General features: G+C 44.1%; 55 protein-coding genes and 2 tRNA genes. 25 read left to right on the top strand and 32 right to left on the bottom strand.

The window, feature by feature from the left end:
• Window positions 1-269: 269 nt before the first annotated feature.
• Window positions 270-521, top strand: coding sequence for a DUF2007 domain-containing protein (locus Q7J27_01730; protein ID MDO9527858.1), 252 nt, complete (start codon window positions 270-272; stop codon window positions 519-521).
• Window positions 522-706: 185 nt separating this feature from the next.
• Here Q7J27_01730 and amrS read toward each other — a convergent pair whose 3' ends face one another.
• The 5 genes from amrS to Q7J27_01705 form a co-directional block, all read right to left on the bottom strand.
• Complete coding sequence (gene amrS, locus Q7J27_01725; GenBank protein ID MDO9527857.1) at window positions 707-1,717, bottom strand: AmmeMemoRadiSam system radical SAM enzyme; 1,011 nt, start codon at window positions 1,715-1,717, stop codon at window positions 707-709.
• Window positions 1,714-2,484 carry a class I SAM-dependent methyltransferase gene (locus tag Q7J27_01720; GenBank protein ID MDO9527856.1) on the bottom strand — a complete coding sequence of 257 codons (771 nt, stop codon included), beginning with the start codon at window positions 2,482-2,484 and terminating at the stop codon, window positions 1,714-1,716. Before Q7J27_01720 ends, amrS begins: the two co-directional genes overlap by 4 nt.
• 64 nt (window positions 2,485-2,548) lie before the next feature.
• Window positions 2,549-3,580: a GTP 3',8-cyclase MoaA gene (gene moaA / locus Q7J27_01715; protein MDO9527855.1), complete on the bottom strand. Its 1,032-nt coding sequence runs from the start codon at window positions 3,578-3,580 to the stop codon at window positions 2,549-2,551.
• Window positions 3,581-3,813: 233 nt separating this feature from the next.
• Window positions 3,814-4,437 carry a cytochrome b/b6 domain-containing protein gene (locus tag Q7J27_01710; GenBank protein MDO9527854.1) on the bottom strand — a complete coding sequence of 208 codons (624 nt, stop codon included), beginning with the start codon at window positions 4,435-4,437 and terminating at the stop codon, window positions 3,814-3,816.
• A 4-nt stretch (window positions 4,438-4,441) separates the two neighbouring features.
• Complete coding sequence (locus Q7J27_01705) at window positions 4,442-6,112, bottom strand: hypothetical protein (GenBank protein MDO9527853.1); 1,671 nt, start codon at window positions 6,110-6,112, stop codon at window positions 4,442-4,444.
• Window positions 6,113-6,426: 314 nt separating this feature from the next.
• Between Q7J27_01705 and greA the strand changes: the two genes are divergently transcribed.
• Window positions 6,427-6,918, top strand: a complete 492-nt coding sequence (gene greA, locus Q7J27_01700; GenBank protein ID MDO9527852.1) for a transcription elongation factor GreA — start codon at window positions 6,427-6,429, stop codon at window positions 6,916-6,918.
• A 100-nt stretch (window positions 6,919-7,018) separates the two neighbouring features.
• Here greA and Q7J27_01695 read toward each other — a convergent pair whose 3' ends face one another.
• The 8 genes from Q7J27_01695 to Q7J27_01660 form a co-directional block, all read right to left on the bottom strand.
• Entirely contained in the window at window positions 7,019-8,512 is a 1,494-nt protein-coding gene (locus tag Q7J27_01695) for a sodium:proton antiporter (GenBank protein ID MDO9527851.1), read from the bottom strand.
• 223 nt (window positions 8,513-8,735) lie between these two features.
• Window positions 8,736-9,143: a F0F1 ATP synthase subunit epsilon gene (locus Q7J27_01690; protein ID MDO9527850.1), complete on the bottom strand. Its 408-nt coding sequence runs from the start codon at window positions 9,141-9,143 to the stop codon at window positions 8,736-8,738.
• A 21-nt stretch (window positions 9,144-9,164) separates the two neighbouring features.
• Window positions 9,165-10,571 carry a F0F1 ATP synthase subunit beta gene (atpD, locus tag Q7J27_01685; GenBank protein ID MDO9527849.1) on the bottom strand — a complete coding sequence of 469 codons (1,407 nt, stop codon included), beginning with the start codon at window positions 10,569-10,571 and terminating at the stop codon, window positions 9,165-9,167.
• A gap of 79 nt (window positions 10,572-10,650) precedes the next feature.
• Entirely contained in the window at window positions 10,651-11,526 is an 876-nt protein-coding gene (gene atpG / locus Q7J27_01680; GenBank protein ID MDO9527848.1) for an ATP synthase F1 subunit gamma, read from the bottom strand.
• 27 nt (window positions 11,527-11,553) lie between these two features.
• A complete protein-coding gene (gene atpA, locus Q7J27_01675; GenBank protein ID MDO9527847.1) occupies window positions 11,554-13,068 on the bottom strand; it encodes a F0F1 ATP synthase subunit alpha in 1,515 nt (504 codons plus the stop codon).
• A complete protein-coding gene (gene atpH, locus Q7J27_01670; protein ID MDO9527846.1) occupies window positions 13,069-13,623 on the bottom strand; it encodes an ATP synthase F1 subunit delta in 555 nt (184 codons plus the stop codon).
• Between the two features lie 29 nt (window positions 13,624-13,652).
• Window positions 13,653-14,288, bottom strand: coding sequence for a F0F1 ATP synthase subunit B (gene atpF / locus Q7J27_01665; GenBank protein ID MDO9527845.1), 636 nt, complete (start codon window positions 14,286-14,288; stop codon window positions 13,653-13,655).
• Complete coding sequence (locus tag Q7J27_01660) at window positions 14,285-14,713, bottom strand: ATP synthase F0 subunit B (protein MDO9527844.1); 429 nt, start codon at window positions 14,711-14,713, stop codon at window positions 14,285-14,287. Before Q7J27_01660 ends, atpF begins: the two co-directional genes overlap by 4 nt.
• A 928-nt stretch (window positions 14,714-15,641) precedes the next feature.
• On the opposite strand from Q7J27_01660, the gene tpiA reads away from it, so the two are divergent.
• From tpiA to Q7J27_01635, 5 genes are all read left to right on the top strand, one after another.
• Window positions 15,642-16,391 carry a triose-phosphate isomerase gene (gene tpiA / locus Q7J27_01655; protein MDO9527843.1) on the top strand — a complete coding sequence of 250 codons (750 nt, stop codon included), beginning with the start codon at window positions 15,642-15,644 and terminating at the stop codon, window positions 16,389-16,391.
• Window positions 16,392-16,417: 26 nt separating this feature from the next.
• Window positions 16,418-16,747 carry a preprotein translocase subunit SecG gene (gene secG / locus Q7J27_01650; protein MDO9527842.1) on the top strand — a complete coding sequence of 110 codons (330 nt, stop codon included), beginning with the start codon at window positions 16,418-16,420 and terminating at the stop codon, window positions 16,745-16,747.
• A gap of 35 nt (window positions 16,748-16,782) precedes the next feature.
• A tRNA-Leu gene (locus tag Q7J27_01645) sits at window positions 16,783-16,869 on the top strand.
• A gap of 488 nt (window positions 16,870-17,357) precedes the next feature.
• Window positions 17,358-18,647, top strand: a complete 1,290-nt coding sequence (locus Q7J27_01640; protein ID MDO9527841.1) for a FlgO family outer membrane protein — start codon at window positions 17,358-17,360, stop codon at window positions 18,645-18,647.
• A 17-nt stretch (window positions 18,648-18,664) separates the two neighbouring features.
• Entirely contained in the window at window positions 18,665-19,885 is a 1,221-nt protein-coding gene (locus Q7J27_01635; protein MDO9527840.1) for a prolyl oligopeptidase family serine peptidase, read from the top strand.
• Window positions 19,886-20,203: 318 nt separating this feature from the next.
• Here Q7J27_01635 and Q7J27_01630 read toward each other — a convergent pair whose 3' ends face one another.
• From Q7J27_01630 to gltX, 3 genes are all read right to left on the bottom strand, one after another.
• Window positions 20,204-20,332, bottom strand: a complete 129-nt coding sequence (locus tag Q7J27_01630; GenBank protein ID MDO9527839.1) for a hypothetical protein — start codon at window positions 20,330-20,332, stop codon at window positions 20,204-20,206.
• A 225-nt stretch (window positions 20,333-20,557) separates the two neighbouring features.
• Window positions 20,558-20,632: transfer RNA gene (locus Q7J27_01625), tRNA-Glu, on the bottom strand.
• Window positions 20,633-20,887: 255 nt separating this feature from the next.
• Window positions 20,888-22,303 (bottom strand): glutamate--tRNA ligase, encoded by a 1,416-nt coding sequence (gene gltX, locus Q7J27_01620; GenBank protein ID MDO9527838.1) that lies wholly within the window; start codon window positions 22,301-22,303, stop codon window positions 20,888-20,890.
• 187 nt (window positions 22,304-22,490) lie between these two features.
• On the opposite strand from gltX, the gene Q7J27_01615 reads away from it, so the two are divergent.
• The 16 genes from Q7J27_01615 to Q7J27_01540 all read left to right on the top strand — a co-directional run bounded on the left by Q7J27_01615 (window position 22,491) and on the right by Q7J27_01540 (window position 37,720).
• Window positions 22,491-23,027: a DUF177 domain-containing protein gene (locus Q7J27_01615; protein ID MDO9527837.1), complete on the top strand. Its 537-nt coding sequence runs from the start codon at window positions 22,491-22,493 to the stop codon at window positions 23,025-23,027.
• Between the two features lie 239 nt (window positions 23,028-23,266).
• Window positions 23,267-23,452: a 50S ribosomal protein L32 gene (rpmF, locus tag Q7J27_01610; protein ID MDO9527836.1), complete on the top strand. Its 186-nt coding sequence runs from the start codon at window positions 23,267-23,269 to the stop codon at window positions 23,450-23,452.
• A gap of 29 nt (window positions 23,453-23,481) precedes the next feature.
• The gene (fabD, locus tag Q7J27_01605) at window positions 23,482-24,426 is read left to right on the top strand and encodes an ACP S-malonyltransferase (protein ID MDO9527835.1); all 945 of its coding nucleotides are present in this window, start codon (window positions 23,482-23,484) and stop codon (window positions 24,424-24,426) included.
• A gap of 113 nt (window positions 24,427-24,539) precedes the next feature.
• Window positions 24,540-25,031 carry a ribose 5-phosphate isomerase B gene (rpiB, locus tag Q7J27_01600; protein ID MDO9527834.1) on the top strand — a complete coding sequence of 164 codons (492 nt, stop codon included), beginning with the start codon at window positions 24,540-24,542 and terminating at the stop codon, window positions 25,029-25,031.
• A 124-nt stretch (window positions 25,032-25,155) separates the two neighbouring features.
• Complete coding sequence (glyA, locus tag Q7J27_01595; protein MDO9527833.1) at window positions 25,156-26,400, top strand: serine hydroxymethyltransferase; 1,245 nt, start codon at window positions 25,156-25,158, stop codon at window positions 26,398-26,400.
• Between the two features lie 100 nt (window positions 26,401-26,500).
• A complete protein-coding gene (locus tag Q7J27_01590; protein ID MDO9527832.1) occupies window positions 26,501-27,007 on the top strand; it encodes a cytidine/deoxycytidylate deaminase family protein in 507 nt (168 codons plus the stop codon).
• Entirely contained in the window at window positions 27,004-27,474 is a 471-nt protein-coding gene (nrdR, locus tag Q7J27_01585; GenBank protein MDO9527831.1) for a transcriptional regulator NrdR, read from the top strand. Before Q7J27_01590 ends, nrdR begins: the two co-directional genes overlap by 4 nt.
• Window positions 27,475-27,671: 197 nt before the next feature.
• Window positions 27,672-28,319, top strand: a complete 648-nt coding sequence (locus Q7J27_01580) for a riboflavin synthase (GenBank protein ID MDO9527830.1) — start codon at window positions 27,672-27,674, stop codon at window positions 28,317-28,319.
• A gap of 1 nt (window position 28,320) precedes the next feature.
• Window positions 28,321-29,523: a bifunctional 3,4-dihydroxy-2-butanone-4-phosphate synthase/GTP cyclohydrolase II gene (locus Q7J27_01575; protein MDO9527829.1), complete on the top strand. Its 1,203-nt coding sequence runs from the start codon at window positions 28,321-28,323 to the stop codon at window positions 29,521-29,523.
• 106 nt (window positions 29,524-29,629) lie between these two features.
• The gene (ribE, locus tag Q7J27_01570) at window positions 29,630-30,094 is read left to right on the top strand and encodes a 6,7-dimethyl-8-ribityllumazine synthase (protein ID MDO9527828.1); all 465 of its coding nucleotides are present in this window, start codon (window positions 29,630-29,632) and stop codon (window positions 30,092-30,094) included.
• A gap of 27 nt (window positions 30,095-30,121) precedes the next feature.
• Window positions 30,122-30,541: a transcription antitermination factor NusB gene (gene nusB, locus Q7J27_01565; protein ID MDO9527827.1), complete on the top strand. Its 420-nt coding sequence runs from the start codon at window positions 30,122-30,124 to the stop codon at window positions 30,539-30,541.
• On the top strand, window positions 30,531-31,088 hold the full coding sequence (locus tag Q7J27_01560; protein ID MDO9527826.1) for a M17 family peptidase N-terminal domain-containing protein: 558 nt from the start codon (window positions 30,531-30,533) through the stop codon (window positions 31,086-31,088). The genes nusB and Q7J27_01560 overlap by 11 nt, the downstream gene beginning before the upstream one ends.
• Window positions 31,089-31,190: 102 nt before the next feature.
• Window positions 31,191-32,558 carry a Trk system potassium transporter TrkA gene (gene trkA, locus Q7J27_01555; protein MDO9527825.1) on the top strand — a complete coding sequence of 456 codons (1,368 nt, stop codon included), beginning with the start codon at window positions 31,191-31,193 and terminating at the stop codon, window positions 32,556-32,558.
• Window positions 32,555-34,006, top strand: a complete 1,452-nt coding sequence (locus Q7J27_01550; protein ID MDO9527824.1) for a TrkH family potassium uptake protein — start codon at window positions 32,555-32,557, stop codon at window positions 34,004-34,006. The genes trkA and Q7J27_01550 overlap by 4 nt, the downstream gene beginning before the upstream one ends.
• 533 nt (window positions 34,007-34,539) lie before the next feature.
• A complete protein-coding gene (leuS, locus tag Q7J27_01545) occupies window positions 34,540-37,125 on the top strand; it encodes a leucine--tRNA ligase (GenBank protein MDO9527823.1) in 2,586 nt (861 codons plus the stop codon).
• A gap of 58 nt (window positions 37,126-37,183) precedes the next feature.
• A complete protein-coding gene (locus tag Q7J27_01540; GenBank protein ID MDO9527822.1) occupies window positions 37,184-37,720 on the top strand; it encodes an LptE family protein in 537 nt (178 codons plus the stop codon).
• Here Q7J27_01540 and rpsT read toward each other — a convergent pair.
• The 6 genes from rpsT to yedE form a co-directional block, all read right to left on the bottom strand.
• Window positions 37,709-37,984 carry a 30S ribosomal protein S20 gene (gene rpsT / locus Q7J27_01535; GenBank protein MDO9527821.1) on the bottom strand — a complete coding sequence of 92 codons (276 nt, stop codon included), beginning with the start codon at window positions 37,982-37,984 and terminating at the stop codon, window positions 37,709-37,711. The genes Q7J27_01540 and rpsT overlap by 12 nt on opposite strands.
• 105 nt (window positions 37,985-38,089) lie before the next feature.
• The gene (gene selD / locus Q7J27_01530; protein ID MDO9527820.1) at window positions 38,090-39,142 is read right to left on the bottom strand and encodes a selenide, water dikinase SelD; all 1,053 of its coding nucleotides are present in this window, start codon (window positions 39,140-39,142) and stop codon (window positions 38,090-38,092) included.
• Window positions 39,143-39,168: 26 nt separating this feature from the next.
• Window positions 39,169-39,390: a sulfurtransferase TusA family protein gene (locus tag Q7J27_01525; GenBank protein ID MDO9527819.1), complete on the bottom strand. Its 222-nt coding sequence runs from the start codon at window positions 39,388-39,390 to the stop codon at window positions 39,169-39,171.
• A 48-nt stretch (window positions 39,391-39,438) separates the two neighbouring features.
• Window positions 39,439-40,320, bottom strand: coding sequence for an NAD(P)H-hydrate dehydratase (locus Q7J27_01520; protein MDO9527818.1), 882 nt, complete (start codon window positions 40,318-40,320; stop codon window positions 39,439-39,441).
• Window position 40,321: 1 nt separating this feature from the next.
• Window positions 40,322-40,858: a DUF3343 domain-containing protein gene (locus Q7J27_01515; protein MDO9527817.1), complete on the bottom strand. Its 537-nt coding sequence runs from the start codon at window positions 40,856-40,858 to the stop codon at window positions 40,322-40,324.
• A 1-nt stretch (window position 40,859) separates the two neighbouring features.
• Complete coding sequence (yedE, locus tag Q7J27_01510) at window positions 40,860-41,975, bottom strand: YedE family putative selenium transporter (protein MDO9527816.1); 1,116 nt, start codon at window positions 41,973-41,975, stop codon at window positions 40,860-40,862.
• Between the two features lie 73 nt (window positions 41,976-42,048).
• On the opposite strand from yedE, the gene Q7J27_01505 reads away from it, so the two are divergent.
• Both Q7J27_01505 and thrC read left to right on the top strand, forming a co-directional pair.
• Window positions 42,049-42,990 carry a selenium metabolism-associated LysR family transcriptional regulator gene (locus tag Q7J27_01505; protein MDO9527815.1) on the top strand — a complete coding sequence of 314 codons (942 nt, stop codon included), beginning with the start codon at window positions 42,049-42,051 and terminating at the stop codon, window positions 42,988-42,990.
• Window positions 42,991-43,188: 198 nt separating this feature from the next.
• The gene (thrC, locus tag Q7J27_01500; protein ID MDO9527814.1) at window positions 43,189-44,583 is read left to right on the top strand and encodes a threonine synthase; all 1,395 of its coding nucleotides are present in this window, start codon (window positions 43,189-43,191) and stop codon (window positions 44,581-44,583) included.
• A gap of 63 nt (window positions 44,584-44,646) precedes the next feature.
• On the opposite strand, the gene speD is transcribed toward thrC, so the two are convergent.
• The 10 genes from speD to Q7J27_01450 all read right to left on the bottom strand — a co-directional run bounded on the left by speD (window position 44,647) and on the right by Q7J27_01450 (window position 52,171).
• Window positions 44,647-45,723, bottom strand: a complete 1,077-nt coding sequence (gene speD / locus Q7J27_01495; GenBank protein MDO9527813.1) for an adenosylmethionine decarboxylase — start codon at window positions 45,721-45,723, stop codon at window positions 44,647-44,649.
• Window positions 45,724-46,214: 491 nt separating this feature from the next.
• Window positions 46,215-48,215, bottom strand: a complete 2,001-nt coding sequence (locus Q7J27_01490; GenBank protein ID MDO9527812.1) for a cation:proton antiporter — start codon at window positions 48,213-48,215, stop codon at window positions 46,215-46,217.
• A gap of 153 nt (window positions 48,216-48,368) precedes the next feature.
• Window positions 48,369-48,494 carry a hypothetical protein gene (locus Q7J27_01485; GenBank protein ID MDO9527811.1) on the bottom strand — a complete coding sequence of 42 codons (126 nt, stop codon included), beginning with the start codon at window positions 48,492-48,494 and terminating at the stop codon, window positions 48,369-48,371.
• A 317-nt stretch (window positions 48,495-48,811) separates the two neighbouring features.
• Complete coding sequence (locus Q7J27_01480) at window positions 48,812-49,285, bottom strand: nucleotidyltransferase (protein ID MDO9527810.1); 474 nt, start codon at window positions 49,283-49,285, stop codon at window positions 48,812-48,814.
• Window positions 49,233-49,430 (bottom strand): hypothetical protein, encoded by a 198-nt coding sequence (locus tag Q7J27_01475; GenBank protein ID MDO9527809.1) that lies wholly within the window; start codon window positions 49,428-49,430, stop codon window positions 49,233-49,235. The genes Q7J27_01480 and Q7J27_01475 overlap by 53 nt, the downstream gene beginning before the upstream one ends.
• A 213-nt stretch (window positions 49,431-49,643) precedes the next feature.
• Window positions 49,644-49,967, bottom strand: coding sequence for a type II toxin-antitoxin system RelE/ParE family toxin (locus tag Q7J27_01470; GenBank protein MDO9527808.1), 324 nt, complete (start codon window positions 49,965-49,967; stop codon window positions 49,644-49,646).
• Window positions 49,967-50,245 carry a type II toxin-antitoxin system Phd/YefM family antitoxin gene (locus Q7J27_01465; protein MDO9527807.1) on the bottom strand — a complete coding sequence of 93 codons (279 nt, stop codon included), beginning with the start codon at window positions 50,243-50,245 and terminating at the stop codon, window positions 49,967-49,969. The genes Q7J27_01470 and Q7J27_01465 overlap by 1 nt, the downstream gene beginning before the upstream one ends.
• Before the next feature lie 114 nt (window positions 50,246-50,359).
• A protein-coding gene (locus tag Q7J27_01460; protein MDO9527806.1) for an IS3 family transposase occupies window positions 50,360-51,534 on the bottom strand; the annotation gives its coding sequence in 2 pieces (ribosomal slippage) (window positions 50,360-51,261 and window positions 51,261-51,534; 1,176 coding nt in all).
• A gap of 71 nt (window positions 51,535-51,605) precedes the next feature.
• The gene (locus tag Q7J27_01455) at window positions 51,606-51,971 is read right to left on the bottom strand and encodes a type II toxin-antitoxin system VapC family toxin (GenBank protein ID MDO9527805.1); all 366 of its coding nucleotides are present in this window, start codon (window positions 51,969-51,971) and stop codon (window positions 51,606-51,608) included.
• Window positions 51,972-51,979: 8 nt separating this feature from the next.
• The gene (locus tag Q7J27_01450; GenBank protein ID MDO9527804.1) at window positions 51,980-52,171 is read right to left on the bottom strand and encodes a type II toxin-antitoxin system VapB family antitoxin; all 192 of its coding nucleotides are present in this window, start codon (window positions 52,169-52,171) and stop codon (window positions 51,980-51,982) included.
• Between the last annotated feature and the right edge of the window lie 639 nt (window positions 52,172-52,810).

Here is a 52,810-nt window from a genome sequence, read left to right as displayed (position 1 = left end):
CAGTAGGACAGGCGTCCCGCCTGTCCATAATGGTGAATCGCTTAGACAGCCGAGACGGCTGTCCTACGGGATGGGGAGGACAGACTTTATTTTCAATGTCTATTTGGGGGATTTAAATTCTCCTTGACATTAGGGGACGATTGCCGAATATAAATAAAGTATCAGCAAAAAGCTATCAGCAGGACAAGCAGAAGTGGTTTTGTCTATCTCCTTGTTTTTACTGAAGGTTTACGAATTCATCACATTGATGATGGGGTACAGGGTGGATCATGAAAGAAGAGGATTGGAGAGTTGTACATATAGCATCGGGAATGACAAATGCCAATATCATAGTTGGAAGATTGGAGACAGAAGGAATTCCGACCAGATTGAAGTACGAAGCGGCGGGTATAATTTACGCTGTTACTATTGACGGTCTGGGTGAAGTGAGGGTAATGGTTCCTTCAAACTGCCTGGAAAATGCCCGGAAGGTTCTTTCAATATCCTACAGAGATGAAGACATTGACTGGGAGGAGAAATAAGAATCAAGAGTGAAAAATGGAAAAAATGAAGGTTTATTCTTGATGTATTTGTAAAAAGTCATTTTTTGTCACCCTGAATTTATTTCAGGGTCTCTAACTTGCTGAAATAATTAGATGCTGAAACAAGTCCAGCATGACAAATGGTGCAGTTTATGACTTTTTGCGAGACTGTCACTCTTCATTGTTTAAAGTATTCCATCCAGGGGCGTGTTACATTCGGGACAGCGGGATTCCCGCAAAGTAATCCTGTTTATAAAAAACCCATACCTGTCAATGAGGAGCGCTCCACAGTTGTAACACAAGGTTTTTTCACCAACATCTCCAGGAACGTTGCCGCTGTATACGTACTTAAGTCCCGTTTCTTTACCTATTTCTGCTGCCCTGTGTATCGTCTCTACCGGGGTTAATGGTAGATTTGCCATCTTATACTGGGGATGAAAGCGGCTGATATGCCAGGGAGTTTCAGGTCCCAGTGAAAGAATGAATTCGGCAATTTGCCTCAATTCTTCTTCGGTATCATTTAAGGTGGGTATAACGAGGGTCGTTATCTCCACCCAGATGTTCAGTTCTTTCATCTTCCTTATGCTATCGAGAACCGGCTGAAGTCTTGCCCCGCACCACGTTTTGTAAAAGTCATCGCTGAAGGATTTCAGGTCCACATTGGCTGCATCAAGGTAGGGTGATATTTTTTCAAGAGCATCTGCAGTCATAAAACCGTTGGTGATAAAGACATTTTTAATCTTCCTCGTGTGGGCAATACGGCAGATGTCGTAGGCGTACTCGAAAAATACGGTCGGTTCAGTGTATGTATAGGCAATGGTCATCGATTTTGTTCGGACAGCTTTTTCGACGATCTCCTCCGGAGTAACCTTTCTTCCCATTATTTCCCCCGTCTCCCGCGGTGTCTGAGAAATGTCATTATTTTGGCAGAAGGTACATGAAAAGTTGCACCCGACGGTAGCGATAGAAAAGGATTTCGATCCGGGCCAGACATGAAAGAGAGGTTTTTTCTCGATAGGGTCAACATTTTCAGCTATGACCATTCCATAAACCAGTGTGTAGAGGATACCCTCTCTGTTTTCGCGTACCCCGCATATCCCCCGTCCTGTCGGAGGAATCTTACACCCGTGTCCGCAGAGAAAACACCTTACAGCTCCACCCTCCAGCTTCTCATAGAGCATAGCTTCCCTTGTCATCTTTTGATCTCCCTGACAGCTCCGTGGACTTTATGTTTTCCTTCTGTTCCGACTTTAATATGACTTTTTACTATATCCTGTATAGTCCTGTGGGTAAATACCACGGGAAATGACAGACCGATAAAAGCACCGAAAGGATTATTCATAACTGGAATAATCTCCTCAAGACCGGTTGCAAATGAATACCAGCCGAAGGGGAGGAAAATGACACTTCCCCACCGGATATTGACACCTGGAAGTGCAGTTTTGACTATTTGGGTCAACTCCCCTATACCGAAAAAGCGGGCGCTATTGTAGATAGAGGTGCTGAAAATTCTCGTTATCCTCCTTCGCACACCGATTATGGAATGTTTATTTAGAACCCCGATAAAAACCCTGTCCCTGCATACCCTGATTGCTTCGGCTATAGCTTTCTGGGGATTATCCATAAATTCGACAGAGGTGATCATCGTAACGATATCAAATTCATTGTCGGAAAAGGGAAGATCTTCTGCTTTTCCCATATGGAAATCTGCTCTCTGTCCCAGCTTTTTTCTGGCAATGTCCAGCATGGAGGGAGATGATTCGAGACCGGTTACATTACACCCTTTCCTTCTGAAAAAGCGAAGATGATTCCCCGTTCCACATCCTACATCGAGGAGCCTCTCGCCCTCCCTTGGCGCTATAAGATTGAAGATGAGATCCTTTTCTCTTCTGTCTATGTAACGTCCAACAGGTGTCAGAAGCCAGTCATCGTATGATCTGGCTGTTTCTTCATCAAAGATCATCAAATTTCCTCAAACAGTTAGAAAAGATGTTTTACTAAGCCGAGTGTAATCCCCAGCAGGAGCGTTAGCCTCCTATTGAATGCATATTTCTTGCACATTTTTTGAAATGTACCTTATCGGAGATAGCGATATCGTATCGTGTTGGTTTTTTGGCAATGATCGTTTTTATCAAGTCCTCCAGTTCCGGATCGCTGCACCCGGAGCGGAGCGGATCCTTCAGGTCGTTCTCTTCATCAGAAAGCAAACATGCCCGGAGATGACCGTCAGCGGTGAGACGAAGCCTGTTGCATGATTCACAAAAATGGTGACTCACAGGACTTATGAAGCCGATTTCTCCCCTCCCGCCCTGTATCCTGTAAATGCGGGCGGGACCGTCCGTTTTGTTGCCCGGGCCGGATACTGGTTCAAGTATATGATATTTCCCTATTTTTTCCATTACGGAATCGTTGGATACATGTTTATCATTATTATCAGCACCCGCCTCACCGACGGGCATCAATTCAATAAATCTCACCTGATACGGTTTTTCTATTGACAGCTTTGCAAAATCCAGAACCTCATCTTCGTTCACGCCCTTTATTACCACGACGTTGATCTTGATCGGTGAGAACCCTGTCTTGTATACCTTGTCAATACCCCTGAGAACTGCTTTCAGATTTCCTCCCCTGGTAATGCTCGCATATTTTTCTGGATTGAGGGAATCGAGGCTGACATTTATTCGCCGTATACCTGCATTGAAGAGCCCCTCAGCAAAGTTTTCAAGCAGTATGCCATTCGTTGTCAGGCTAATATCCTTCAGTCCATCTATTGTTTTAAGAGAAGTAAGGAAATCGACAACCCCCTTCCTTACCAATGGTTCTCCACCGGTCACCCTGACCTTTACAATTCCTGTTTTCACGGCAACGTTAACCACTCTTAATATTTCTTCATATTTGAGTATATCATTGTGACCGATCACCGACACCCCCTCCTTGGGCATGCAGTACACACAGCGAAGGTTGCATCTGTCGGTAATTGAAACTCTTAAATAGTTGATATTTCTATTATAGTTGTCGATCATGAGCTTTCCTTGAAAGATATAAAGAGTTTCTAACATATTTAAGGACGCATCGCAAGGACAGCATACATTCAGCGAACAGATATAGTATCAATCAATGTGAGAGGTCTCGATACGGCAGATTTTTTAAGAGTGTCAAGCCGTTAAACTATCCTCAGGTGATCTCCGTTTCATTGTGGTACTGTAGCGGGTTCAACACGGTTTTCAACTAAAAATGGGGAACAGTTAAAACCTGTTCCCCATCGTTCAGTCTTATGTTTTTTACGCGGTCATTAATGCTCCTCTTTTTCCGCATACCCTGTAATCATAGCAATAAAATCAGCAAAAATGGTGTGACCGGTGGTAGCTAAATAAAGGTGCGCAACCAAAAAAGCTGTGAATAGGATAGCCATGATAAAGTGAACAACGGCTACTACTTTCAAGCCACCGATAAAAGCAATGAGGAAAGCAAAACTTAAAGGATATAAATACAGAACGCCACTGATAAGCAAAAGAGGCATCATGAAAACCATGAATTTAAAGTACGCCATTTTTTGCAGTGGATTGAATTTATTATCCTCAGATGCAGAATAGGGGTGCGGCTCGTGCTTGAATATACCATAGATATAGTATCTTGCCTGTTTAGGAATTCCTGGATATATATCTTCTTTCCTCGGTATATAATGGGAAATTCGCTTTGAGATCAAATTGTAAAACAACCAGATGAAGAAATCCAGAAGCACAAATATTCCTGACCATTCATGAATAGTTATAGCGGTGGAATAATTTCCAAAGATGTTTACGGTATCTGGCCAGTGTATCTGTATGCCCGTTAATATGAGCAATAAGATCAGGATGGCATGTATCCAGTGCCAGACCCGTTCAGTTAATGGATGTAAATACATTTTCTCAGACATCTTCCTATTTTCTCCTTCTGGTAATAAAGCGCAAACAACCATGTCCAATGCATCCCACAAAAGTGAGAACTACTATCAGAATTCCAAGAGTATCGAGGGCCGGAATCCTGTTACTACCCACGACGTAGCCACCTTTTTTCATGAGTTCCTTGTTTGTGAAATCCCAGCTCATCGCAGGTTCTTTCTCTTTCGAAGTATCTTCAGGTTTTTTTAGAAGAATACTGTTTTTTGAATGGCATTTATTGCAATCCCTTATGGGAGATTTTAGTAGCGGAGTATGACAGACCAGGCAATCCACGTTTGTCAGGTGAAACTCTGCCTGTGTCAACCAGTTATGTCTGTCAAAAAGGGAAGGCATTGAAGGAACAATAACATCCTTATTGGCTGTGATCTCCTTTGACCTAACGTCTCTCTTCCTCAGGAAAAGTTTACTGTTATTGTGACAAGAGATACAGCTTTCATTTTGTGGGGTCTGACGCTGGATATTGTGCGGCGTAGCCAATTTCCAAGTTGGCGCATTATCGAAATTTGTCAATCCACCCTTGACATAAAAATCAAACAACTCTTTATTCACCGGAATGTGGCGTACGGTAACATATTTTTCAGGCCGCTCCTCTGTCGGTTTCGGGTTCATGCCGATTTTAAAAGCCATAACTGTAGAACCGATTGTGGAATAAGGTTTGCCTGCCTTGTCCTTGCCAACATGGCAGTTGAAACAGTTTTTATAGGAAACAGAGTGGCAGACCTGGCAACTTACTTTGTCCTTATGAATCACATGGCTCGGGTTCTCGTCGTCTTCTCCGGTGTGACAGTTTACACATTTAGCTCTATTTGCAACTTCATACCTGTCAAAATGAGCTTCGCCGCTTCCATGCATCTCTTCCCCGGAATGGCAGCCCTTGCACTCCAATCCATGCTCGCTATAGTGAGCATCGGCCGGCAGGCCTTCATTTTCACCAAAGAATTCTTTTCCGATTCTGCTCCCATGGCATGAGGTGCAATTGGTCTTCATCGGAGGCGGTTTCTTAAATAGATGTCCCTCAATCAAACCTCCCCCAACAGATGAAGGTCGACTGATATGGCACTGGCCGCAGCTGCTGTGGCAGCCCATACAGTGGGTATCCATAGCACTATCGATCTTTTCACGTACATTCTTGTCCGGATTTACCCTGAGATATATCTTGTTCTTGAAAGGGGCTAATGTAATATGGAGGCTGGTCTTGTTTTTTTCTACTATCTCTTCATGGCATTCGCCACAACTTTCGGCGGCATCGGGATATGTTGGATCTTTTACGATTCCCTCGTGGGCGGTCTTCCAGTTGTTATCTTCCGGATTGCCTCCGTGACACGTTTCGCAGGAAATTCCACCGTGCTCGTCTTCCAGAAAAGAGGGATCTACAAGCAATTTTTTATGCGGCTCCAACGGAGCCACAGATCCTCCCCATCCTGCTCCTTCAGGTCCAATCGGTTCGCATACTGCCTCTGGTTTAGATGCCTCAATGGAACCGATTATTTCAATGAGTTTTTTTTCATCGGTATGGCATGACACGCAGCTACTTTCTTCGGCATTCAGTGCCATAGGAAAATACCAGGAAAAAAATATAAAAGACACAATCAGAAACAAGAAGAATGCCGGTTTATGTCTGCTACTCGCTGCAATTCGAAAATAACTCACTTCATTTCCCCCCCATGTAATCGGTGATTCGCTATAGTATATTTCGATAAAAAAAGCAAGTAAAAATATGGGTTAATTGTTTTTGATGCCACACAGGACAAATCTTCTTGACACTTGTCCAGTATGATTTATATGATAAGAAATAGTGTCCATCCATAAATGGCCCTTTTGCTCAATTTCTACGTTAGTCTCAGATTTTAATCCTCGAAATATGCAATATATTCCTCTGGTTAAAATCTTCACCTTCCTTGAACTTGAACAAAATTACCTGTCTTTGGATGGACACTATATAGATTTTTCGTAGAGGAGAGGTGATGGATAAATTTCCGATTAGCAAAGTGGGTTTTGAAAAACTGAAAAAAGATTTAGAATATTTGAAAAGGGTTGCCGTTCCTGAGAACATAAAAGAGATTGAAGAAGCCAGGGCTCATGGTGATATATCGGAAAATGCCGAGTATGCAGCAGCCAAAGAAAGACAATCATTCATTCAGGGAAAGATACAGGAACTAAAAAATAATCTTGCTACTTCAATTATTATTGATCCTAAAGATCTCACCGAGGAGAGGGTCGTTTTTGGATCAACCGTTACCATCGAAGACATCAATGCAGAAGAGGTCGTTCAATATCACCTTGTTGGCCCCTTTGAATCCGATGTAAATGAGAACAAAATTTCAGTTACTTCTCCTATCGGAAAGGGGCTCATCGGGAAAGAAATAGGTGACGTAGTCAGTGTCAATACACCGGGAGGTGTAAGAGAGTTCGAAATTATTGATATTTCTATAAGTGATATGGAAGGCAAGAATTAAAATTACAGCTATAAAAGTGAAGCTCCCCGCCCTGTGGACGGGGAGCTTCACTCCAACGGTTAAAAGCCTCAATCCAATATCTGATAAACCCCTTATTATATTAGAAAAAAATAAAAGTTACCAAGATAAAGATTGGGATAAGAATAGGAATTGAGAATTTAAACATATATCCGAAGAAGCTCGGCATGTTGATACCGGCTTCTTCCGCTATCGATTTCACCATGAAGTTCGGTGCATTGCCAATATAGGTGTTTGCGCCCATAAAAACAGCGCCGGCCGAAATTCCCTTCAAGTAACTTACGAATACGGGATTTAACGTGACGGTATTTGCAGCCAGTGCGCCAGGCACCATGGCTTCCGTCAACCCAAGTTTCCCCAGTGCAAGATTAAAGAATGTAAGGTAAGTCGGAGCATTATCCAGGAATGAAGAGAGCACTCCCGTTACCCAGAAATAGTGAATAGGATCTTTTACTGTTGCAATAAGATCCGCCATGGCGCCTGCACTTCCCACCTTCAGTATCGCCAGCGCCGGAATGATCGTCATGAAAATGCCGGCAAAAAGTTTTGCCACCTCCATAATCGGAAACCAGCTAAATTCATTGGCCTCACGAAGACTTTTGGATGTAACGAAAAGAGACAGGAACCCCATCGCTATGATTATTATATCTCTTAAAATATTCTGGTAAGCCCATTCGACACCAAGCACGTTGAAATGACCCGCTTTCCAGTAACCGCTCATGAGAACCGCACCGATTATGCCTCCCAGAAAAAGAAAATTGTATATCCCCTCAAGCTTTATGGGTTCTTTTTCTTCGGGTTTTTCAGGCGTTTGCGATTGGAGCTTCTCTTTTCTGTAATAAAAGCTGTCCACAATAAAGAACATGACCAGAAGAATCAGAGAAGTCAGCAGCATGTGCGGGAATATGCCGGTCGTAACCCAGAAGAAGGGGACATTATGGAGAAAACCCAGAAACAGCGGCGGATCTCCCAGAGGAGTCAGCGAACCACCTATATTGGCCACAAGGAATATGAAAAAACAGATAACATGCACCTTTTTAGCCCGGTCCTTGTTTGCCTTTAAAACAGGGCGTATCATGACCATGGCGGCCCCGGTCGTCCCCACCCATGAGGCCAGTACCGTTCCTATCAGAAGCAGTATCGTGTTGACGACGGGGGTGCCTTTAAAGGAACCTCTGACGACGATACCGCCCGCGACTGTGTAAAGCCCCCAGAGAAGAATTATAAAGGGAATATAGTCAATAATGTATATATGAAGAATTTCGTATACTGCCACGTTATGATAAATTAAGAGAAATGGAACGGCAAAAGCCAGCGCCCAGAAGGCCGACAACTTACCAAAGTGAGCATGCCAGAAATGTGGCGCTATAAGCGGCAATACTGCTATGGATAGTAATATCCCGACAAAGGGGATAATTGACCAGATGGGCAGAACTTTCCCGATGTCAGTTCCATGATGGGCTGCCGTTTCATGTGCACTGCTTGCCATACAGGGGTTTGAAATAACAAGCATAAACAGAGCACAGAGAAAAGCAAACATTAAAGTAGTTACCAACAATCTTTTTTCTTGCACCATAAAACAGCTCCTGTCTATATCAATAAAACGTGAAGCTCCTCACCTAAAGGCGGGGTATTCTGCAGGATTTTCATAAAAACAAAAAAAACAAACCAAGGATGCCACGCACTTCCCTGGTTTGTTTTTTGTTTTCCTGCGAGGCGGTGAATTTTATAGCAACTTAATCGTCTGAATGCAACAAATAATTTGCCTCAAAATCTTGTCCCGCCTAAATGTGAATTATCTAAGTGTTTTCTGCTATCTTAAGCCTTTTTTCCGCTCTTTCTAACGACCTTTTTATTTTTTCATGATCTGGGTCATCTTTGGCCATCTTGGCTAACTTCTGTTCTGCGATCTCCTTTGCCCTTTTTGCCCTTTCCTTGTCAATCATATTTGCCCTTTCAGCAGATTCCACAAGGACAGTTACTTTGTGTGATGTAACTTCGGCATAACCCGTATTGACGGCATAATGTGTCTTTTTATTGTCTTTCGTATATTGGAGCTCACCAAAATTAACTGTACTCAAAAGTGCTGCATGTCCTACCAATACGCCAAATTCGCCTTCACTGCCGGGTATCGTTACGTCAGAAACGTCATCGCTAAAAGCCATTTTCTCCGGCGTAACAATTTCCAGCAACAGTTCGTTAGCCATCTTATATATCCTCCAACTCAGCTATGCTGAAAGTTTCTGTGCCTTTTCAACCGCCTCTTCGATGCCACCAACCATATAGAAGGCCTGCTCAGGAAGGTCATCATGCTTCCCTTCCAGGATTTCTTTGAACCCCCTCACTGTGTCGGGAACAGAGACAAATTTACCATCCGTACCGGTGAACTGAGCGGCGACGAAAAATGGTTGTGAAAGGAATCTTTGGATCTTTCTTGCCCTTGACACGGTCAATTTGTCCTCATCGGAAAGCTCATCCATACCGAGGATTGCTATAATATCCTGGAGGTCTTTATATTTCTGGAGGGTCATTTGTACCTCCCTTGCCACCATGTAGTGTTCATCACCGATCACATTTGGATCGAGTATGCGGGAAGTTGAATCAAGCGGGTCAACTGCGGGATAGATTCCCAGCTCGGCAAGCGGTCTTGACAGAACAACTGTACCGTCCAGATGAGCAAAGGTGGTTGCAGGTGCCGGGTCGGTCAAGTCGTCAGCGGGAACGTACACGCACTGGACTGCTGTAATTGAACCCTTATCGGTTGATGTGATTCTTTCCTGAAGTTCTCCGAGGTCTGTGGCGAGGGTTGGCTGATATCCGACCGCTGAAGGCATCCTGCCGAGAAGTGCCGATACCTCAGAACCTGCCTGGGTAAATCTGAATATGTTATCGATAAAAAGGAGCACATCCTGCCCTTCCACATCTCTGAAATATTCAGCGGCTGCCAGCGCCGTAAGCGCGACACGTGCCCTCGCTCCAGGGGGTTCTGTCATCTGGCCATATACCAACGCTGCCTTTTCGAGAACCCCGGATTCCTTCATCTCCAGATAGAGGTCGTTACCTTCTCTCGTCCGCTCGCCCACACCGCCGAATACTGAGATACCTCCGTGATGCATGGCGATATTATGAATCATTTCCATCATGACAACGGTCTTACCAACGCCTGCACCTCCGAACATTCCCATCTTTCCTCCCCTGGGAAAGGGTACGAGCAGATCGATAACCTTAACCCCTGTTTCCAAGACATGCACCGATGTATCCTGTTCCAAAAACGTGGGGGCTTCCCTATGTATGGGCATATATATTTTTGAATTTACAGGACCTAAGCCATCGACAGGCCTGCCGACAACATTGAGTATCCTCCCGAGACATGCTGGCCCCACAGGTACCATGATCGGACTGCCTGAATCCCTCGCCGGCATACCCCTTACCAGGCCATCTGTTATATCCATCGCAATACATCTTACCACGTTGTCACCAAGATGCTGTGCTACCTCTACGACCAGATTGTCCTCCTCGTCACTGATTGCCGGATTGGATATCGTAAGGGCGTTCCTGATACTTGGCAGAGTTCCCTCTTCAAACAGCACATCAATAACCGGGCCTATTACCTGTGCGATAGTTCCTACATTCATAATATTTTTCTCCTCAAATAAGGTTAAAAAACTAAAGTGACAATTCTTGTGGTGCCAGGGCAAGACTGCGTCCTGGCTTTTATCCGGCTGCCAGCGCTTCCGTACCCCCTACAATATCCATCAACTCAGCGGTAATAGCCGCCTGCCTTGCCTTGTTGAATCTCAGCGTAAGAGTGTCGATCATTTCATCACAGTTATTGGTAGCATTGTCCATAGCTGCCATCCGTGCGCCGTTCTCTCCGGCTGACGTTTCTAAAAGCGCCCTGTAAATAAGAACCCTAAGATACATCGGAAGAAGCTGGTCTATCAAAATTTCTTCGGACGGTTCATAGATATAATCAACCTTTTTTTCGGGTTCTACTTCCATCTCTTTACCTACAGATGGTAGGGGAAGCAACCTCACAACCATCGGTCTCTGGATAGTTACATTAAAAAATTCGTTGAAGATCAGATATAATTCATCATATTCTTCGGCGATAAAAGAGGGGATGACATCTTCCCCGATTTTGACGGAGAGACTCATGTCAAATTTTCCGGACACATCCGTGTGTTCGGCTACAACATTTAACTTTCTCCTGAGGGAATCTCTCCCCTTTTTACCGACGGTGATTAACGAAACTTCTTTGCCTTCATCCACTTTTTCTTTGACAAATCTCTCTGTGGCCCTGATTATATTTGTATTAAACCCCCCACAGAGGCCTCTGTCCGATGTCATGCAGATTATTTTGATTCTTTTCGGCTCTCGTACTGCCAGAAGCGGATGAGAGGTAGAATCTACCCGGAGAGCAAGACTGTTGAGTGTCTCCATAAACTTGCTTGCATAGGGTCTGAAATTGTCCATTTTCAGTTGAGCAAACTTAAATTTTGAGGCAGCTACGGCATTCATGGCCTTTGTTATCTGTCTGGTTTTGTCAACCGCCACAATCTTTCTTTTAATATCTCTTAATGCGGCCATTAATATTTACTCCTTACTCGATAATATCTACTCGGTAACGAATACGGAATCGAACTCGGTCAAGGCATCGGTCATCTTTTTGTCCAGTTCCGGGTTTATTTCCTTTTTCTCATCTATCTCAGTCATAATTTCAGGGTACTTACTCTTCACAAAACTTGAAAGTTGAATTTCGTATTCCTTTAACTTTCCAACTTCATATTTGTCTAGGAAGCCTCTGGCCCCCGCATAGAGAATAATCACCTGTTCCGACAGAAGCAATGGCTGGTACTGAGGTTGTTTCAATATCTCAACCAATCTGGCCCCCCTTGCCAGTTGAGCCTGTGTTGCCTTGTCGAGATCACTTCCAAACTGGGTGAAAGCTGCCAGCTCTCTGTATTGTGCCAAGTCAAGCTTCAGGGTTCCTGCAACCTGTTTCATGGCCTTTACCTGGGCGGCCCCCCCCACTCTCGAGACCGACAGTCCCACATTGATCGCAGGCCGTATACCGGAGAAGAATAGATCCGGCTCAAGGTAGACCTGACCGTCTGTAATGGAAATGACGTTGGTGGGGATATAAGCAGAAACGTCTCCTGCCTGGGTCTCAATAATCGGTAGAGCAGTGAGGGAACCACCACCCAAATCTTCGCTCACCCTGGCAGAACGTTCCAAAAGCCTTGAGTGATTATAGAAAATATCTCCCGGGAATGCCTCACGTCCGGGCGGTCTTCTCAGGAGAAGAGATATCTGCCTGTAGGCAACTGCCTGTTTTGAGAGATCATCGTAGATAATCAGGGCATCCTGTTTGCTATCGCGGAAATATTCACCAATGCTGCATCCGGAATATGCAGCGATATACTGCAGTGTAGCCGGATCACTGGCACAGGCTGAAACCACACAGGTATAATCCATCGCACCATTTTTTCTCAAAGCTTCCACAACCTGAGCCACCGTTGATTTTTTTTGGCCGATGGCAACGTAGATACACTTAACACCAGTATCCTTTTGCCTTATTATGGCATCGATACAGATGGCGGTCTTCCCTATCTGTCTGTCACCGATGATGAGCTCCCTCTGACCTCGTCCGATAGGGGTCATGGCATCAACAGCCTTTATTCCCGTATACATCGGTTCATTAACCGGCTGACGCTGGACAACGCCGGGAGCGATCATTTCTATTCTTCTAAATTCAGTCGTTTCAATAGGTCCCTTTCCGTCTATAGGTGCACCGGTTCCATCAATAACTCGTCCCAATAAGCCTTCCCCTACAGGAACCTGAGCAATCCTGCCTGTCCTCTTGACGATGTCTCCTTCTTTGATGTGCGTATCTTGTCCGAGGATGGCAACACCGACATTATCGGTTTCCAGGTTCAGAACCATTCCTAATAACCCGCCGGGAAATTCGAGTAGTTCCATTGCCATTGCGTTCTCCACTCCATAGACCCGCGCAATGCCGTCCCCGACGGACAGAACAGTCCCGGTTTCGCTTACATCAAGTTTTTTCTCATAATCCTTTATCTGCTTGGAAATTATTTCGCTTATTTCTTCTGCCCTGATTCTTCCCATCTATATATCCTCCCCCAAGAGATTCCTTATGTTGTTCAATTGAGTCTTTATGCTTCCATCGTAGACAGTATCACCAATCCTTACAACAACACCACCCAGAAGAGTTGAATCATCCTCAATAGTCACATCGACCGCCTTACCGGTAAGCTCTTCTAACTTGTTCTTAATACTTTCGGATAATGCCGTGGATAAAGGAAAGGCTGTTTTAATTTCAGCCCTTACCTTCTTGAGGGTGCCGTCAATAATTTCCCGATAACAAATTTCAATGTCGGGAAGGATATCAATCCTCCGCTTATCTACCAGCAGCTTAAGGAAATTAGCGGTCATATTTGAAATGTCAAAACTTTTTAACACTTCTTCGATGACAGCCTTTTTGTCGCTCTGGTCAAAAATGGGATTAGCTAAAAATTCCTTCAGGTTTTCGTTTTCCTCAAGTACAGACGAAAAACTTTTCAATTCACTGTAGTACTTTTCGTAGTTGTCTCCTTCTCTGGCTATATTAAAGAAGGCCTTTGCATAACGCTTTGCAATACCACTGCCAATCAATTTTTTCACCACCCTATCGTAAGAAAGTTTACACGTGCTTAAGTGTCCGTCTGTCCTGAACGAGTTTGCGAAGACATGCTCTTCAGATAATCTTCAACTATATTTTCGTGATCTTTTTCTAAAATGTTCTTTTTGAGAATTTCTTCAGCCATCTGAATGGAAAGTTCAACCACCTCAGTCCTTAATTGACTTTTAGCCTTCTTGGTCTCCTGTTCAATTCTGGACTGGGCATCGTCTTTCATCCTCTCAGCAGTTATTTTGGCATTTTCAATAATCTTTTCCTTTTCTGCCAATCCCTGTGCCCGTATCATCTCAGAGATTTCATTAATCTCCTCCGTAGCCTTGTCCAGTTTAGCGGAGTACTCTTTAAATTTCTTTTCAGCTTCCTCCTTCGCGGCCATTGCTTCTTCCAGAGAAAGTTTGATGTCCGTCCGCCTTCCGGAGAAAAATTCCTTTATCTTGTCTTTAAGCAGCCAGTAAAGAAGTCCGACAAGTATAGCAAAGTTTATAACCCTCCATCCAAAGTCGAGCAATTGACCGCCATGATCGGAGCCCTCACCGGACCCTCCTGCAGCGTAAACCATTGAGGAAGTTACAATCAGAATCATCAAAGCGGGTAGCAGGGAACGTGCGAAAAGTCGCTTGCATGGATTTGTTGAAAACAATTCTTTCATTGGATGCTCCTTCCCAACACTTTTTCAGCAATCTCAATCGACGTATTCAGGGACTGTTTTCTCAAGAAATCTCTCGCCTCGTCCATTTCCTTTTCTATCTTTCCATGAAGTTCTTGAATCATCTGCGAGATTTTACTTTTTGCTTCCTCGATTATTTTCCCCCCTTCTTCAGATCCCGTCTGCTCTATTTCATTCTTCTGATTAAGTGCTTCGAGCCTTGCCTGGCGAACCTTTTCCTCGTATTCAGCAATCTTTTGTTCAATGGTCTGATTGAGTTTCTTTACTTCTTCATCAGAGTCTTGAAGCTGCTGATTTCTCTTGCCAATTATTTTCAGAATTGATTTATAGAGGAAGATATTCAATAAGAAAATCAGAAAGAGGAAATTAAACATTTGAATCCAGATCGTATAGTCAAGGTTTACCATTGCCAATTACCTCATTAGGAAGATCTTTAAATTGAAAAACTAAAAAACCGAGCAAATAAAAATTGACCCGGTTAAACTAATAACACCTTAAAATAACGGCTTGCAAATATCTGTAAAATATATTTTGATATCTCAATTCTCTGTGTGTCCGCACTAAGAAAACCCTTCATAACCCCTGAGTTAAAACAGCGGTTTCTTAATCACAACTCTCGATAATTGTCAAGTTTTTTTTGTTTTAACCGGGGGAAACGAAAGCGGGCAATCTGTTGTGAACTGTAAGTTAACTCTTTCTTTCGGGGGTGAAACAAATGCGGTTTGCTAAAATAGCAATGAGCCTAACCTGATGACATTTATGGTGAACAGGAATAACTTCGCAATAAAAGTATTGACTAAATTTTTTGACACGGATATGGTTGCGCGGACAGAGTCGGCTATACCTTTGAAAAACTGAAGAATATGGTTTTGAGGGTGAATCAAGACATGATGCATTCGTAAAAAGTCTTTTTTTGTCACCCTGAATCATGTCCTGAACTTGTTTCAGGATCATTCAGGGTCTCTAACTTATTGAAATGCTTAGATGCTGAAACAAGTTCAGCATGACAAATGACACATTTTGAGACTTTTTACGAGACTGTCAAGACATGACAAGTTCGTAAAAAGTCGAATTTCTACTATTTTGTCATTCCCGTGAAGCTTGTCCTCGACTCCGATCGGGGAACGGGAATCCAGTCTTTTCAAATGCTTAGCTATTTATGGATTCCCGCCTATAATTGTGCCATATGGCAATAAGAAAGAGTTGGCGTTATCTACGCGGGAATGACAGACTTTTTACGAATGCATCAAGACATAGAATGGCCGAAAAAATATTCTGAGCATTGAAAAACCATTTTTTCAAAGCTTTCTCGACACCTTCTTTGGAGACTGTGAAATGAGAAAACCCTGTATGGTTGCAAACTGGAAAATGCATAAAACGGTCAAGGAATCCGTCGATTTTGCACATCAGCTGACTGGCGAAATTTCCGAATCTGCTAACAGCGATGTTGTACTTGCTCCGCCATTTACATCACTTTATCCTGTAGCAGAAGTGTTGAGGGAATCGGCCATTCATCTTTCTGCCCAGAATCTTCACTGGGATGAAAAAGGGGCGTATACGGGTGAAGTGTCTGCCGGAATGTTGGTTGATGTTGGCTGTAAGTATGTTATAATAGGCCATTCTGAACGCCGAACCCTTTTTAATGAGAGCGATGGCGACATAAATCGGAAGATAAAAATTGCCCTGAAGTTCAACCTCAGGCCAATATTCTGCATAGGGGAAACTTCAGATGAGAGGGAATCAGGAAAGACGTTTGCCGTTATTCAAAAACAGCTGAAAGAGGGATTGATTGATCTTGCGTCTGATGATATAAGGCAGATCATTATCGCTTATGAACCTGTTTGGGCTATTGGTACGGGTAGGACGGCTACACCTGATCAGGCCGGGGAAGTACACAGTTTTATTCGAAACATGATAACGGAGATTCATGGGATAGATGTTTCCAGCAGGACGGGAATCCTTTACGGGGGAAGCGTCAATCCGGATAATATAGCTGACCTTATGAGTCAGCCGGATATAGATGGTGCTCTTGTTGGAGGGGCAAGTCTGGATGTTGAAAAATTTATTAAGGTCGTAAAATTCTAATCTAAAGATAAAGAGGTATTCCTAAATTGTATGTATTTTTAGCTGTTGTGCATGTTGTTGCATGCATAATGTTGATTCTCATTGTTCTCCTTCAGAGAGGAAGAGGGGCGGATATGGGAGCTGTATTCGGTGGTGGATCAAGTCAGACTATTTTCGGAAGCAGTGGTCCGGGAACATTCCTTGGAAAAGTGACAGCCGTCATTGCCGCGGTCTTTATGATAACGTCTCTATGGCTTGCCTACTCCGCTACTCACAAGGGTTCAGTTATGGAGGGGTCTGCCAGGCCGGTAGTTGAGCAAACGGTGCCAAGTGATCAAGACACCACTGGAAATACCCCTCAGAACACAAAGCAATAGTAGCTCGGGGGTCCGCTCCCGATACTCCGTATCGTGCCGAAGTGGTGGAATATGGTAGACACGCTATCTTGAGGGGGTAGTGGGTTACGCCCGTCCCGGTTCAAGTCCGGGCTTCGGCACCATAAGAAAAATTAAGGGGTTAACCTGATGAGGGTTAGCCCTTTTATTTTGACCGGGAGAGCACCCGCAAGCCCCGCCTTTTTTGATACTGTGCCAAGTGTCGAATAATGCCGGGATAAAGTCCGTCACTCGAAAAATTTGAGGCATTTGTCATACACTGTTACTCTTCGTTCACCCATACAACTTGCATATTAGGAAAAGTAATACCTTGAACTGAACAGTGAGCACATTCCATGCTGCTTGCGGCGGGGTTAGCGAGCGAATAAAAAATAAAAGTTTTCCTTACCCCGATAAACGGGATAAGTGCGTTAACGAAATTATTTTCTGGCAGAAAATAATTTTTAACTTACTAAGCAGTCGGAGATTCCCCGCAACTTGTTGCGGGGAGCTTCAAATTTTTGCCTGGTTTTTCCTTGCGTCTGTGGTTTTTATTGTCTACAATTCTTATTAGTTTCCACAAATCACAACTTGCTCGAAAAAGGAAAATCTTATGAAAAAGATGACACATTGTTATGCATTTTTCATTATTACTATCATCACCGCCTTTCTCTTTTGTTCATGTGCAGCCATGCAGACTTCAAAGGAATCCGAAAAAATCGAACAGCTTTATATTGAAGCGACAGTGCAAAATGTCTCGGACGATGAAATTGTCTTAACGCTGCATTTACCCGAATTCAAAAAGTCGGCAGATCCGTTTATCGGCGAGATAGCCCAACAGGTTATTCGAAAAGGACTTTTCATCGAAGGGCTCACAACAGAAATTGAAGGCACACCGGTGGTCGTGAAAGAGGTACATGGAAATATCGTCAAAGCTTTGCTGAAAAAGCCCATGTCCTATCCTGTCGGTTCCACCGTAAATTTGAAAATTCCCCAAAAGACAATCGCAATTGTGGATTTCGAAGTAATTCAAGGCAAACAAAAAGAAGCCGGAAGGGTTACACTTGAAAAACTGACATCTGCGCTAATTGATTCCGGTCATTTCAACGTTGTTGAAAGGGCAAAGCTGAAAACAATCATCGATGAACTTAAATTAAGCATGACGGGCCTCATGAGCAAGTCATCTATGGATAAGGTTGGTCAACTGCAAATGGCAGACTTGATACTTACAGGAACACTGGCAGAGATGAGGGGGGAGTGGGATATAAACCTGAGGCTTTTGAATGTAAGGACAGGGCAGGCCATGGCCGCAATTACAATGCAGACAAAACTGTTCAGACCTTCGGAGATGAGAGACTCCGGACCATTGAATGCGGATTTTGAATTGGACGTTGTCGATCCTTCGTGGAATACGGGCTATAAAAGAAAAGGTGGTTTTCGTGTCGGTCTGGCTACTACCGGGGGAGCTGAAGGTTCCAGACATTCTCTGGAATTACAGTTTAATTTTAAAGAAAGATCTGACAGGGTCTTTGCCAGAGCAGAAAACAGGAGGAAAAGAGACCTCTATTTATACAGTGGAGTGGAGTTTTACGTTAAGTCAACTCGGTTGCTAACCGGTCAGATTTTGATTGTAACATCAAGCCCGGATAATCCTAATATTATGGATGCATGGGCAGGAAATTTTGATACAGACACACGGTGGAAAAAAGTAAGAATACCATTTGACAGTTTAACGATTGGAAGGGGATGGATAAAGAAAGGCGCTGAAAAGTACGGCGCAAAATATGGAGATCAGATACTGCGTCTTGACCGTGTTGAAATTTTATCAATAGGCCTTCCCAGTTTGAATAACCCCCCGGTAAAAGGGAGAATGTGGATAGACAAGATTCGTTTTTATCAGTGAAATAAGGAACTGGAATAATGGGGTCAGAGACAGAACGAAGTAAAACGAGGGTAAAAGGTTTCAGTGATGCCGAGATGGATTTTCAGCTTATTCGTCAGCTTGGATCAACTGCTTACGGCGGAGCATCTGTCGGCGAGTGTCTGGCTGTCGCAGAACGTATCAGAGACGGCATTCCATCAAGCTGGGTAGAAGAATTTGCAAAGCTGGCACAGATACAGAAGACGGATGCCGAAGAGAGAGCCGCAAAAGGACACAGGATCAGTGCACGCGAGCAGTATTTAAAGGCATGTAACTCTTATCGTGCCGCTGAATATTACACAAATTACCGGGACCCCGTGCACAGAAAACTGGGCATTAAAAGCCGAGAGTGCTTTACGGAAGCAATGAAGTTTGCCGGTCATACGTTTGAATCGGAAGACCTCCCCTTTGGAAATATTACCCTGCCCTTATACTTTATGTCTCCGTCAAAAGATGGCAAGAAACGCAAAACTCTTATGATCGTCAGTGGTTTTGATGGTACCACGGAAGAAGAGTATCTTCAGACGGGCTATGCCGCCCTGAAACGAGGGTTCAACATCATTCTCTTCGCCGGCCCCGGACAGATGGATACCCTCCGGTTTCACCCGGATACGTTTTTTGAGCCGGATTTTGAAAACCCTGTCAGCACGGTGCTCGACTATGTGACCGGCAGGAACGATGTGGATACCGAACGGATAGCACTGCTGGGCATAAGCTTTGGCGGATACTTCGCGACTCGTGCCGCATCCCGCGAACCTCGAATAAAAGCGCTTGTGGCCAATTCTCCGATAATTGATCTTCACAAATACATGATTGGTTTCGTTGGCTTTGATCCGGCGGAAATGCCAGACGATGAAGACTTTAGACCTCAGGATTTACCGGAAATTCCCGAAGATGTAATGTCCACACAGATGAAGGAAATGGCTCAAAACCTGATGGGCCGGTTCGGACAGACATCATTTAAGAAAACTTTCCAGTATATGCGTCAATTCATGGTTGGAGAAGCCCTTGCAGATATTTCATGCCCGTGTTTTGCGATGGCCGGGATGGGCGAGGGGGTAGAACCGCAAAGACAGTTCAAGGTCTTCTGCGATGGAGTTTCCGGCCCGGTTTCATCCCGTCTTTTTACCCAGGAAGAGGGGGCCGATTCACACTGCCAGGTAGGCAATCTGTCTTTTGCGAATGCAGTCTACCTGGACTGGCTGGATGAGCTTTTTTGACCGGGAGAGCACCCGCAAGCCCCGCCCTGTAGGCGGGGAGCTTCACATTATGAGTTTTATGCAAAACTTTCATCTTATAAAGACAAACATATACTTGAATCGTAACATGCCTGATTAATAAGAAATATTCACAACTACCTGTAATTATAGCATATATTGGCTGCACAGATCACATGCAATCTGGTATTAATTGGAGATAATAAGGTATTTACAGGTTTTATCAACATGTCTGTCAACATATTTGTCAACATGTCTGTGGATTCCGGAACAGGACAGAAAAGATGATTTTTAAAAGCCGATTGGAATTCGGGATTTTACTCACAGTGCCCGTTCCATGAACGAGCCGGGCGTAAGACCGTGTCCTATGGTATCGCCGTCTTTTAATTTTTCTACTGCCTTCTGGGGTGTAGTAAGTTTTTGCCTGTATTCATTTAGATAAATATTCATGATTCTCCTCCTTCAATGTCCATTTATATTCTCGAGTTATCCATGTTCTGTCATAAAAAAAGGAATCGCCAGGAAAAAGAGTACGGAGACCAGTTTTTGAAACCGGGGGTATTACGGGAAGTACTTTCAATTTTGATGTTTAAACGTATGACAGCTCGGTCATAGTATGATCACATTGTAGCCACAAAAAAAGGATAACCGTCGTAACGGTTATCCTTTTTTTTCTGGTAGTCCCAGGGGGAATCGAACCCCCGTTACCGGCGTGAGAGGCCAGCGTCCTAACCCCTAGACGATGGGACCATTGCTGGGGGACAGAAGTCAAACCCGGGTTGCAAATTCCGGAACCCCCGATTTTTACCGACAGACGATTCCCCAGTACAAGTTAAATTTGAATTGCTGAATTTAGACAATAAAAATTGAAAAGTCAAGGTTAAGTTGACCCCAGAATTTACGATAGCTACCCACTGCGACTTAAAATCCCTCCAACTGTTCGGTCGGTATCGGTCTTCTTCCCCTCCCTGCGATTTTTTCTGCAAATTGTGGATGTAAGAAACGTTAGCGGTGTTTGATATATGCCAAAGCCCTTTTCATTCTTTGAATCACGACATCCTTCCCCAGGGTTATCATGACCTGATCAATGGGGGGGCTTACAATTTTCCCGGTGAGGGCAACTCTCATCGGTTGGGCAATGAATTTGAGTTTTGTATCCCTTTTCTTTGCGGTTTCCCTGAGAAAATTTTCAATACCTTCTTCTGTGTAATCCTGCAGAAGAGAGAGGCCTTCTATTACGGCCTCCATGTGTTGTGCAAACTCAACCTTCAGAAATTTATCTGCGGCCGCCTTTTCGTATTCTATTTCGTCCTCAAAGTAGAATGTTCCTGAATCTGCCATCTCGACGAGGGTCTTTGATCTGGTTTTCAGATCAAGGGCGACTTTCTTTACAAAATTTTTGTCTGACGTGTCCAGCCCTGATTTTTCCAGGAAAGGACTTAATTCCTGAGCAAGTCTTTCGGTGGCGCATTCCTTTATGTAATGCTGGTTAAGCCAGAGGAGCTTGTCCGGATTAAATACCGAAGCAGATTTGCCGACCACAGTGAGAGTAAATAAATCAACCAGCTCATCGAGGGAAAATATTTCCTGATCCCCGTGAGACCAGCCGAGTCTTACCAGATAATTGACAAGGGCCTCCGGGAGATGCCCCATATTTTTATATTCCATGACAGATGTTGCGCCGTGGCGCTTGCTTAACCGTGCCTTATCGGCTCCCAGGATCATCGGAGCATGTGCAAATTCAGGCAGCCTGCACCCCAGGGCTTCATAAAGAAGAATCTGTCTCGGTGTATTATTGAGATGGTCATCACCACGTATAACATGGGTAATCCCCATTTGCGCATCGTCAACAACGACGGCAAAGTTATACGTGGGGTATCCATCACCTCTTTCAATGATCAGATCGTCCAGTTCTTCATTATTAAAACGGATGCCGCCCTTGATGAGGTCACTAACAATCGTAATGCCAATTTGTGGACATCTGAATCTGACTACTGAATTTGCAGTCTTGCCAAGATTTTTATCCCGGCATCTGCCGTCATATTTCGGTTTTTTCCCATTTGAAAGGGCATTTTTCCTCTTTTCTTCCAATTCTTCCGCGGTACATGTACAGTAATATGCCTTCCCCTCATCTAAGAGCTTTTGTGCCATCTCCCTGTAGATCTTGACCCTTTCAGCCTGGAAGAAGGGGCCTTCATCCCAGTCAAGTCCGAGCCACCTCATGGCGTCTAAAATGGCCTTAGTAGATTCCTCTGTCGAGCGGAGTTGATCGGTATCCTCTATCCTGAGGATGAATTTTCCACCGTTATGCCTGGCATAAAGCCAGTTGAATAAGGCTGTCCTCGCACCCCCGATGTGCAAAACCCCGGTGGGAGACGGGGCAAATCTTGTTCTTACGCTTGTAGCTTCTTTTTTAGGCATTTTCCATACACCATTTATTTAATAACAGACCCTTAATATGACTTATGTCTGACTTTTGTCAAGTTGGTTTTTATAAAGTGAGGAATTTTATGAGGAGATTTTTCTTGACAACAACAGTGATTTTTAATTAGCTATAAAACTCCTTTCTTGATATAAAGACTTCTTCCCTAAAAAGAGAGGGTGAATTTTGAAGATCAAGGTAGGGAGTATACCGGAAGAGGGACTCAATCTTGAGTTTTCAAGAGATGGGGAATGGTTCCGCAAAGTATTGCCAGAGGAGGAGAGACATGTTTTCCCCCTTCATAGGGCTGATGTTTGCCTTTCGGTAAAAAAAGTCGGCAAAACTGTGTCCCTTGAGGTTAAAACAGAAACGGCAGTCTATCTGGAATGCTGCAGATGTCTGGAAGGGTTTACCTTTCCAATAAAAACTGAGTTCAAATATATTCTCTCTCCTGTTGAGGAACGGTTTGAAGAAGAATTAGAATTGACCAGCGAAGACCTCTTGTCCGGTTATTACAAAAATGACGTTATTGAATTGGCCCCGGTTGTCTTTGAGCAAATATTGCTTCAGATACCGATTAAACCGCTTTGCAGTGATTCTTGCAAGGGGATTTGTCCACATTGTGGAGTCAATCTTAATGAGGAAACTTGTAAATGTCAGATGAATGCGGTTGATTTAAGATTTGCCGGTTTAAAGAAATTTAGGGTTTTAAAAGAGAAATAACAATTTTACAATTAATGATAAAATTGACAAGTTCGCAAAAAGTCTTTTCAGAGCGAATTCAAGCATTTTGGGAAAAAGATGGTGGTAGTGACCGGCGTTAAGAAAATCTAACTGTTTGAAGTGCGCAAGCACGAGTTTTAGATTTTTAGCAGGGCAATAACAGCATCCCCAAAATGGTTCTGAGCGAAGAAAACTGACTTTTGCGAGTGCATCAAACTAATTTTAAAAGAGGATATTTAATGCCAAATCCAGTCAAAAGACATTCAAAAACAAGAAGAAATAAGAGAAGGTCTCATGATTTTCTCACAAAACCAGCAACTTCTCTGTGTCCCCAGTGCAATGAGCCTAAGTTGCCACATCGTGCCTGTTCTCACTGTGGTACATATAAGGGACGGGAAGTTATCCCCATCGAAAAGATTTCTTGAGAGACAGTAATAAAACTTGAGAGGAAATCATGCATAAAGTAGGTCTTGTCTTCTCCGGGCAGGGAGCACAATATGTCGGGATGGGTCGCGATTTACACAGTCATTTCCAGACGGTAAAGGATGTTTTTGCCGAAGCCCACGAAATCCTCGGTTTTGATATTGCCTCACTGTGCTTTGATGGTCCCCAGGAAGAACTCGATCTGACGACAAATACGCAAATCACTATTCTGGCGGTAAATATTGCAGCATACAAAGTATTCAAAGAAGAGGTTGGGGTTAAACCAATCGCGATGGCAGGTCTCAGTCTCGGGGAATATGGTGCCCTCTATGCTGCAGAAGCTATTGATCTTGCCGATGTCCTGGAGCTTGTTTATGCGAGGGGAAAATATCATAAGGAGGCGATATCGCCAGGTGCCGGTTGCATGGCCGCGATCATCGGTCTGAGTAAGGGACAGGTGGAAAAGATATGCCTTGATATCAGTGGAGATGATTGCGTGGTTTCTGCGGCGATTTTCAACACTCCTGAACAGGTTGTGATCTCCGGTCACTCGACTGCCGTTGAGAAAGCAATGACCAGGGCAAAGATGGAGGGGGCAAAGAGAGTAATCAAGCTGTCTGTCAGTGTTCCCTGTCATTGCAGTCTGTTGGATAAGGCGGCTGATATGTTTGAAACAAATCTGCGCCAGGTCGAATTGAGAGATTGTGAAATTCCCGTTATTCCTAATTCCAACCCTGAGATGTTCCATTCAAAGGATACTACCAGAGAGCTTTTGATAAAACAGATCAGCTCTCCTGTCAGATGGCAGGAGACGATAGAAAAAATGGCAGAAATGGGGATTGACACCATAGTTGAGATTGGTCCGAAGCGAATACTCTCCGGTCTCGTAAGGAGAATAGATAGAAGTATCAAATTGTTAAATGTTGAAGATACCGCCTCCCTTGAAAAAACCGCACATTTTTTCAACGGGCGATAGTTTTTAAATGAAATTTGAGGGTAGTATAATTTTTTCAAAGCTTTCATTATGTCCGCCACGTTCGGTTTGTGGCCTGGTATTTAAAAAATGAGGAGCGACGTATCTGAAAACTAATGAAGGACAGCAATATTCTCAGGATTATTATAGGTTCTGACCATGCCGGTTTTCCCCTCAAAGAGGATGTAAGGGAATTTCTTGGCGAAATGGGTCTGGAGGTGCTGGATATGGGTGCATACAGTGATGAATCGGTGGACTATCCTGACTTCGGTGCGAAGGTTGCTGAAAAGGTCTCTTCGGGAGAATTCGTACGAGGGATATTGGTATGTGGTTCAGGTGTCGGGATGACGATAGTGGCAAATAAATTTTCAGGTGTCCGGGCAGTACTGTGTCTTGATAGTGATACGGCATGCATGAGTAGAAGACATAACGACACAAATGTCCTTGTCTTAGCCGGGAGGAGAACGGATATTGAGACAGCGAAAGCCATTGTCAAAACATGGCTGGAAACTGAATTTGAGGGGGAACGACATAGCAGGCGGCTCAACAAAATCACGGATATAGAAAACCAATATAAGCATTCAGCGTTCAGCAATCAGCAAGATTGAGAAAAGCAGAGGTAGACGGCCATTTGCCATTATCAACCTGATCTTTTTGTTTTTGCTGAAAGCTGACGGCTGATAGCTGATCGCTTATCGCTTATAACTTATCATGGGAGGAAAAATATTAAAAATGTCTATTTTAGAGAAGACTGACCCGGAGGTTTTCAGGGCAATATTAAATGAAACGAAACGGCAGGTAGGGAAGCTGGAATTAATTGCGTCAGAGAACTTTGCCAGTGAGGCTGTGCTTGAGGCCCAGGGTTGCGTCATGACTAACAAATATGCGGAGGGTTACCCGGGAAAGAGATATTACGGGGGTTGCGAATTCGTCGATATCGTAGAGTCCCTTGCGATAGAGCGGGCAAAACAACTTTTTGGTGCTGATCATGTTAATGTTCAACCGCATTCTGGAACACAGGCAAATATGGCCGTCTATTTTTCGGTGCTCCAACCGGGAGACACCATTTTAGGAATGAATCTCTCTCATGGTGGGCATCTCTCACATGGGAGTCCGGTCAACTTTTCCGGAAGACTTTACAATGTTGTTTCCTACGGTGTGGACAAAGAGACGGAGACAATAGATTTCAGTGAAGTTGAGGATCAGGCAAAGAAGCACAAGCCGAAGATAATCGTGGTAGGGGCGAGTGCCTATCCAAGGACGATAGACTTTAAATCCTTCAGGGAAATAGCGGACAAGGTGGGAGCAGTCATTATGGCGGATATCGCCCACATTGCAGGTCTTGTGGCTACGGGCTTTCATCCGACGCCGATTCCCCTCTGTGAGTTTGTGACGACAACCACCCACAAGACACTACGGGGTCCACGGGGAGGACTTATTATGTGCACGGAGGGTTATGCCAAAGTGATGAACAGCCGTGTATTTCCCGGAAGTCAAGGAGGTCCCCTTATGCACATCATTGCTGCCAAAGCGGTGGCATTAAAAGAGGCGTTGACTGATGAGTTCAAAGAGTATCAGGGACAGATTGTAAAGAATGCGAAGGCCATGGCGGACGAGTTGATTTCTGAGGGATTTCGCCTCGTTTCCGGAGGAACAGACAATCATCTCTTTCTCATTGATCTTACAGATAAAGGGATTACCGGAAAGGATGCTGATGAAGTCCTTGACAGGGCCGGCATAACAGTTAATAAAAACACCATCCCCTTTGATACAAAAGGACCGCAGATTACCAGCGGAATCAGGATCGGGACACCTGCCGTGACGACAAGAGGAATGAAAGAAGGGGAGATGAAAATCATAGCCCGCTTAATTTCCGACACTCTCAAGAACATTGATGACGAGAAACGGTTGGTGGAAGTGAGGGAAGAAGTCAGATCTCTCTGTGACAAGTTTCCTCTTTACAGTGATAGGATTTAGAGTTCAAAGTTCAAAGTTTAGAGTTCAAAGTTCAGAGTTCAGAGTTCAAAGTTTCGACTCACTACAGGGAGCATAGAGAGAGATCAGGAGAACAAATTCAATGAACATAAAACCCGAAACTCGGAACTCAAAACTCGGAACCCTGAACTCGGAACCCGGAACCGGATTTGAACGGCCGGGTTGGAATGAATATTTTATGGACATAGTGGAACTTGTGTCAAGGCGTTCTACATGTTTGAGGCGCCACGTAGGGGCCGTTTTAGTAAAAGATAAAAGGATACTTGCTTCAGGGTACAATGGTGTGCCGACAGGGATTCGCCATTGCGTGGATACAGGTTGTTTACGGGAACAGTTGGACGTTCCTTCCGGCGAACGACATGAACTTTGCCGGGGATTACATGCGGAACAGAATGCAATTATTCAGGCCGCCCTTCATGGAGTGAGCACTAAAAACGCTGTAATTTACTGCACAAATCACCCCTGTATAATATGTTCAAAGATGATAATAAATGCAGGCATAATCGGTATTGTTTACCGGGAAGGTTATCGTGATAAGCTGGCGGGGGAGATGTTGAAGGAGGCTGGCATCAAGGTATCAGAAATATGAAGTGTCCTTTTTGCGCAAATGCAGAAAACAGGGTTATTGATTCTCGAATAAGCAAGGATGGTAACGCTATCCGGAGGAGAAGGGAGTGTCTTGCCTGTGAAAAAAGATTTACCACCTATGAGTTTGTAGAAGAAAGTCTCCCGATGGTGGTAAAAAAGGACGGCAGAAGGGAAACTTTCGACAGAGTAAAGATACTTTCCGGCATAAAAAAGGCTTGCGAAAAACGTCCCATCAGTATCAATGTTATAGAAAATATGGTTGAGAGGATCGAGCAGCTCTGTCAGGAGTTCCCTGCTAAGGAAATTTCTTCATCTATTATAGGAGAGAAAGTTATGGCCGAGCTTCACAAAATTGATGGAGTGGCCTATGTGAGATTTGCGTCTGTGTACAGGCAGTTTCGAGATGTCAGCGAGTTTTTGGACGAACTAAAAGATGTTTTGAGCACGAAGGATAGAAAGGATAAATAAACTGCTGTCGGCTAAAGTTGACAGCTTCAGGCACAAAGGCACATAGCTCCAAAGGCACAAAGAGATATTGTCCTTCTTCTTTTTTTGTGCCTCTGTGCCTTTGCTACTTTGTGCCTTTTCCTTAACATGTAAAATCGAACTAAAGTCTTCGCCTGAAGGCGAGGATTTTACTCGAAATATCCGAATAGGATGATATAATGTTTACTGGTATAATAGAAGAAATGGGAATTGTCAGGAGGATGACTAAGAAGGGAGAAGATGGTCTTCTGGAGATAGATACCTCCATGAGCCTTGATGATGTTAAAATTGGAGATAGCATTTCGGTGAGCGGAGTGTGTCTCACGGTCACTAACAAAACTGGTGATAGTTTTGCCGTTGATGTTTCAGCAGAAACATTGTCAAAAACAACACTCTGGAAGTTTAAGAAAGGTGACCGAGCAAACCTGGAAAAGTCTTTAAGTGTGAATGGGCTTTTAGGTGGGCATATCGTTCTGGGACATGTTGACTGTGTTGGAAAGATCTGCGAAAAGGTCGTAAAATCAAACTCCGTGATATTTGGTGTTGAGATAGATTCAGCGTTTAGCAAGTATCTGGTGGAAAAAGGGTCGGTAACCGTTGATGGTATCAGCCTTACGGTAAACAGGTGTGAAAAGAACAGATTTTATGTTAATGTGGTTCCCTATACCGCCCGTGTTACAACACTGGGGTTAAAAATGATTGCCGATCCGGTGAATATAGAGACAGACATATTAGGAAAATATGTAGAAAAACTATTGCACCGCAACAAAGGAATTGATATGGCATTTTTAGCTGAACATGGATTTATACAGGAGGAAAAAGGGTAACATGAGAGTTAGTACAATTGAAGAAGCCATTGAAGATATTAAAAATGGTAAGATGATTATCCTGGTGGATGATGAAGATAGAGAGAATGAGGGTGATTTATGCATAGCCGCTGAGTATGTTACGCCAGAAGCAATCAATTTCATGGCAAAATATGGCAGGGGGTTGATATGTCTTTCACTTGATAGTGAAATTGCCGACGGCTTGAATCTCCCCTTGATGGTACGTGACAACATGTCCCGTTTTCAGACAGCTTTTACAGTATCTATTGAAGCCAGGCAAGGTGTTACTACTGGCATTTCTGCAGCCGATAGAGCGACCACGATACTGACGGCCGTTGCTCATGATGCTAAGCCGGACGATATCGTAAGTCCTGGACATGTATTTCCTCTCCGTGCCAGGAAAGGGGGCGTCCTTGTGAGGACCGGCCAGACAGAAGGCTCTGTTGATCTGGCGCGGCTGTCCGGACTGAAACCTGCTGGTGTCATCTGTGAGGTTATGAATGAAGATGGTACCATGGCAAGGATGACTGATCTGGAGGTCTTTGCGAAAGAACATGGTTTAAAAATAGTAACCATTGCTGATTTAATCAACTTCAGGTTACGGCACGAATCTCTTGTTAGAAGAGCGGCAACCACCGTCCTTCCAACCAGTTATGGAGGAGAGTTCAAATTAATAGTTTACGAAAATGATGTGGATGACTTGAAGAATATCGCTCTGGTTAAGGGTGATATTGAACCGGAGGACGAGGTGCTGGTGAGAGTTCATTCGGAGTGTCTGACTGGTGATGTCTTTGGTTCGGAGAGGTGTGACTGTGGTGACCAGCTTCATGCTGCCATGAAGATGGTTGAAAAGGAAGGCAAAGGAATCATCGTATACATGCATCAGGAAGGCAGGGGCATTGGTCTGGTAAACAAGATAAAGGCCTATCATTTGCAGGAACAGGGTAGAGATACAGTTGAGGCAAATCTCGAGCTCGGATTTAAAGTGGATCTTAGGGATTACGGGATAGGCGCCCAGATACTTGTTGACCTGGGTGTGAAAAGAATGAGATTGATAACAAATAACCCCAAAAAGGTTGTTGGACTTCAGGGTTACGGTGTAACAATCACACAGAGAGTTCCTATAGAAATCAAGGCCAGCGAGAATAACGTCCGTTATCTTAAGACAAAAAAGGAAAGAATGGGACACCTGTTAGACATATAAAAAAGAAGTCAGGAGACAGAATTCAGGATTCATATGAGAATCGGAATTTTTTATTCTGACTCCTTGCCCCTGGCTTCTATCTTAATAGCGAAATGGAGAAATGGTGATGTCAAAAATTATCGAAGGAAAAATTATTGCAAAGGGTATGAAGTTTGGCCTGGTCGCCAGCCGTTTTAATGATTTCATTTGTGAGAGGCTCATAGGTGGTGCCGAAGATGCCCTTAAAAGGGCTGGAGCGGATGAAAAAGATATATATATTGTGAAAGTTCCCGGAGCTTTTGAGATACCGCTGACAGCCAAGAAGCTTGCAAAGAGCGGTAAATTTGATGCCGTTATATGTCTTGGTGCTGTGATAAGGGGAGCCACTCCTCATTTTGAGTACATTAGTGCCGAGGTTTCGAAGGGAATTGCCGTTGTGGCATTAGAGACCGAAATTCCAATAGCCTTTGGTGTCATTACTGCGGATACAATTGAACAAGCGATAGAAAGAGCAGGTTCAAAATTTGGTAACAAGGGCTGGGATGCCGCAATCTCTGCTATAGAAATGGTCGATCTTTTCAGGAAGTTATAGGAACTCACGTATATCGTAGGAAGATTAATGGGTCGCAGGAGAAAGGCAAGAGAGATTGCCTTGCAGGTTCTTTATCAGATTGATGTTTTACAGATTGATGCCAAAGAGGCCACCCAGCTTTTCTGGAGCAATTTTGAAGTGTCGGAAGAGGCAAGTGAATTCTCTTCCAGGTTAATAGAGGGCACATGGAATCACAGAGAAGGAATAGACAAGCTCATTGACAGTTGTTCCGAAAACTGGTCTCTCGGAAGAATGGCAAGGGTGGATAGGAATATACTCCGAATGGCCACATATGAGCTTTTATACTGCCATGATATTCCTTACAAGGTAACCCTTAATGAGGCAATAGATCTTGGGAAAATTTATGGTTCAGAGAATTCAGGTTCTTTTATAAACGGTATTCTGGATGCCTTGTATGTAAGGTTGCAAAGGGAAAATGCAGATTAGGATATCGACAAAACCGCTGGATATTATCAAGCATGAAGGTCTGGTTCTCGGATTCTTTTCTAACGAAAGACCGCCGAGAGGGTACTGTGGCCTTATTGATTGGCGTCTCAACGGCATGATTTCAACAAAGATTGCGAATGGTAAAATTACCGGCATCTTCATGGAAAAAGTTCTTATTGCCCCTCATCAACGAATCCCCTCTTCAAAGGTGTTGCTTTTTGGTTTAGGAGAAGCGACTGAACTAACCTATGATACATTATATATGGCAGGATATGATATTTCTCATACAATCACAAAAATAAATTGCGTTGACTTTGCCTTTGACATCCCGGCCATCGGCAGGTGTAATCTGGAAGTACCGCTGATGACAGAGGCCATGATTACGGGATGCTTTGATTTTCTTTTTAAAAATATCGAAAAGTGGGGTTCAGTTTCACCCTGTATACTGGGTGATGAGGCCTGTATTGACGAGATTGTTCTTGGCTTGCACAAGTTTAAGGTGAGCGTCAAGGAGAAGGTCAAAATCAATATTTTGGAAGGACAATAACGGAGGGGCTCAGTTTCCCCTTTCTCTCATTTATAGGCAAGTCCCTTTTGATATAGAACATATGATGCCACTGGTTGATACCTTATTGGAGGCTGTACAAAGGTGAGAATAATAATAATAGGTGCAGGCGAGGTCGGTTATAACATAGCAGATATCCTTTCTAAAGAGGGCAACGACGTTGTCATTATAGATAAAGATGAAAAACAACTGAGGATGGTCTCTGAAAATCTGGATGTACAGGTGATACAGGGTAGCGGGAGCAGTCCGCATGTTTTGAAAGAGGCTGATCTGGATCGCTCTGATATGGTTGTTGCCGTAACCGATAGTGACGAGACAAATATGATAGCCTGCCTGCTTGCGGCCACACAGTCAAAGGTGCCTCTCAAGATTGCCAGGATAAGAAATCCGGAACTAAACGAAAAATCCGAACTCTTCGGCAAGAACCATCTCGATATAGATCTCTGCATAAATCCGGAGCGTGAAGCGGTAAAAAATGCTGTGAATCTCATGGAGTTTCCCGGTGCTTCAGAGGTTATTGACTTTGCTGGGGGTCGTATTCGGCTTGTAGGGTTTAATATTGATGATAATTGTGCTGTGATAGGAAAAAAACTGAGTGAAATCGGGGAACTGAGCGGTGGAAAAAAAGTTTTAATTGTATCTATAACCCGTGGAGATAAGCTGATTGTACCGACTGGTGATTCGGTTATTGAGAAAAACGATTATCTCTTTGCTGTAGCGGAGTCGACTGAAGTCAAGGATGTACTTAATTTCTTCGGGAAGGATATTGATCCTCCCAAAAGGGTTATAATAATGGGTGGAGGAATCACGGGCCTCATGCTGTCTGAACTGCTTGAGAAGAGAGGTATTTCCACCAAGATCATCGAAAAGAGACAGGACAGGTGCGAAATCCTGGCATCCAAATTAAATAAAACCGTCTGCCTCCATGGTGATGGGACAAGCCAGGAGCTACTCAAGGAAGAGAACATTCAGGATACCGATTACTTTATTGCGGTCACAAATGATGAAGAGGCCAATATTTTGGGTGCCCTTCTGGCAAAGCAGCTTGGAGCCAAAAAAGTGGTATCCCTGATAAGCAGGGTGGACTACGTTCATCTTATCTCTACGGTTGGTATAGATGGTGTCATAAATCCGAGACATGCCGCAATCAGCAAGATATTACACTACATAAGGAAGGGAAAGATTATTTCGGCCGCACCTCTGTACGATGACAGGGCGGAAATCTTTGAAGTTGTTGCGCTGGAGACGTCGGAAATAACGAATAAACCATTGAAAGAGATCGAATTCCCAGAGGGTACGATAGTAGGCGCCATCATGCGAGGAGATGAAGTTATCATTCCAGGTGGCGACTCTGTTGTCCTTCCGGGAGACCATGTTGTGATTTTTGCCCTCCGCAGCGCAATTCCGCAGGTGGAAAAAATCCTGACAGTCAAGCTGGATTATTTTGAATGAAGGCACAGAACATCTTCCACATCTTAGGGGCATTCCTTTTCTATTTTGGTCTTGCCATGCTCCTTCCCATAGGCTGGTCTGTTTATTTTGGAGAAGGGGATCTCAATGCCCTTGTCTTATCCCTGCTGGTGACATCTGCAACAGGCGCCTTTTTTTATTTTCTCTTCAAGCCGCGTGAGGAGAAAATATCTTTAACCCACAGAGAAGGTTTTGTAATTGTCACTGGCGGATGGATACTTGCCGCTGCGTTTGGGTCTCTTCCCTATCTTATATATGGGGTCTTCCCTACGTTTGCCGATGCATTCTTTGAATCAATGTCCGGGTTTACGACCACCGGGGCAACGGTTATCACAAATATAGCAGACATCCCCCACGGCATCCTTTTGTGGCGTTCTTTCACCCAGTGGCTGGGGGGAATGGGAATTATCATACTATCGATTGCCATTCTTCCACTCCTCGGGGTGGGTGGAATGCAACTGTATAAAGCGGAGCTGCCGAGTCCGGTAAAGGATAAGCTCAAACCTCGCATAGCAGAGACGGCCAGGACTCTCTGGATCGTTTATTTTATTATCTCAACAGTTGAATTTATTCTGCTCCTTTTCGGAGGGATGAGTGTTTTTGATTCCATGTGTCATACTTTCACCACAATGGCTACAGGTGGCTTCTCTACAAGCGACGCCAGTATAGCCCATTTCCGCAGCGCATACATAGACGCTGTCATCACCGTATTTATGCTGATGGCCGGAATCAACTTCTCCCTTCATTACAGCCTGCTGACAGGAAATTTTAAGACCTTCTTTAAAAACAGCGAATTACGTTTCTTTCTTGCCGTTGCACTTATTGCAACGATTATAGTAACGCTCAACCTGCGTATGAATCTCTTTGGCGAGATGGCGAAATCTTTCCGCTATGCCTCCTTCCAGGTGGTTTCCATATTAACCACAACAGGTTATACAACAGACAACTTTGCCGGCTGGCCTGCACTTTCCAAGATTATATTGCTCCTCTTAATGTTTGTAGGGGGATCGGCGGGTTCCACCGGTGGAAGTATAAAGTGTCTCAGAATACTCCTGATAATAAAACACAGCTACAAAGAACTGTACAGGCTTATACATCCCCATGCAGTGGCCACGGTTAAGCTTGGGAAAAGCAAGGTATCCTCAGAGGTGATGGGGAGCATCTGGGGCTTTTTTGTCCTGTACCTTTCGTTGACTGTCATTGCTACCTTAATCATGTCTTTCCTTGGGCTGGATATGATGACGGCCTTTTCGTCGGTTGCGGCAACCATCGGCAATGTAGGGCCGGGATTCGGGATGGTAGGCCCTGTTTCGACTTACAGTGAAATTCCTTGTATTGGAAAGTGGGTCCTGTCGTTCTGTATGCTGGTTGGAAGACTTGAGATCTATACTGTTATTGTCCTTTTGGTACCGGAATTCTGGAAGAAGTAGGGTAATCACAACCCCAAAATAGTACAATCTCGCTTTAATTGTTGGGAAATTTATGGTAGAAGATCAAGTGGAGTTTTGCCGAGTTTTCAAATGTTGAGACCTTTATTTTCAACTTGATGCACTCGCAAAAAGTGAAGCTCCCCGCCCACAGGGCGGGGCGGCTTCCCGGTAAGGAATATGCTTGTTTTATATTGCGCCCCTTACCCCCGCCTACAAGGCGGGGCTTGCGGGATGCGCTCCCGGTCAGTTTTCTTCGCTCAAAACCATTTTGGGGATGCTGTTATTGTCCGGCTAAAAATCTAAAACTTGTGCTAACGCACTCAAACAGTTAGATTTTCTTAACGCCGGTCACTACCACCATCTTTTTCCCAAAATGCTTGAATTACTTACGTTATTCTTCGAATTCGCTCTGAAAAGACTTTTTACAAACTTGTCAAGGTTGATGTGTTGTGAAATCCATTTCCAATGGATTTAGAGACGTTTGCATGACATGCAAACGTCTCATATTATGACCCTGAATACTGGAGATACTTATGAAGAGGAAGTACAGACCGCATGAGATTGAGGAAAAGTGGCAAAGACACTGGGAGGAAGAGAAAACCTTTAAGGTTACGGAGGATCCCGATAAGGAAAAGTACTACCTTCTGGAGATGTTTCCATATCCCTCCGGCAGGATTCACATGGGACACGTGAGAAACTATACTATAGGTGATGTGGTGGCCCGGTATAAAATGATGAGGGGGTACAATGTGCTGCATCCGATGGGTTGGGATTCTTTTGGTATGCCGGCAGAAAATGCTGCTATTGAACGCGGGATTCATCCTTCAGAGTGGACTAACGAGAACATCACAAACATGAAAAAGCAGCTCAAGAGGATAGGTTTCAGCTACGACTGGGACAGGGAACTGTCAACCTGCGATCCTGAGTACTACAGATGGGAGCAACTATTCTTCCTCTGGATGCTTGAGAAAGACCTGGTCTATAAAAAAGAATCAGCAATTAACTGGTGTATTGGCTGCAAGACTGTTTTGGCAAATGAGCAGGTAGAAGCGGGGCTCTGCTGGAGATGCAGTACCGAGGTTGAGGAAAAATATCTTGAACAGTGGTTTTTCCGTATAACGTCTTACGTAGAAGAACTTCTGGATTACTGTGACAAACTTCCCGGTTGGCCAGAGAGGGTTCTTACCATGCAGAAAAACTGGATAGGTAAGAGCCAGGGGGTCGAGATAACCTTTCCAATGGAGGCCGGCGGTGATTCCATAAAAGTTTTTACCACCAGGCAGGACACTCTTTTCGGAGCTACTTTCATGCTGATTGCTCCCGAACATCCTCTCGTGATGGAACTGGTTAAAGGAAAACCGGGGGAGAAAGAGGTCAGCGAATTTGTTGAAAAGGTAAAAAAGCAGGATGTAATGACAAGGACATCCGAGTATTACGAGAAGGAAGGAATATTTCTGGATGCTTACTGCCTTAATCCTGTAACCAACAATAAAATGCCTGTTTATGCCGCAAACTTTGTCCTTGCTGACTATGGTACCGGTTGTGTCATGGCGGTTCCGACTCATGACCAGAGAGACTTTGAATTTGCTCAGAAATACAGCCTTCCGATGATCGTGGTGATTCAAAATCCGGACAATCCGCTTGATGTGGAAAAAATGACAGAGGCTTATGTGGATGAGGGTATTCTTGTTAATTCAGATCAGTTCGATGGTATGGAGAACATGAAAGCCCTCGATGCAATAGTGCATTATTTGGAATCCATTGACAGGGGAAGAAGTACCGTACAATATCGTTTGAGGGACTGGGGGATATCGAGGCAGAGATACTGGGGAGCTCCAATTCCTGTTATTTACTGCGAAAAATGCGGTACGGTACCTGTGCCTGAATCTGACCTTCCGGTTGTTCTTCCACATGACGTGGAGCTGAGGAGCGAAGGGGGGTCCCCGCTGGCAAAACACAAACCCTTTGTAGAGACGGCCTGTCCCACTTGTGGAGGACCGGCTAAAAGAGAAACTGACACGATGGATACCTTTGTGGAATCTTCCTGGTATTTTAACAGATTCTGCTGTGCGGACTATTCAGAGAGTCCGGGCATTGACAGGAAAAAAGTGGATTACTGGATGCCCGTGGATCAGTATATCGGTGGAATTGAACATGCCATACTGCATTTGCTTTATTCAAGGTTCTATACAAAGATGCTAAGGGATTTTGGGGTGCTGGGAGTTGATGAACCATTTACGAATCTCCTTACTCAGGGCATGGTATGTAAGGAAACCATGAGATGCAAAGAACACGGGTACCTGTACCCTGACGAGGCAAAGGACGGTGAATGTGCACACTGCAAGGGTGAGGTTACGACAGGTAAGACGGAGAAGATGTCCAAGTCCCTGAAGAACGTAGTTGATCCCGATTATCTTATTGAGGAATATGGTGTTGACACCGCCAGGCTGTTCTGCCTCTTTGCCGCCCCCCCCGAGAAGGATCTGGAGTGGAATGACCAGGGGGTGGAGGGATCGTTCCGCTTTCTCGGCAGGGTATGGCGTGTTGTGATGAATTACCTTGATGATATCAAGGATGTTAAACCCTTTGATGGGAAGGAAGAGCTTGAGGGGGATCTTAAAAACCTTAGAAGAAAGACTCACCAGACAATAAAGAGGGTAACCAATGATATAGAGGAAAGATTTCACTTCAATACTGCCATAAGTGCTGTTATGGAGCTTGTCAATACGCTATATCTGGTAAAATATCCTGATAGGTCGGATGCTAAAGCTTTATCCGTTATAAGAGAAACCGTTGAAAATATAGTTGTCCTGCTTGCCCCGATTGTTCCCCATATTACGGAGGAGCTCTGGAAGATGCTTGGGAAAAGTGAAAAACTTTCCGATGTTCCCTGGCCGGACTATGATGAGGCGGTTGCTGCAGAAGAGGAAATTACAATAGTCGTGCAAATAAATGGGAAGCTGAGGAGCAGGATTATGGTAAGCGCGGATGAACCTGACGAAAGAATAAAAGAAATAGCGCTCTCTGATGATAGGATAAGCAAACTTATCGCTGGCAAAGAGGTGGTGAAAAAGATATACGTTCCTAAAAAGCTCGTTAATATTGTTGTAAAGGGTTAGGCACTTCAAACTTTAGGCACTTTTTTGGTTCCGGCTTAGCCGGGTTAGGAGTTTATGTATGATTTGGCGAATACTGAAAACAAATTTTCTTACAGTTATCGTGGCATTTTTTTTTCTTGCCGCTGGTTGCGGATACCACTTCTCTCCGGCGGGAGATCACATAGATAAAAGACTTGAAACGGTTTTTGTTGATAATTTTTCCAACAATACCAGTGAAGCAAATGTTGAAAACTATTTCAGGAACTCATTTATTGATCAGTTTAGAAAAGGAAGCAGATTCAAGCTGGTTAACAGTAAAAACCTTGCCGATACTGTATTAAAGGGGAGTATAAACAGCCTTGTTACTCCTCACCTTGCTTACAGCGCATCCAAATTGGCCAAGGAAAACCGCGTAACTGTGACCATGGAAGTTGTGTTTGAGGAGAGAGAAACCAAGAAAATTATCTGGGCGAATAAAAATCTTTCAGAGAATGAAGATTACTTAGTTGATGAAAGTAACCCGAATACAACTGAAACTAATAGAACAACTGCCCTCAAGAAACTTGCTGAAGACACAGCCGAAAAGACATACCGATATATTATGTCAGGATTCTAAAGTATGAAGGGTGTTTACTCTCTTGGTCAGTCTTGAAATTTTTCGCGACGCAGTATTTTTATGAAGGACACCCTTGGCTGAGGCCTTGTCTATAACAGGTATAACACTGGCAAGGGCGCTCTTTGCCCCTTCGATATCTTTATCTTTAACAGACTTGAGAACCGCCTTGACCCTCGTCTTTACGTGGGTCTTTATCGATGTGTTTCTCATCCTCTGTTTTTCATTCTGTTTGTTTCTCTTTTCTGCGGATTTATGTGTTGCCAATAAAAAACTCCCCCTTATTTTTAGCCTAAATTGTTTTTAAAGAATAGACTATTTATATTAGTTTAAATATCATGTCAAGCCCATATTGTCATATCTACCAATTATTTATAATACCACGATTTCCCCTTTGGGTTTCGATACAACCTCACCAACGATAGCCGCTTCTTCTATACCCTCATCATGCATCCTTTTCAATAACTTTTCTGCCTGTTCTGAAGGTAAGGCAATGAGTAAACCGCCGGCAGTTTGCGGATCGAAGAGGATATCCACCATCCAGCCGGGACAATCGGGACCTGCCTTGATCATGTGCATGCGAAATTCCTTGTTTCTGTGCAATCCTCCCGGCACTATCCCCATTTCTACCAGCTCCTGGATTTCTTGGAAGTAGGGGACCAGGTAAGAATGAATAATCATTCCCACATCGCTTCCTTCTACCATCTCACAGGCATGACCGAGAAACCCGAAACCGGTTACATCTGTGCACGCGTGAATATCGGCAAACTCCGTCATCAATTCCGCCGCCCTTTTGTTTAGAGTGAGCATGCATTCTATTGATTTGGCTACCAGATCATCATCGGCCATCTCTCCCTTCAGTGCTGTATTGATAATCCCTGTTCCCAGAGGCTTGGTCAGGATAAGTTTATCACCAACTCTGGCTCCCCTGTTGAACAGCACCTTATCAGGATGGATGATCCCGGTAACAGATAGCCCATACTTTAGCTCATCATCTTCCACGCTGTGTCCACCGACCAGAACTACTTCTGCCTCCCGCATCTTGTCCAGACCACCAAGAAGAATCTGCCGGAGTACCCCGATATCCATCTTGTTTATGGGAAAACAGATTATGTTCATGGCTGTAATCGGCTTTCCCCCCATGGCATAGACATCGGATAAAGAGTTTACTGCTGCAACCTGGCCGAAGGTATAGGGATCGTCAACGATGGGTGTGAAGAAATCGAGTGTCTGAATAATGGCGAGGTCATCGCTCAACTTATAAACACCTGCATCCTCAGCACTTTCTATCCCTGCAATCAGGTTCGGATCGGACTGGAGCGGCAATCCGCACAGAGCTCTGTGAAGGTCCCCCGGACCTATCTTGCAGGCTCATCCGGCACCATGTGTTGTCTCTGTGAGACGTATTTTTGTCTTGTCGTCCATTTTTTATCCTTTTCCAACACGCATGTTTACTTTCCGGAAGGGGTCAGCAGCATTTTATACTCATCCCCGGCTGTTTCCTCCACCTGTACTGAATATTTTTTGCTTTCTGCAAGTCGGCATACATTTTCCTTAGAAACTGCGGTTTCTACGAGGACGGTTACCTGTTCGTTCGGGTTTTGCTCAATAACCTTTTTTGTTCTCACCACAGGTATAGGGCAACCTAAACCTCGCACATCGACTTCAACCATTATAATTACCTCCCTGATTGTCAAAACTTTGAATTTTAAACTCGAAACTCAAGGAATACAGACTCCACTCCACTCGCACAAATGATCCTTGAACACCGCAGGAAGTTGGGAAATAATTTCTGGAATCCTCGTAGCCGGCGTAGCCTGTGCGTATTTTCCGGCCATACGATTTGCCCTGGTTGCAATAATTGCTGCCTGATGTAATTCCAGTTCAGCATAGACAAAAGCAGAAACCATACCCGTAATAGTATCACCCGTTCCCCCTATGGCTTCAAGCTCGGGTATATCAGGTTCAGTAATAGTATCCAAGATTTTGCCATTTTCAACTATATAATCAACCGCTCCCTTAATAAGCAACATCTTTGCTGCATTATTGTTACGATAAGCATCAGCCACCAATTCGGGAGCCTGCGTTATATCGGTATCGAAAAGGTGCCTGCTGATATAAGCGGGGTGTGTGGCGTCCGGATCAGCTAAAAAAGCCATCTCACAGAAATCCGGAGTGAAGATGTCAAATTTTGCTGCCAATCCTGCTGCTTTTGCTGCATACATCGAAGATGCATCCGCAATCATAATCGGCTTTTTAGGACATTTCTCTATAGATTCACACAGCCGTCTCATCAAGCCCATAACGGGAAGGCAATAGTGAAGTACCAGCACGGCCGGTGAAAGTTCGGAAATATTCTTTATCAAATACTCATAAAGTAATCTGCTTCCTTTTCCTTCACCATTGTCGCCAACTAATAGTGCCTGGGGTGGAGTGATGTTCAGATGACAGGTGGTAGCTGATGCGGCGCTGATCAGGGCTGCAGTACCCTGTGTACATGGGATTTCCAGATCATTTATGATCAATGATCCCACTTTAGTTTTAATCTCTCCCAGCGTCAGCGGGAAGCCCTTTATCGGGACTGTTCCACAGATGAGCATCATTTCAATTTCCCCCCTTACTTTTCCAGAGATCCAGACACTCAAGAAAAGCCCGGTCCATCATAAGCGCGCATAAGGTATAGCCTATCTCCTTCGGCCTCGGTGTATCTGTTAGTTTTTTATCGATGAGTTCGGCGTGAAGATAGGGAATATCGGGACAGCCCCCTCCGGAGGTGTTCAAAATTATTCCGGTATTCTTATCAAATGTAAGCTTCATATTACCTGCCTTTACCATTATTGCGTCACCGAAATCGGTTATTTTTACGATTTCCAGAAGATTTCCGCTACCCTTCATGGGGACAACCTCGATATAGTTTACATCTTTCTGTTTGAAAAGTCTCTCTATCCCCATCTGTTCAACAAGGTTTATCTCGACGGCCAGATCGCATCCTCTCCTGAGGGCAGGGGGCGGTGCCACGAGCTTGACCATATAGTCTGCCGATTTAAGAACCTTTTCTGCTTTTATGGCATTCTCGACATTTTCAAAGAGGAAAAGTCCTCCTCCTTCAAAGCGGGGTTTCTTTTTTATCCCGAAGACCATGTTATTTCCCTCTTTCCATCATTGAGACGCCAACAACAAGGCAAAATAGCAAACCTGCGATGACTGCTACCGGACCGAATTCGCCGGTGCCCTTAGGGCTTGACGAGAGAAGAAAATTATGGGCAAAAGCGGCGCCGGCAATGAGGCCAAGTATGGTAATTCCCGCGTCTGTATCCCCCTCGCTTGCCAAGATTGTCTGGCGCAGGGGACATCCACCCAGAAGTGTCGCAGTCAAGCCCGCCAGTACCATTCCAAGGAAATTCCACAGATGATTATTGTGAGCCACCGGTTGATTCTCAAAGCCCCAGTGGTAGAAACCGGAAGTGAAATTACCCAGAACATAGTTGCAAACCAGAACCCCGACAAAGAAGGAAACAATGCCGCTGAAGAGATAAAAGTCTCTAACCAGCATAATATCCCTCCAGCCCCCAACGAAGCACATTCTCGTCTTTTGGGCGATGACGCCAACGATGATTCCCGCAATAAGTGAAATCAGGATGGGAGCATGCATTGCACCCGGCCCCTTTTTACTGAAAAAGAGGAAATCCGGTTTGAAGATTATCAAAAGAAAAAGGCCAAACATAATAAGCGGTACAATCGATGCGGACATTTTAGATACACTTCCAGTCCGACCAAGATTATAACCACTCTTCAAAAACTGAATTCCGACAAATGCACCCACAATGATCCCCAAAAGTCCAGTAATGCCATTGAGGTCGCCCCCGGCAAGCCTTATCAGCCCCCTTACTGGACAGCCTAAGAAGACCAGTGCGCCTATCATTAAAAATGCCCCTAAGAAAAAACGTATTATTGGAGAGGAACCCCCTTTCGGTCTGAATTCTCCGAAGGCGAAAGCTGAGATTAAGGCGCCAAATGCAAAACCCATTATCTCCGGTCTGATATATTGTACCACTCCTGCCCTGTGCAGGCCGAGTCCGCCAGCAATGTCGCGGTAAAAACACGCAACACAGATGCCCATGTTTGCAGGATTTCCCCATTTCGTAAGCAACGATGCGAGTACACCGAAAGTCAGCCCTCCAAGAATAATCCATGTTTTCTGTGTCCAGAACCTGCCCGCCATTAGACCCTTTTCCTTTCCAATATCTGATGTTTTCATGCAATTATCTAAATTTAAGGAATAAGTCAAATTCATAATAGTTATAATTCTTCGTTGAGTATAATCGAAATTTATGGTAGTTAAATTTTCCATGAGTTATGATCAATTCAAGAATATCACTATTCAACAGATGGAATCTCTTGTCCATATCGTTGAAGAAGGAAGCTTCAGCCGAGCTGCCAAGAAGGTGTTTCTGACCCAGCCATCTCTGACCAAGCACATTAAAAACCTGGAAGAATCGATTGATGCCAGGATTGTTAACAGGAGAAACAGGGGGATATTTTTAACACCTGAGGGGAAGATACTTTATGATTATGCTAAAAAGATCCTCAGATTAAGAGATGAGGCAAAGGAAAAAATTTCAAGGATGAAGGAAAATGAATCGGGAAGTATCTTTATCCGCGCCAGCACCATACCGGCAACATATATCCTTCCGCGCCTTTTAAATGATTTCAAAGAGCTTTTTCCTGATATTCGGGCTTATGTTCAAACCTCTGACAGCGAAGAAACCCTCGAAATGATCCTGGATGATCAGGCAGAGATGGGCTTTATAGGCAAACAGACTTTTGACAAAAGATTGAATGTTGAATCCCTCTGGAGGGACAACCTTATTTTAGCTGTACCGGCAGACCATCTATGGGTGAAAAAGAAATATGTGACACTGGATGAAGTGTCAAAAGCCCCCTTTGTTATCAGAGAGAGGGGTTCAGCTACCCGCGAAATCTTGGAAGACTACTTGCGTAAAAATACTGACAGGAGCCTTCTTTCCATGTTCAATATTGTCTGTGAGATGGGAAGCTCTGAAGCGGTCAAAGAGGCGATCATAGCCGGTCTCGGCGTCTCCATCCTCTCCGTCCATGCTATAAAACGGGAATTACAACAAGGGGTTCTTTGTGAAGTGCCGATTCAGGACTGTACCATTCAGAGGCATATCTATTTGATTTACAAGAAGCAATTCAGTTTAATGCATTATCACAAACTATTTCTGGAATTTGTGAAGAACTACGAGGCATAAAATGACAGAGGCACAGAGGCACAGAGGTCATCCTGCAAAGTCCCAAAGCGGCAAAGCCGCAACCCCAAAAGTGCCTAAAGTTTGAAGTGCCTAAAGTGAACTAAAGTTAATGTACCGCCTTCGGCGCAGTCAAATTCGAAACAGGTTGCGCTATGACAGTAAACTCAGCTCTTCTATGTGAAAGGTAATATTTGAACAATGGGGAACAAGATACGTTATTACAGCACGAACAGAAACCTCACCGGCATCTCCGGAATCGTACCGTTTAAAGAATACGTTTCATTCAAGGATGCACTTCTTAAGGGGCAGGCTCCTGATGAGGGACTTTTTATGCCTGATGTCATCCCTCAAATTTCTATGAAGGATGTTATGGCATTAAAGGGGTTGCCATATCCGGAGACGGCAATGCTTGTAGCCCGGGCATTTTTCCATGATGAGATTTCATCTCATGAGTTGAGAAAAATAGTTGAGGGCTCATATAATTTTACCGTTCCACTGGAAAGGGTTTTTGACCGAAAATATGTAATGAGGCTTGATCAGGGACCAACGGCTTCTTTTAAGGATTTTGCCGCCAGGATGATGGCGAGGCTGATGAGTCATTTCCGGGACAGGGGTAAAAGACTGAATGTCCTTGTGGCGACATCGGGAGATACGGGGAGTGCGGTTGGCGAGGCGTTTAAAGGTGTTCCCGGGATTGATGTTAATATACTCTATCCGAGGGATGAGGTAAGCGGGAGGCAGAAAAAACAGCTGGATACGATCGGCGATAACGTACAGGTGATATCCGTCGAGGGAAAGTTCGATGATTGCCAGAATCTGGTCAAACAGGCTTTTTCAGAGCCGGGACTTGACTATCTCAACCTGACATCGGCGAACTCGATAAACTTCGGCAGAATACTTCCGCAGATTGTCTATTATGTTTACGCCTATGCACAGCTTGCCGCAAAGGAGGAGGAGATCGTTTTTTCCGTTCCTTCGGGTAATTTTGGAAATGCGCTCGGGTGCGAATATGCGAGGAGAATGGGGATACCGGTAAAGAAGCTGATCATGCCGACCAATGAGAATGATGAATTCCCTCAATATCTGAAAACGGGCAGCTATGAGAAGGTGTCGCCGTCCAGGGCGTGCCTGTCCAATGCGATGAATGTCGGCCATCCGAGCAACCTGGCCAGGTTCTTTGATTTATATGGCGGTACTGTTGACAGGCTCGGCACCGTTCATGCTTATCCCGATATCGATGCAATGCGAGAAAAATTTTTTTCAGTGAGTGTATCTGATACTGTTACACGGCAGACCATAGAAAGTGTTTACAGCAAATATGGAGTTGTCCTCGAACCTCACGGAGCGGTTGGCTGGAAGGGGCTTGAGGTCTATCTTGAAGAGTCCGGTGATTTTCCGCTGTGTGTATCTCTGGAGACGGCGCATACGGCCAAATTTCCCGATGAGATAAAGGAACTCCTCGGCATAATACCTGAGCTTCCGCAAAGCATGAAGGATATCGATAGCAGGGTAGGGGAACCATCTGAGTTGCCCGGTGACTACGCGACATTTAAAGAATATCTCCAGGATAACCTCAAGACGAAAAGCCCTTAAAAAATGACTGACAAATTAATACGAAGATTTTTACCGGGAGGTTTTTTCGGCAAGGTGAGCAGCTTACGTTCTTTTAGCGGATGCGAATACCCAGCTCACGCAGAAAGATGGTATGTACGATTTTGTAAAAGTAACGTCAGAAAAATGTTTATTTAAAATTCCGGTTATAATGCCGAGCGTTGTCGCGTCAAATTGGGAACAGCACTGTACGCTTAACACACCACCCATTTTAAGATTATCTTTAATCTTTGAGAAAATTCCATCCAGATATATCTCTCTGTCTACATTAATGAATGATTCAGGATGCATCGTTAAATCGTAGACAATGCCATCGAAGGTGTGTTTCTCGTCGAGAAAAGTATTTGCATCATCGGTTATGATCGCAACCCTTGGATCATCAAAAGCATCGAAACATATATTTTTCAAATATTTCTTGGAGGTATTTATCACTTCTTCGTCGATGTCGATGAGCGTAACGCTCCCGGGATTGTGTTTCAGAAGCTCGTAAAGGACTCCACCGTCTCCGCCACCAAGGATTGCCACACTGTTTAAACTGTTATCGGCCTCAATCAAGGGGGAAACCATACTTTGATTATAGATATGGGCATCAGCAGCCGCAATCTGCAGCTCTCCATCGAGGAACAACATCCTGCCGAAGGTCTCATTCTTTATGACATTGATTTGCTGATACTTTGACCGTGTGTCCAGGATTTTTTCTTCAATATGGTACCGGATTTCAAATCCTACGGACTCGGAAAAATCTGTTATCCAATCGGTGTGTGTTATTTCAAGGGGATTTCCTCTTGTAATCTCTGCTATCCTGACCGTTTCCGGACCGAGCTTCTCCTTCAGAAAGTGCAACATGTCAAGGGACAGTTGGGATTCATCAGCGCAGGTGAAGATGTCCAGTGAAGCATGACGGGCTTCGGGATACGTATGAATGGCAATATGAGATTCAGAGATGATTGCGATAGATGTAACGCCTATCGGATTAAAGCTATGACTGTTTATGCTGACGAGATTCAGCCCGCATTTCTCAATCCCTTCACTTAAAATCCGTTCAATGGCTTGTTGATCATTTAGAATATCGGCTGAGCAATTGATAAATTCTGCTATGAACTGTTTTCCTGTCGGTTTCATTGGCGGTCTTCCATATCCTTATAAATAAAATTCGGCTGGTAAAAGAGAATTTTCATATAATAGAAAATGGTTATCTGTCAAGAAAAAGCTCGCTGCCCCAAAATAGACATTGACCCTTCCAACACAGTAGGATAGGCGTCCCGCCTGTCCATAATGGTGAATCGCTTAGACAGCCGAGACGGCTGTCCTACGGGACGGGGAGGACAGTCTTTATTTTCAATGTCTATTTTAGGGTGTCGAGAATAAAATGCCTCTGAAAAAAATTTCAAATTGGCAACCTTCATTTAAAAGAGCTAAAGCTTAGTATCGATACAACTCTCGTGGGTCACAGCGTTCAGGTTACTTTCGCGGAGGCACAGCCGCGCCGCAGAACTTACAACGCACATTCTCTTTTCTTTTGTCTGCAGGAACAATTTGATTTCTCTTACATCGAGGACATGCCCGTTTAAGGTGAAAAATCATGCTGACTATTGCCTGTAATATCGGATATATTAACTTACATTTTCCTCTGCTGGATTATTGCATAAACTCACGATCCTGGCAATATTGTCGGATGATCCGACGACAAAAAGCACATCGTTAGCGTGAAATAACATGTCTACGTCCGGATTGGATAATATTTGCGAGTTCCTACGTATTGCCAGCAAGGTCACTCCGGATTTTTTCCTTAGCTCAATCTGAGCCAGCGATTTCCCAACTATTGGTGATTTTTCATCAAGCCGTAAGGTGCTGATTTCGAAATCGGGAAGCTGTAGTTTTAGGTCGGAAAGAGATGTCGATTTTCTGGAAAGGCTTCGAAACATCTCGTAACCACCTGATCGCACTTCAGCGACCAGCCTTTCGATTTCGTCTCTGGGTATAAGATACTTCGCCAGAACACGAGAAAAGATTTCTACTGAAGTTTCAAACTCCTCCGGAATGACTTCACTTGCTCCCAATTCATATAAGGGTTTCATTTCCTGGAGATAACGTGTTCGTATGATTATATGAGCCTTTTGGTTGAGTCTTCTGGCGATTTCGGTAATTCTGCGTGTTGCGGCGCAGTCGGCGATGGCTACAATTACCACCATCGCATCTCTAATGTCTGCGTGCTGAAGCACCGCCTCCTGGGTTGCGTCGCCATAATAAATCGGTTCACCCTCTGCCTGTTCGTTTCTTACCGTTTCCGGGTTCATTTCAATGATTACATAGGGGATACCTGCGACCTTGGCAGTTCGTGCTACATTCCTCCCATTTACTCCGTAGCCGATGATGATAAGATGATTCTTTTTGCCCGCGATCTTTGTTTCCGGAACAGGATAAAAACCCGATATTAACCTTTTCGGTATAGGCAACCGCAAGGTGAAATCTGCTAAGCGAGGCGCAAGCGCTATGATAAATGGTGTTGCCGCCATACTGAGAACGGAGAAAGCCAGAAACATCTGATAAGTATCTTCGGTAAGCAGGCCGTGTTCGATGCCGGCCTTAGATAGAATGAACGAAAATTCGCCGACCTGACTGAGTGCAAGTCCCACCAAAATTGCTGTGCGGAGTGGGAATCCTAATAAAATCGTTGCAAAGCCGGCGATGATTGCCTTTAATGCTAAAACGCTCAATGTAAGCAGCACGATGGTTCCCGGTTGCCGGAAAAGGAAGCCAATATCCAGGAGCATGCCAATGGAGACAAAAAAGAAGCTTATAAAGACATCACGAAAGGGTAAAATATTTCCGAGCGCCTGATGACTGTATTCAGATTCGGAAATGATCAACCCCGCTAAAAATGCCCCCAGGGCAAGGGAAAGCCCCGCACTGGAAGTTATCCACGCAACGGCAAGACACATTACAACAACGCTCAGCAAAAAAAGTTCCCGGCTACGCGTCCGGGCGATTTGAAACAGTACATGTGGCACAATCCATTTAGCGCTGACGATTACCAGCCCAATGATGCCGATTCCCTTGGCAAGAAGAAAGAGTGCGTATTCGCCCGAATTCCCTGTCGCTCCGGCCAGTAGAGGCGTAACCAATATCATTGGAACAATGATGACATCCTGGAAGATCAAGATGCCAAGGGTTGTACGTCCGTGGGGGCTGTCAACTTCGGCTCTTTCCTGGATTAGTTTGAGTACAATTGCCGTGCTACTCAGGGCTACGAGAAATCCTATGAAGATCGATTTACCAATGGATTGACCCAGTTGCCAGACTATAACAAAAGTAACCAGAAGAGTTAGCAATACCTGAATCGACCCCCCCATCAGGACTGATTTCCTGCTTCGCATCAGGTCTTTGAGTGAGAACTCGATTCCGATAGTAAAAAGCAGCAACACAATACCGACTTCAGCTAAAATTTCAACTTCATGAACTGCCTCTACCAGCCCCAGTCCGTAAGGCCCTGCCAGCATTCCGGTAAGGAGGAACCCAACAATTGCCGGCACGCGGAGTCGATGGCATATAAAAAGGACGGCGATGGACAGCCCTAAAATGATTAAAATGTCATTTAGCAGCGGTATTCCCATATTTTAATTTACCTTTGTTTTATAGTGAGCCTATCCTCAACAACAAGGAACATACATTGTACTAAAAAGTGGAAATTATTAATATGAAAGATTTACTTCTGACCGGGGTGTGTTCCGGAGACCCCGCCATGTAATGCGCTGGGCTTACACTTCCTACAGATCATTTTCCCTGATAAAGTCTATCGCGTTTTTGGAGATCGAAAGGCCCATTCCATCTTCGGGAAGTTTCTCTCTGGTCCAGCGGGGATAATTGGTGACATAAGGGTCAACATAAGACATAAGGGGTCAAGAGCAGACTTGATCCCTATGCTGATATTTAAAATGCCCGTACGATGAAGGTTTGATGGGTTTTCTCTTTTTAAAATTGGCGTTCAGCTTCCTCAGATAAAAACTGCTCAGAGGGTACAAACACCAAGTTGCATGTTTGACAACGAAAATAGTCGCGGTGCCTGTCCTGATAGAACTCGCTTCCATTTGCGGCAAGATTGGGGTCAGGTCTTGCAATAACACATTTTAATAAACGGGTTGTTCGATGTCGTACAGATGGAATGTTGCATTGCAAGAACTGACCCCCGAATCCGGAGCGAAGTGGCGCACTATTCCTCGTCGAGTGAATCCAATTGTTCCGCTTCTATGAGCTTCTCGACATCGATTTTATCTTGCGGCCTTCCGCTCGCTTTTTTTGCCAGGATCAGGTCAGCTCTCGAAATAAATGGTATCTCAAAGCCATCCAGATCGACCACCTTTCGATTCTTCCATGCAACTTCAAATTCGACTCCTGGAATTGACATCATAATATCAACCCGCAAGGGTGGCGTTCCCATCTGATAGAAGTAATCCTTCTGAGTGAAGTCATTTGCAGTAAGGTTTACCAGCGGTGCACCAAATTCCTTCAATGCGACATACACTGAGTTTGCATTCTCAGGATCGGTCGCTATCCACACGTCCAAATCTTTCGTAAACCGTGGTTCGCTATACTTCATTACCGCGTAGCCACCCACAACAAGATAACGGACATCATGCTTTTCGAAAAGATTCAGCAGTTCTCTGAAGTCGGAACTCGTTAACATCTTTACCTCGAATCAAAAAATAGTCATGTAGTATATCCGATACTGCCTCAAAGATGGCACGATCTCCTTGAGATTGCCAGAAGCGGATATCGAATGAACGTCTGTCATCCGTGATGCGCTGATAATTTTCCTCTATTATTCTCATTTTTTCCTGCCGAACGCCCTTGATAGGCGGGGCGCGAGCGGAGACTGAAAGGGCGTGAAGATCCGATGTTCAACGCCGACATAGCCCCATAAACCCGTCGGGACACAAAGAGGCAGCTGCTAAAGGCACGTTTAACTCAAACGTAGCTATTGAAATTGGCCACACCGGGTTCCCGGTCGGAGTTCATGAAGTTTTTCGCAGCTTTCATTTTCGTTAAATCAGTCTTTTTAATAAGATATCTTCAACATTCTGCCGAGAATCTATTACCGATAATACAAATATTTTCCGTTCAGCTATTCTGTATATTAGTCGCCATGGGGGAATAACTAATTCCCTGTATTGTAATACACCTTGGTCTTGAAGCTCCGGCAAGATGCGGCCTCTTTCAGGGAGGGCATAAAGATCTGTAGCTTTTTGCTTAATCTCTTTCAAAAGTTTTAAGGCATTTTGAGGACTATCCACTGAAATGTATTCAATGATATTTTTTAAATCATTTTCTGCAACATTGGTCCAAATAATTTTATACTTTGGATTCATTACAGTTTTTCTTTCAGCGAATTCTCAAGATCTCTGAACACTTTCTTTTGTGGCTTTACCTTTCCATTTCGCACATCAATTTCGCCTTGAGATATTAGTTTCAATAAGCCAATTGCATTCCGCATATTTTCGTAACTTTCAGGATCTTGAAGAACAGCCCTGGGTTCCCCGTTTTGGGTTATAATTACAGGGCGATGAGTTGCGTTAATTTGGTTTAATAAATCTGCGGCTCTGGATTTTAAATAAGTAATTGGCTTTATATCATTTATTATATTCATTTTTACCACCTCCGGTCTATATATAGTACCAAATATGAACCGAATGTCAAGATGAATTTTTTACTGCGAACGCCGTGACCCCTGATGTCAATAGTGGACACCAATAAATAATATTTAAGCTGCCTTCCTCCCTGCATAGAATTGCCGTTCATAAACAACAGGGGATAAGTATCCAAGCCTTTTCTGAAGTCGTTGCCGATTGTAGAATATCTCGATATATTCTGTAATCTCTCTAATTGCCTGTTCTCTTGTGGCATAATGTTGATGATAGATAAGCTCGTTCTTCATTGTTCCCCAAAAACTTTCTATGGGTGCATTATCATAACAGTTGCCCTTCCTGCTCATGGAAGCTTTCATATTAAACCGGTCAAGGAGTTTCTGGTATTCTAAGGAACAGTACTGACTTCCACGATCGGAATGATTGATGAGACCGGGCGGAGGCTGTTTTCTTTTTACCCCCATCAATAGAGATGTTATGACGAGGTCTTTGGTAATCCTCGATCCCAGTGCGTAGCCTACAATCTCACCGTTAAAGAGGTCTTTATGAGCAGCACAATAAAGCCATCCTTCATCGGTAGGGATGTAAGTGAGATCACTTACCCAGGCCCTGCTTGGCAATAAGGCTTCAAAGTTCTGCTCCAGTAAATTAATTGCTACCGGCAGGGCATGTTTCGAGTTCGTGGTTGCTTTAAATTTCCTCACCTGTCTGCAACGTATTCCGAGTTTCTTTCTGATCCGTCTGATCCGGCAGATGCCTGTCTTGACGCCATGGGCTGCAAGGTCCTGCTGTAATCTTTCCGGTCCAAAAGTGCCACGGGTTCTCTCGTGGGCCGCTTTTATCTCTATCTCCAGTCTTGCCTCCTCCTGAGTGTGTTGTGAAGGGAGACGAGAAGCCCACGCGTAATAGCCGCTTGGCGATACATTCAGCATATGGCACATAAAAGGTATTGTGTACTGAAGCCGCAGTTTTCTCATGAGCGCGTACCTGACTGCGGCTCTCTCGCAAAGTACGCTGCTGCTTTTCGTAAAAAATCACGTTCCATTTTTGTCTGGGTAAGTTCACGTTTGATCTGTGCCAGCTCCATTTCTGCTTCTGTAAGGGTTTTCTTTGAGCTACCCACAGAGGAAAGTTTCCCTTTCCTTTCTTCTGTGACCCAATAAGATATGGTTGATTTGGGTATTGATAATCTTCGTCCCACATCGGGTATTTTAAACCCTTGTTCGGTTACCAGCTTAACCGCCTCCTCCCGAAGCTCCTTTGTGTATACTGCATTGGGAATTCTTTCCATTCCGACACCTCCGTCTTTGTATTGTACATCAACTTGGTGTCCACTAAAAGCATTATACATCAAGGTGCCGATTATCTTTTTCTAAATGTCAATTCAAGTTGATCTGCCGCAGATTTTAACCTTTTATCTGCTGTCCACAGTGGTACTCCGGTCAACTGAGCAGACGCTAAAAGGTGGACATCGACGAAACCAACACTTTTTCCCATTAGGTGATTTTGATCAATAAAGAATAGAAATTCGTCAAATTCAATCGTCGGAGCCATTGGAAGGGAATGAAGCAAGGAGATGATTTCGGTCCGGTTTTTCAGATTACCACAGGCGAGCTCGCCAATGATAAATGGGTGGCACATAACCTTAGCATCCATTAGTAACTTTTCAAGCTGCCGGCGACCTTGACGCAGGTGGGTAACCCAAATTGAAGTGTCAACAATGACCATGGTAGTTTTTAGGCAGATTTTCGTCTTGGAATGGGACGTAGGTTATTTTCGGTTCCGCTGAGTTTAGCAAGTCGCCGGCTGCTTTCGCGAGCAATTAAAGCTTCTAAACCAAGCCGCACTAAAGAGGTTTTCTCCTTAACCCCTGTCAGCCGCGATGCCTTTTCCAATATCTTGTCGTCTATGTTTAGTGTTGTTCTCATATGCACTAATATGTATTAATCATGCATGCATGTCAAATAGAAATTTGATTTGAAGCTAACATTATCAGTAGATGGAAACTTTTCCTTATATTGCCTTTATATCACGGAATGAATTCCATCTATTTTTATATTAATATATCTAAAACGGAAAATTATACCTTTTCGTATCAGACCAATTTCCCCTGATGAGTTTGATATTAGGTGAATCTTCAGGGGACTAAATAGGGTCGTGTCTTAAACTGTTAATTTCAGGGGTAGCTCAGATGCAGCGGCAGGTTCCGGAGAGTATCATTAGCAGTTAATCAAATGTGTGTGAGATGAGATGTCACAGCGGCTCTGTAGAAAAGTTATCAAATCCCCCCCTTTTGTTACATTTCCGTAAAATATATAATTTGAAAAAAGCGAAAAATCAAGTGATATTAATGATCTTCTTTCCGGTACACGTAATACTTGTTGAACGGAAAGGCTTTTTGAGGCATATTAGTTTTCTTCGCGGGTATTGTGAAAATTAAGATTTTATGAAATATTAAAACTTGAATACCCCGTTTTGTAAACGGGGATGAAAAGTTTTCCTGCCGGAGGCAGGCCTGAACATGCTATACATACGGCATGGCACTGAGAAGAACCAGTCATGCAGTA

It is taken from the genome of Syntrophales bacterium (assembly GCA_030655775.1).
GTDB lineage: Bacteria > Desulfobacterota > Syntrophia > Syntrophales > JADFWA01 > JAUSPI01.
The sequence above is the reverse complement of the archived record's forward strand: the minus strand, read 5'-3'. Positions and strand labels throughout refer to the sequence as shown.

Excerpts from the sequence above, each read along its gene's own strand:
- Q7J27_01720 (MDO9527856.1), bottom strand. The coding sequence starts at position 2,484 with ATGATCTTTGATGAAGAAACAGCCAGATCATACGATGACTGGCTTCTG.
- thrC (MDO9527814.1), top strand. The coding sequence starts at position 43,189 with ATGGGGAACAAGATACGTTATTACAGCACGAACAGAAACCTCACCGGC.
- tpiA (MDO9527843.1), top strand. The coding sequence starts at position 15,642 with ATGAGAAAACCCTGTATGGTTGCAAACTGGAAAATGCATAAAACGGTC.
- Q7J27_01470 (MDO9527808.1), bottom strand. The coding sequence starts at position 49,967 with ATGAATCCAAAGTATAAAATTATTTGGACCAATGTTGCAGAAAATGAT.
- rpiB (MDO9527834.1), top strand. The coding sequence starts at position 24,540 with ATGAAGGACAGCAATATTCTCAGGATTATTATAGGTTCTGACCATGCC.
- fabD (MDO9527835.1), top strand. The coding sequence starts at position 23,482 with ATGCATAAAGTAGGTCTTGTCTTCTCCGGGCAGGGAGCACAATATGTC.
- glyA (MDO9527833.1), top strand. The coding sequence starts at position 25,156 with ATGTCTATTTTAGAGAAGACTGACCCGGAGGTTTTCAGGGCAATATTA.
- Q7J27_01475 (MDO9527809.1), bottom strand. The coding sequence starts at position 49,430 with ATGAGAATAATAGAGGAAAATTATCAGCGCATCACGGATGACAGACGT.
- atpD (MDO9527849.1), bottom strand. The coding sequence starts at position 10,571 with ATGAATGTAGGAACTATCGCACAGGTAATAGGCCCGGTTATTGATGTG.
- atpG (MDO9527848.1), bottom strand. The coding sequence starts at position 11,526 with ATGGCCGCATTAAGAGATATTAAAAGAAAGATTGTGGCGGTTGACAAA.
- Q7J27_01515 (MDO9527817.1), bottom strand. The coding sequence starts at position 40,858 with ATGGTCTTCGGGATAAAAAAGAAACCCCGCTTTGAAGGAGGAGGACTT.
- Q7J27_01640 (MDO9527841.1), top strand. The coding sequence starts at position 17,358 with ATGAAAAAGATGACACATTGTTATGCATTTTTCATTATTACTATCATC.
- Q7J27_01455 (MDO9527805.1), bottom strand. The coding sequence starts at position 51,971 with ATGGTCATTGTTGACACTTCAATTTGGGTTACCCACCTGCGTCAAGGT.
- Q7J27_01490 (MDO9527812.1), bottom strand. The coding sequence starts at position 48,215 with ATGGGAATACCGCTGCTAAATGACATTTTAATCATTTTAGGGCTGTCC.
- gltX (MDO9527838.1), bottom strand. The coding sequence starts at position 22,303 with ATGCCTAAAAAAGAAGCTACAAGCGTAAGAACAAGATTTGCCCCGTCT.
- Q7J27_01485 (MDO9527811.1), bottom strand. The coding sequence starts at position 48,494 with ATGTCTTATGTTGACCCTTATGTCACCAATTATCCCCGCTGGACCAGA.
- Q7J27_01480 (MDO9527810.1), bottom strand. The coding sequence starts at position 49,285 with ATGTTAACGAGTTCCGACTTCAGAGAACTGCTGAATCTTTTCGAAAAG.
- nusB (MDO9527827.1), top strand. The coding sequence starts at position 30,122 with ATGGGTCGCAGGAGAAAGGCAAGAGAGATTGCCTTGCAGGTTCTTTAT.
- speD (MDO9527813.1), bottom strand. The coding sequence starts at position 45,723 with ATGAAACCGACAGGAAAACAGTTCATAGCAGAATTTATCAATTGCTCA.
- moaA (MDO9527855.1), bottom strand. The coding sequence starts at position 3,580 with ATGTTAGAAACTCTTTATATCTTTCAAGGAAAGCTCATGATCGACAAC.
- rpmF (MDO9527836.1), top strand. The coding sequence starts at position 23,267 with ATGCCAAATCCAGTCAAAAGACATTCAAAAACAAGAAGAAATAAGAGA.
- Q7J27_01520 (MDO9527818.1), bottom strand. The coding sequence starts at position 40,320 with ATGATGCTCATCTGTGGAACAGTCCCGATAAAGGGCTTCCCGCTGACG.
- Q7J27_01730 (MDO9527858.1), top strand. The coding sequence starts at position 270 with ATGAAAGAAGAGGATTGGAGAGTTGTACATATAGCATCGGGAATGACA.
- Q7J27_01635 (MDO9527840.1), top strand. The coding sequence starts at position 18,665 with ATGGGGTCAGAGACAGAACGAAGTAAAACGAGGGTAAAAGGTTTCAGT.
- Q7J27_01540 (MDO9527822.1), top strand. The coding sequence starts at position 37,184 with ATGATTTGGCGAATACTGAAAACAAATTTTCTTACAGTTATCGTGGCA.
- Q7J27_01505 (MDO9527815.1), top strand. The coding sequence starts at position 42,049 with ATGGTAGTTAAATTTTCCATGAGTTATGATCAATTCAAGAATATCACT.
- atpA (MDO9527847.1), bottom strand. The coding sequence starts at position 13,068 with ATGGGAAGAATCAGGGCAGAAGAAATAAGCGAAATAATTTCCAAGCAG.
- Q7J27_01660 (MDO9527844.1), bottom strand. The coding sequence starts at position 14,713 with ATGGTAAACCTTGACTATACGATCTGGATTCAAATGTTTAATTTCCTC.
- Q7J27_01710 (MDO9527854.1), bottom strand. The coding sequence starts at position 4,437 with ATGTCTGAGAAAATGTATTTACATCCATTAACTGAACGGGTCTGGCAC.
- Q7J27_01525 (MDO9527819.1), bottom strand. The coding sequence starts at position 39,390 with ATGGTTGAAGTCGATGTGCGAGGTTTAGGTTGCCCTATACCTGTGGTG.
- Q7J27_01580 (MDO9527830.1), top strand. The coding sequence starts at position 27,672 with ATGTTTACTGGTATAATAGAAGAAATGGGAATTGTCAGGAGGATGACT.
- Q7J27_01630 (MDO9527839.1), bottom strand. The coding sequence starts at position 20,332 with ATGAATATTTATCTAAATGAATACAGGCAAAAACTTACTACACCCCAG.
- greA (MDO9527852.1), top strand. The coding sequence starts at position 6,427 with ATGGATAAATTTCCGATTAGCAAAGTGGGTTTTGAAAAACTGAAAAAA.
- nrdR (MDO9527831.1), top strand. The coding sequence starts at position 27,004 with ATGAAGTGTCCTTTTTGCGCAAATGCAGAAAACAGGGTTATTGATTCT.
- Q7J27_01695 (MDO9527851.1), bottom strand. The coding sequence starts at position 8,512 with ATGGTGCAAGAAAAAAGATTGTTGGTAACTACTTTAATGTTTGCTTTT.
- Q7J27_01450 (MDO9527804.1), bottom strand. The coding sequence starts at position 52,171 with ATGAGAACAACACTAAACATAGACGACAAGATATTGGAAAAGGCATCG.
- Q7J27_01465 (MDO9527807.1), bottom strand. The coding sequence starts at position 50,245 with ATGAATATAATAAATGATATAAAGCCAATTACTTATTTAAAATCCAGA.
- Q7J27_01590 (MDO9527832.1), top strand. The coding sequence starts at position 26,501 with ATGAACATAAAACCCGAAACTCGGAACTCAAAACTCGGAACCCTGAAC.
- leuS (MDO9527823.1), top strand. The coding sequence starts at position 34,540 with ATGAAGAGGAAGTACAGACCGCATGAGATTGAGGAAAAGTGGCAAAGA.
- Q7J27_01690 (MDO9527850.1), bottom strand. The coding sequence starts at position 9,143 with ATGGCTAACGAACTGTTGCTGGAAATTGTTACGCCGGAGAAAATGGCT.
- Q7J27_01550 (MDO9527824.1), top strand. The coding sequence starts at position 32,555 with ATGAAGGCACAGAACATCTTCCACATCTTAGGGGCATTCCTTTTCTAT.
- Q7J27_01575 (MDO9527829.1), top strand. The coding sequence starts at position 28,321 with ATGAGAGTTAGTACAATTGAAGAAGCCATTGAAGATATTAAAAATGGT.
- Q7J27_01560 (MDO9527826.1), top strand. The coding sequence starts at position 30,531 with ATGCAGATTAGGATATCGACAAAACCGCTGGATATTATCAAGCATGAA.
- yedE (MDO9527816.1), bottom strand. The coding sequence starts at position 41,975 with ATGAAAACATCAGATATTGGAAAGGAAAAGGGTCTAATGGCGGGCAGG.
- amrS (MDO9527857.1), bottom strand. The coding sequence starts at position 1,717 with ATGACAAGGGAAGCTATGCTCTATGAGAAGCTGGAGGGTGGAGCTGTA.
- atpF (MDO9527845.1), bottom strand. The coding sequence starts at position 14,288 with ATGAAAGAATTGTTTTCAACAAATCCATGCAAGCGACTTTTCGCACGT.
- ribE (MDO9527828.1), top strand. The coding sequence starts at position 29,630 with ATGTCAAAAATTATCGAAGGAAAAATTATTGCAAAGGGTATGAAGTTT.